The following is a 55002-nucleotide window of genomic DNA, read 5'->3' on the forward strand; positions in this document are numbered from 1 at the left end:
TGGCGAGCGGGCTTGCCCCGGGTTGGGCTGCGAAGCAGCCCAAAACCTACACCCTCGGTTTGTCTGACAAGGCGCAGTGAGTGTGCTGGGGCTGCTGCGCAGCCCAACGCGGGGCAAGCCCGCTCGCCACAATCGCTCTGTTACGACCCAGGCGCCGTAGGATCTTTCACCCCACCATCATCAAACAGGTTCAGCTTCTGCCGCAGCTCGTGGGCCGGCAGCGGTTCCTGCCCTGGCGGAATCGCGTTCGGGTCGGCCGGCACTTCGCCCGGTGCGCCCTCGCCTTGGGCCGGTGCCGCCGGCGCTGCGCCCTGATCGCCTTCGATCGCACGCTGGGCCTTTTTGGTCAGCACGACAATATCAATCCGACGGTTGATCGGGTTGAACGGGTCTTTAGGATCAAACAGCTGCGACGACGCAAAACCCACCACGCGCGCCACTTGCGGGTCCGGGTAGCTGCCCGCTACCAGCGCACGGCGGGCGGCGTTGGCGCGGTTGGCCGAGAGTTCCCAGTTGCCGAAGTCACCCTGGCCCGCATACGGCTTGGCGTCGGTGTGGCCGCTGATGCTGATCTTGTTCGGCACCGCCTTGATGGTGTCAGCCATGGCCAGCAGGATGTCTTCAAAGTACGGTTTCAGACGCGCGCTGCCGGAGTCGAACATCGGCCGGTTGGCGGCGTCGGTGATCTGGATGCGCAAGCCTTCCGGCGTGATCTCGAAAGAAATCTGATCCTTGAACTTCAGCAACTGCGGGTTCTCTTCAACCTTGGTCTGCAGTTCCTGCAGCAACAATTCCAGGCGTTCCTGCTCGACCTGCTCGGCCATCGATTCGACGGTGTCGCGCTCGATCGGGATTTTTTCCTGCGGCGCTTCGGTCTTGACCTCCGGGTTGATGGTGCGCTCAGGCGCCAGCTGCGGCGAGCCGCCCAGGTCAATCACAAACGGTGTGCCGCTTTCCGAAAAGCCAATCGGGTCTTTGAAGTAACCGGCGATGGCGATCTTCTGTTCGGGCGTGGCGGTGGACATCAGCCACAGCACCAGGAAGAACGCCATCATCGCCGTGGCAAAGTCGGCGAAGGCGATTTTCCAGGCGCCGCCATGGTGCCCCGCAGCGAAGCGCTTGACGCGCTTGATGATTATCGGCTGGTTGTTTTCCATGACTTAGCGACCGCGAACCGCTTGTTCCAGCTCGGCAAAACTTGGGCGATGTTTCGGGTACAGCACCTTGCGCCCGAACTCCACTGCCAGCGATGGCGGCATGCCGGACGCCGAAGCCACCAGGCAGGCCTTGATCGCTTCGTACAAATTCACTTCTTCCTTGGCATCGTGCGCCAGGGAAGTGGCCAGTGGGCCGAAGAAGCCGTAAGCGGCGAGAATACCGAAGAAGGTACCCACCAGGGCCGCGCCCACGTGCATACCGATGGCCTTCTGGTCGCCTTCGCCCAGGGAAGCCATGGTCACCACGATGCCGAGTACCGCCGCGACGATACCGAAACCGGGCATGCCGTCGGCAACGCCGGTCACGGCGTGGGACGGATGCTCCAGCTCTTCCTTAAGGCTGAACAGCTCCATGTCGAACAGGCCTTCCAACTCGTGCGGCGCCATGTTGCCGGAGGACATGATGCGCAGGTAATCGCAGATGTAGGCAGTCATGCGCTCATCTTTGAGCACCGCCGGGTACTTGGCGAAAATGGGGCTGGCGGCGGCGTCTTCGATGTCGCCCTCGATGGCCATCATGCCTTCGCGACGACTCTTGTTGAGGATCTCGTAAATCAGTCCCAGCACTTCCAAATAAAAGGTGTGGGAGAAGCGTGAGCTGAACATGCCCAGCGACTTCTTGATCACGTGCATGGTCATGTAGCCGGGGTTGGCCTGCAGGAATGCGCCAAACGCGGCACCGCCGATGATCAACACTTCGAAGGGCTGGATCAGCGCGGCAATTTTACCGTGGGACAGGACGTACCCACCGAGCACACTTGCGATGACGACGATGATGCCGATAATTTTAGCCATAGGAGATTGGTACTTGCGCCGTCGGGTTCATGGACATATTGGGTGAAGCTGAAAACTCTTGTTCTACTTATCGGCAAAACTGCGCCAGACTATAGCCCGTTAAGGCGAAAAGCCAATTCGGCCCGTTCCGGGCGTGTAGAACGCAAGTGATGATCGCGCCCCAATCATGGCTAATGAAACGACAGCTCCAACGACAAAACCCACTACCCTCGCGGCTTGGATAAAGCGCCTGGACGATGTGCTGCTGCCTGTTCCTCAGGCTAGTCACGAACGCGTGTGCAAGGCCATCCGCGATAGCCGTAGTTCTTTACGGGATATTGCCGAGCTGATGCAACACAGCCCGGCGCTGGTGCTCAGCGTGATGCGCGAGGCCAACGGCCAGGCCCATGGCAGCCTGTCAGGGCCGGCGGAAAACCTCGAAGTGGCGCTCAACCGCCTTGGCCTCAAACGCGCCGAGGAGTTGCTGGCGCGCCTGCCCTCGGTGCCGGAAAAAGACATTCCGGTGGCCCTGCGCCAACTGCTGCTGGTGAGCCAGCACGCTTCCCAGCAAGCCAACGGTTTGTTCGCCAGCCGCCTCGCGCGGTTGTGGCAAGACATTCATTGGGGCAGCCTGCTGTTTCTGTCGCCGCTGTGGCCGATGGCCGTCGCCTACCCCAAGCTTCTGGAAGAATGGGAACTGCGGGTGATCCACAAAGGCCAGTCGGCACACAAGGTCGAACAGGCATTGTTCGGCGTGCGCCTGCTGGACTTGTGCCGCGGCTTGACCGAAGCCTGGCACCTGCCGATCTGGGTCTCCCAAGGCTACAACCTGCTGCTGACCGAACAGCGCTTGCTGGTCAAGGCGCTGCACATCGCCCGTGAAGACGACGCGTTGCGCCAACAGCAATTGCTCGACGCCGAACCCAACCTGCGCCGCTGGCTGAACCAGCCGGCCAACACTGTGCTGCTGGCCAACGGCCTGGCGATGTCGGCGCAGGAATCCTGGACCTGCCCGCACACCGAGCGCTGGCAGTACCTCACCGCGCTGTACCTGCAAGAGCCGCTGAGTGACGTGCAGCAGCAGGTTCACCAGCAAGCGGTGACCAGCGCACGCACGACCTTGATGCCTGACCTCTGGCACCCGGCGTTGTCGCTGATCTGGCCGTGGCATGTGCAGAAAATCCATCGCGGCCTGTTGCCGGCGCCGCCGCCCACTGCCGAGGCACTCGCCGTGTGGCGCAAGCGTTGCACCGAGCTGCTGGTCGAACCGAGCCGTTTTGCCAATGCCATGCACCTGACCACCTGTGCCCGAGAAGCTTTGGTCGCCAGTGGCATGCAGCGCGTCTTGTTGTTCATGGCGGACCGCGCCTTGAGCACCTTGCGCGTGCACCAGGCCGACGGCTTGCCCAAGGACGCGGCGAACCTGAGCCTGGATGTGGTCAACAGCACGCTGCTGCAGCGCCTGCTGGAAAAGTCTGCCCAGGTACGCCTCACGCCAGACAATCACGCACAGTTCTCAGCCTTGCTGCCGCCGATCCTGCGCCGCCTGTTCAATGGCGAACACCTGTTGCTGCGTTCCTTGAGCTGCAACGGCAAGGTCGTGATGCTGATGGTCGCCGATCAGGGCGGCGGCCCCTTCTCGGAAACCACTGTGCAGGCCTTCGGCAAAACCGCTCAATGCATCGAGAAAGCGCTGCACAGCTTTACCAACCGCAGCGCTTGATGCTTGCGCTACAATCGCCCTCTTTTATCGCCAACAATTGTGCCCAGGAGACCTCACATGCCTGACTTCTCTGGCTTGCCGCTGGTGATCGAGTCCAGCGACCTGCTCGGTCAACTGGATGCCGAACACCTGATTCTGGTGGACCTCACCAGTGCCGCCCGCTACGCCGAAGGGCATATCCCCGGCGCGCATTTCGTTGACCCCAAGCGCACCCAACTGGGCCAGGCGCCCGCACCCGGTTTGCTGCCGCCCAAGGCCGACCTCGAAAAACTGTTCGGCGAACTGGGCCACACCCCGGATGCCACCTACGTGGTCTACGACGACGAAGGCGGCGGCTGGGCCGGGCGCTTCATCTGGATGCTCGACGTGATCGGCCACCAGAAATACCACTACCTGGACGGCGGCCTGCTGGCCTGGCTGGAAGAGAAATACCCAGTCTCCACCGAAGTGCCCGCGCCCGTCGGCGGCCCTGTCAGCCTCACGCTGCATGACGGCCCCACGGCCACTCGCGAATACCTGCAAAGCCGACTCGGCGCAGCCGACCTGGGTATCTGGGACGCCCGCGGCCCCCTGGAATACTCCGGCGAGAAAGTGCTCGCCGCCAAGGGCGGACACATCCCCGGCGCGGTGAACTTCGAATGGACCGCCGGCATGGATAAGGCGCGCAACCTGCGCATCCGTCGCGACATGCCGCAGATCCTCGAGGACCTCGGGTTGACCAAAGACAAAGAAATCATCACCCACTGCCAGACTCACCACCGCTCTGGCTTCACCTACCTGGTGGCCAAGGCGCTCGGTTATCCGCGAGTCAAAGGTTATGCCGGTTCCTGGGGCGAATGGGGCAACCACCCCGACACCCCCGTTGAGATTTAAGGTTTAAGGACAGTTAATGAAAAAGCAGTTGTTTATCCTCAGCCAGTACTTGCTGCCACACCACTTGCTCTCGCGACTGGCCGGCTGCATCGCCGAATGCCGCGTGCGCTGGTTCAAGAACGCCTTCACCGCCTGGTTCGCCAAGCGCTACCAGGTGGACATGTCCCAAGCCCTGGTTGAAGACTTGACCGCCTACGAGCATTTCAACGCCTTCTTCACCCGCGCCTTGAAAGACGGCGCGCGCCCGCTGGATCAAACCCCAGGCGCGGTACTCAGCCCGGCCGACGGCGCCGTCAGCCAGCTTGGCCCAATCGAACACGGCCGCGTGTTCCAGGCCAAGGGCCACAGCTTCAGCGTGCTGGAATTGCTGGGCGGCGATGCAGCATTGGCTGCACCGTTTATGGGCGGTGATTTCGCCACTATTTATCTGTCGCCAAAGGACTACCACCGCGTGCATATGCCGCTGGCCGGCACGCTTCGCGAGATGGTCTACGTGCCGGGGCGGATTTTCTCGGTCAACCAGACCACTGCCGAAAACGTGCCTGAGCTGTTTGCCCGTAACGAACGTGTTGTCTGCCTGTTCGACACCGAACGCGGCCCGATGGCTGTAGTGTTGGTAGGTGCGATGATCGTCGCGTCGATTGAAACCGTATGGGCCGGGCTGGTGACGCCGCCAAAACGCGAGCTGAAAACCTTCCGCTACGACGAGGCTGCACGCGCACCGATTCACTTGGAGAAAGGCGCGGAGCTGGGCCGCTTCAAGCTGGGTTCGACTGCAATTGTGCTGTTCGGGCCGGATCAGGTTAAGTGGGCTGAAGAACTGGTGGCGGATACGCCGGTGCAGATGGGCCAAGGCATCGCCGCTCCTAAAGCCTGACACCGAACCCAATGTGAGAGGGGGCAAGCCCCCTCCCACATTTTTAACTAGGTTTTGCCAGTTACAACTGACCGTCGCGGTCGCGCAAGCCCAGCAGGTACAACACGCCATCCAGGCCCAACGTCGAGATCGCCTGCTTGGCCGATTGCTTGACCAGCGGCTTGGCGCGGAACGCCACACCCAAGCCGGCAATCGCCAGCATCGGCAAGTCATTGGCGCCGTCACCGACCGCAATGGTCTGTTCCAGACGCAAACCTTCCTTATGGGCCAATTCCCTCAGCAGATCCGCCTTGCGCTGCGCGTCGACAATCGGCTCCACCGCCACGCCTGTCACCTTGCCATCCACCACTTCCAGCTCGTTGGCGAACACATAGTCGATGCCCAGCTTGGCCTGCAGTTGCTTGGCGAAGTAGGTAAAGCCGCCCGATAGAATCGCGGTTTTGTAGCCCAGGCGCTTGAGTTCGGCGAACAAGGTTTCGGCGCCTTCGGTCAGGCGCAGCGAGGCGCCGATCGAGTCCAGCACACCCACATCCAGGCCTTTGAGCAGCGCCAGGCGCTCTTTGAAGCTGGCACGGAAATCCAGCTCACCGGCCATGGCGCGCTCGGTGATTTCAGACACTTGCTCGCCCACACCGGCAGCCTTGGCCAACTCGTCGATGACTTCGGCTTCAATCAGCGTGGAGTCCATGTCGAACACCGCCAGGCGGCGGTTACGGCGGAACAGCGAGTCTTCCTGGAAGGCGATGTCGACATTCAGCTCCTGAGCCACGCTCAAAAATTCGGCGCGCAGCGCCTGCGGATCCGCCGGTTCGCCGCGCACGGAAAACTCGATGCAGCCCTTGCCCTTGTCGGCTGGCGTATCGAGCGGCATGCGACCCGACAGACGGTCGATATGATCAATATTCAACCCGTACTGGGCGGTAATCGAGCTGACGCGCTGCAACTGCTCGGCGGTGACCTTGCGAGTCAGCAGCGTCACGATGTGGCGTTTTTTGCCCTGGCCGTCGACCCAGTGCTGGTAGTCGGCTTCGGAGACCGGGGTGAAACGCACCTGCTGATCGAGCTTGTACGCCGTAAACAGGATGTCCTTGAGCACCGACGAAGCCTGTTCGGTACTCGGGATTTCCACGAGGATGCCGAACGACAGGGTGTCGTGGATCACCGCCTGGCCGATGTCGAGAATGTTCACACCACCCTGGGCCAGCACACCGGTAATGGCTGCGGTGAGACCCGGTCGGTCAACACCTGTGATGTTTATCAGGACAATTTCGCGCAAAGCGCACCCCCAGGCTGGAAAAAAACCGCATTCTACCCACTTTCAGTGACCATCGGGCACAGCCAGCGCTTTGCCGGTCCCAGGCCTGTCGCTATACTGCGCGTCAACTTCACGGACTAAAGAGCCGAGCTCAAGTGAACCGGCCTACGCCAGTAAAAACCGATAACTTCTTCCTGCTGATCTTCCGGGCACTGCGCCACCGCCGTGTACCGATCGCATTACGCATCGCCAGCCATAACGTGATCCTGGTCGCTCTGGCCCTGGTGATCTATGCCTGCGTGATGGGCTTGCAGTTCAAGCAGGCCATGCACGAGCAAGCCGACGCCCTGGGCGAGAGCCTGACCACTCAGACCGCCACGTCGGCGACTGAGCTGCTGGTGTCCAACGACATTCTCAGCCTCAACGTGCTGCTCAACAACCTGACCAAGAACCCGTTGGTGGCCCACGCCGCGATCTACAGCGTGGACAACCGGATCATGGCCGAAGCCGGGCAACGCCCGAAAAACGGCCTGCTGGGTGAAGCCGAAGGTTTGTATTCGAGCAACATCACGTTTCAGGATGTGAAGGCCGGCCAACTGCGCATCAGCCTGGACATGCAGCAATTCCAGCAGCCGATGACCATCAGCCTGCAAAGCATGGGCATTCTCAGTGCGATCCTGCTGGCATTGGCCCTGGCCTTGAGCTTGCGCCTGGGCCGGCATATCTCCACGCCGCTGATGCAACTGCGCATCTGGCTGCGCGATATTGACGAACACACCCCGGCCACTGATCGCCAGGATGAGATCGGCGACCTCGCCCGCCAGCTTCACGCCAGCTTCGCTCCAGAACCGGTAGTGCCCGAGGTCGAACCCGAGCCCGAGTACGACGATACCGAGTACGACGACGAACCCGAGTTTGAAGTGCGCGACCTGCGTGATCCGGGCTTTGACGAAAGTGCCCCGGTGGCAGGCCTCAAGCCCGCGCCCCGTCAGGTCATCAAGGCTGAGGAAGATGAACTGGATGATGAAGACCCGTTCTCCGACCTGCGCGATACCTCGGCCGCCACCCCGGCGGTTGCGCCTAAGCCTGAACCGGTGAAGAACGCCGAGCCACAGCACAGCGCCGTATTGGCCGTGCAACTGGGCGCCCAGGACCAACTGCGCCGCCTGCCACGCGCCCGCCTGACGGAATTGCTGGAACGCTACCGCGACTGCCTGGACCAGGCCGCCTCGCTGTATCAGAGCGAGCTGCACACCCTGAACGACGGCAGCACGCTGATGCTGTTCCACAGCGAAGACAGCGGCGAAGATTACCTGACCAACGCTATTTGCTGCGGCGAGTTGTTGCGCGCCCTGGGCCATGCCCTGCAGATCGAGGTGGCCGACAGCGGCATCACCTTGCAACTGCAGCTTGGTTTGACCGTGGGCGATGATCTGTTTGGCATGAGCCAGATCGACCTGCTGCTGACTGAAATCGCCCAGGATGCGCTTGCCTTGTCGCAACACAGCCGCAACCTGCTGCTGGTGGAGCGCAAGATCAGCGAAGACACGCTGATTCGCCAACGCGCGCGTATCCGCCCGATTGCCAGCCCTGAAGGCGCCAGCTGTGTGGAGCGCTTGATGGAGCCGTATCCGTCGATGCTGGAGCGGCAGTTGGCGCGGATGCATGAGACCCGTACCAAGTCCTGAGGAACACCGCCAAGCCCACTGAGAGCAGTGGGCTTGTGTGGGTGCGGGTTTGCTCGCGAAGGCGGTGTGTCAGTCGCCAGACTTATCGACTGATCCAACGCATTCGCGGGCAAGCCAGCTCCCACAGTTGATCTTCAGCATGGCTCGAATCGCAGACAAACAAAAAGGCCCGCTGAATAAGCGGGCCTTTTGTTTGTTTGCGATTCAGATCAGAACCTGAACACTTCCATGTCCGTACGAATCGGCGTAGCCATCGGCATCTTCGGCTTTTCCGGCGCTGCGGGCTTGGCCTGAGCCGGGGCTTGCTTGCGCGGTGCCTCGGCAATCGGCGGCTGGTTGGCCAATGGCTTGAGCGCCACCGACAACTGCTGCGCCAGATGCTGCAACAACACGCCCTGGGCCTGGACCTGGGACGCGGTGGTGCCGCTGTGTTCTTCCTGCAAATGCACGATGCGGTTGTCACGCACCTGGCCACGGCGGTCGATCAGACGCCACTGCGCGTCGAGGATGGCCGGCTGCGAGGCGCCCGAGTCAAGCCGCGTAATGGTCAGCAACACCTGCACATCCGGAGTAAAGCCGGTTGGCGCAGGCGCGAGCACCACACGCTGACTGTCCAGATGACCGGCCACCTGGCGCAACATCAGCTGGTTGATGTCGGACGACAAGCTGCCCGCCCAACGGCCATCAGTGGAACCTTGCAGGCTGCCATCGTTCTGACGTTGCAGCAGGGTTTCGCGTTGCAGGTAATCGGCAACGACTACCGGGCCAAGCAATACAGCCATGCCAGCGGTTTGCGCCGGCTGAGCTGGACTTCCGCTGTCCAGCTGGTACAGCGACACCGGTTGGTGCGTGCTGCAACCCGCCAGCCCCAAAAGGCCAGCGAGCATCAAAAATAAAGGAAGGCGTGGAGCAGTCATCATCCCATCCAGGTGGCTGCCACAAGGCGAACCACAATGTAATACTAAAAATAACCTAAATACGCTCGGCCACGCCGGCGCTGGAAAGGCCATATCATCCGTGAATATGCTCCATGACTCCAGCGCGAAAGCGCCGATCTACGCGTTAAATCGTAGATCGAGGGCTCTAATACGCCTTAAACCGGCGTTTCGACCAACAAAGCATCCACTCGCTGGAAGCCCCGCGGCAGTTTGTTACCGCGCCGACCACGCTCACCCTTGTAATGTTCCAGGTCGTCAGCACGCAGCGACAGCGTGCGTTTGCCAGCCTGAAGGACCAGGGTAGAGCCTTCCGGGATCACGGCAATGTCGGTCACGTACTCTTCGCGACTGGCCACCCGCTCCCCGGGAATCCCAATAATCTTGTTGCCCTTGCCTTTACCCAGCTGCGGCAAGTCACTGATCTTGAACACCAGCAGACGCCCTTCGGTGGTCACCGACGCCAGCCAGTTGCTCTCGCGGTCTTCCACTGTGCGCGGCAGGATCACCTTGGCGTTGTTGGGCAAGCTCAACAACGCCTTGCCCGCCTTGTTCTTGGCCTGCAGGTCTTCGCCCTTGACCACAAAACCGTAACCCGCGTCGGAAGCGATCACATACAGCGAATCATCATCGGGCAGCAGCACGCATTCGAAACTCGCCCCCGGTGGCGGTGTGAGTCGCCCGGTCAGAGGCTCGCCCTGGCCACGCGCTGAAGGCAACGTGTGCGCCGGCACCGAGTAACTGCGCCCGGTGGAATCGATGAACACTGCAAATTGGTTGGAACGCCCGGCAGCCGCGGTCTTGAAGCCATCACCGGCCTTGTACGAGAGCCCGGTAGCGTCAATATCATGCCCTTTGGCAGAGCGAACCCAACCCTTTTCCGACAGAACGACGGTAATTTTCTCGTTAGGCAACAGCTCGGTTTCTGTCAGAGCTTTCGCTTCTGCGCGCTCTACGATTGGCGAGCGACGGTCATCACCATAGGTTTCGGCATCTTTGATCAGTTCGCTACGCACCAGCTTCTTGAGCTTGGCTTCGCTGCCCAACAGCGCTTGCAGCTTGGCTTGTTCCTTGAGCAGTGCATCCTGCTCATCGCGCAACTTCATCTCTTCCAGGCGCGCCAACTGACGCAGGCGGGTGTCGAGGATGTAGTCGGCCTGGATCTCGCTCAGCTCGAAACGCGCGATCAGTTCGGCTTTCGGGTGCTCGGCGGTACGAATGATGTGGATCACTTCGTCCAGGTTGAGATAAGCAATCAGCAGGCCGTCCAACAGGTGCAGGCGACGCTCGACCTTGTCGAGGCGAAATTGCAGGCGGCGGCGCACGGTTTGTATGCGGAACTCCAGCCACTCCACCAGCAAGTTGCGCAGGTTTTTCAGCTGCGGCTTGCCGTCCAGGCCGATGATGTTGACGTTGACCCGGTAGCTCGACTCCAGGTCGGTACTGGCAAACAGGTGCTGCATCAGCACTTCGTGGTCGACCCGGCTGTTGGTCGGGATGATCACGATGCGGCATGGGTTCTCGTGGTCGGACTCGTCACGCAGGTCAGCGACTTGCGGCAGTTTCGACGGTTTGGCCTGCATCAGCGCGGCGATCTGTTCCAGCACCTTGGCGCCAGACACCTGGTGCGGCAGCGCGGTGACAATAATGTCGCCGTCTTCGATGTGGTACACGGCGCGCATGCGCACCGAACCCTTGCCGGTTTCGTACATCTTCAGCAAGTCGGCGCGCGGTGTGATGATTTCCGCTTCGGTCGGGTAGTCCGGGCCCTGGATATGCTCGCAGAGCTGCTCGACCGTGGCCTTGGGTTCATCCAGCAAGCGTACGCAGGCGGTGGCGACTTCACGCAGGTTGTGCGGCGGCACGTCGGTGGCCATGCCGACCGCGATGCCGGTGGTGCCATTGAGCAGGATATTCGGCAAACGTGCCGGCAACACCAAGGGTTCGTCCAGGGTGCCGTCGAAGTTCGGACCCCAGTTCGCGGTGCCCTGGCCCAACTCGCTGAGCAGCACTTCGGAGTAACGCGACAGGCGCGCTTCGGTGTATCGCATGGCCGCGAAGGACTTGGGATCATCCGGCGCACCCCAGTTACCCTGACCGTCCACCAGCGTGTAGCGGTAGCTGAACGGCTGGGCCATCAGCACCATGGCTTCGTAGCACGCCGAGTCGCCGTGCGGGTGGAACTTGCCGAGCACGTCGCCGACGGTACGCGCCGACTTCTTGTGCTTGGAATCAGCGTCCAGCCCCAACTCACTCATGGCGTAGATGATGCGCCGTTGTACCGGCTTCAGGCCGTCGCCGATATGCGGCAAGGCACGGTCCATGATCACGTACATGGAGTAGTTGAGGTAGGCATTTTCGGTGAAGTCAGCCAGCGACCGGCGTTCTACGCCGTCTAAGCTGTCTGCGAGGATGTCACTCATGCGGGCCTCATCATTGTGTGGTCTGGCGCAGCAGCAATGTGCCGCTGCGCTGGGTAAATTCAAGTTGTTTCAATGCACTCATGCCCAGCAGCACCTGTTCCCCGTCCAAGCCCGGCGCCACGATCGCGCGGACGTCCTGCAGGACGATATCGCCCAGTTTCAGGCGGTCGAGGTGGGTGCGGTAGCCCTGAACACGGCCGTTGGCGGTGCTCAAGGTCACCGGCAGGCCACGTTTAAGCCCGAGGCGGTCGGCCAATTCGGCCGGCACCGCCACATCGGTCGCGCCGGTATCGAGCATAAACTCCACCGGCTGACCATTGATCTGGCCGCTGGCAACAAAATGCCCTTGGCCGTTGCCCAGCAATTTCACTTCGATGTAACCCTCGTGTTGCTGAGAGGTCACCACCGCATTGGGATTTTCCTGACGTGCTTCCCACTGCCCAAAAAACCGCGTAGCCAAAAACAGCCCGGCGCCCCACGCCACAAACATCAGCACACGTCCGGCGCGCTTGCCGGGCGGCTGCCCGCTCATGGCTGGGCGCTCCAGCCGCCGGCAGGCGCGGCGAAACGATAGACCACAGGGCGTTTTTCACCATCGGCACGCGGGCCAAAATTGTTGTCGATCCCCAGCCAAGCGCCCTCTGCATCCACCACCAGGGCTTCGGCCAGGCCGTAGGGCTGGGCATAGCGCCGTTTCGGCATCAGGGTTTCGTCGGCAAACGACCAGCACAGCTCGACTTTGGCGGTGACCGCATCGCGCCGGCAAATCTGAAACGCATTGCGCTCCAGGGTAAACAGCTTGCCGTCAAACAGCGCCAGGTCGGCAAAGTCCTTGGACACAGCCTTGGCGTTGGTGAATTGCGCCGGCTGCACTTCCTGGCCAGCCTCGCTCAACAACACACAGGGACCGTCACAATCCCATACGCTCTGCCCGCGCTTGATCGAGATTAAGCCACGCCGCTCACGCTCGGCCGCCAGCCAAATCTGATTACCGGCAGGATTCACCGCCAGGCCTTCGAACAAAGCATTGAAGTGCAGCAACATGCCACTGGCGCGGGCTTCACGCACCATGCCGGGGGCGATTTTCAACCACTCGGGGGCGCCCGCCATCGGCACTTGCAGCACCGCCGCATGGGCTTCGCTGACAATGTAGCGGTTGCCGGCGGCATCGCAGGTAATGCCTTCAAAATCGAGGTCGCCACCGCGGATGAACGACGCAGCCTTGGTGCGCGAGCGCAAACCCCAGGGCAAACCGGACTCGGGCACCGGCGGCACGTCAATCTTTACGGTTTCGGCCTGCCAGGTCGGTGCACTGATGTCGAGTCGGTAAATCTGGTCGTCATCGCGATCGGACACCGTCCACAGCGCCTGGCCACATACCGCCAGGCCCGAGAGGTTACCGCCGCGCATGCCGTCCACCGGATGCTCGGATATCAGCTTTAGCTCAGCCACGGGCTCGGCGGCCACTTGGGCCGCCGCCAACCCGCTCAACATCAGGATCGCCAGGGCGAAACCTGTGCGCATCAGCCCAGCACCTCGGCCAGGTTGCCTTTGGACTCCAGCCAGGCCTTGCGATCCGGCGCACGTTTTTTCGCCAGCAGCATGTCCATCATTTCCGACGTGCCGGCGAAGTCTTCCAGGGTCAACTGCACCAGGCGCCGCGTGTTCGGGTCCATGGTGGTTTCGCGCAGCTGCGGCGGGTTCATCTCACCCAGGCCTTTGAATCGCGTGACCTGTGGCTTGCCGCGTTTCTTCTCGGCGACCAGGCGGTCGAGGATGCCATCGCGCTCGGCTTCGTCCAGCGCGTAGAAAATCTCTTTGCCCAAATCGATACGGTACAGCGGCGGCATGGCGACGTAGACGTGACCGGCATCCACCAATGGGCGGAAGTGCTGGACGAACAGCGCGCACAGCAACGTGGCGATGTGCAAACCGTCGGAGTCGGCGTCGGCGAGGATGCAGATCTTGCCGTAGCGCAGCTGGCTCATGTCCGCCGCGCCTGGGTCGACGCCGATGGCCACGGCGATGTTGTGCACCTCTTGGCTGGCGAGGACTTCGCTGCCATCGACTTCCCAGGTGTTGAGGATCTTGCCGCGCAACGGCAGGATCGCTTGGAATTCCTTGTCCCGCGCTTGCTTGGCAGAACCGCCGGCGGAGTCACCTTCGACCAGAAACAGCTCGGAACGCATCGGGTCCTGCCCGGCGCAATCGGCCAGCTTGCCCGGCAACGCCGGGCCTTGGGTGATGCGCTTGCGCTCGACCTTTTTGCTGGCCTTCAAACGGCGGCCGGCGTTATTGATCGCCAACTCCGCCAGGGCCAGGCCCAGCTCCGGGTGCTCGTTGAGCCACAGGCTGAACGCATCTTTGACCACGCCGGAGACAAACGCCGCCGCTTCACGCGACGACAGGCGTTCTTTGGTCTGACCGGAGAATTGCGGCTCCTGCATTTTCATCGACAGCACGAACGCGATGCGCTCCCACACGTCTTCCGGCGCCAGCTTCACGCCGCGTGGCAACAGGCTGCGGTATTCGCAGAATTCGCGCATGGCGTCCAACAAACCCTGGCGCAAACCGTTGACGTGAGTGCCGCCCTGGGCGGTAGGGATCAGGTTGACGTAGCTTTCCTGCACGCTGTCGCCGCCTTCAGGCAACCACAGCAGCGCCCAGTCGACGGCTTCTTTATGACCGGCCAGGCTGCCGCAGAACGGCTCGTTGGGCAGGCGTTCGAAGTCGCTGACAGAGTCTTCGAGGTAGGAACGCAGGCCGTCTTCGTAATGCCACTCGACCTTCTCGCCGGTGCCTTTGTCTTCAAAGCTGACCAACAGGCCCGGGCACAGAACGGCCTTGGCCTTGAGCACATGCTTGAGGCGGCTGATGGAGAATTTGGGTGAATCGAAGTATTTCGGGTCCGGCGCGAAGTACACGCTGGTGCCGGTGTTGCGCTTGCCAACGCTGCCGATCACTTCCAGGTCGGTGGCTTTGTAGCCATCGGCGAAGGTCATCTGGTACTCGTTACCGTCGCGCTTGACCTTGACCCTGACCTGCGTGGACAGGGCGTTGACCACGGAAATACCCACACCGTGCAAGCCACCGGAAAACTGGTAGTTCTTGTTGGAGAACTTGCCGCCGGCGTGCAGCTTGGTGAGGATCAGCTCGACGCCCGACACACCCTCTTCGGGGTGGATGTCCACCGGCATGCCGCGACCATCGTCGGACACTTCCAGGGAATGGTCGGCGTGCAAGATGACTTGTACCGACTTGGCATGCCCGGCCAAGGCTTCGTCGACGCTGTTGTCGATGACTTCCTGGGCAAGGTGGTTCGGCCGGCTGGTGTCGGTGTACATGCCTGGGCGTTTACGCACCGGGTCGAGGCCCGAGAGGACTTCGATGGCGTCGGCGTTATAAGAGCTAGCGCTGGGAGTGGCCATGGGGTCTCGTCGTGAGTCGTTCGATTAAAAAGTAACCTGCGGCTTTACAGGGCTGCAAAGTCGAAGGATTGATACTGATCTGCACCAATGCCGGCAAAGCTCAACATCGCCGGCAGTTGCCGGGCGAACCCTTGGTAGCCATGGTCGCCGCCGGCCTGGATGCGCAAGGCACAGGCCCGGTAATACTGTTGGGCGAGGCGATAATCCAGGGTTTCATCCCCGGTCTGCAACCACACCTGATAACGCGCGGCGTCCTGCGGGGCTGGCACTTCCAGTTCGGCCAGGGCCGCGACGTGGTCGTGGGTCAGCTCCCAGGTTTCATCGGTATAGAGGTTCTTCTGGGTCCCCAGGTAACCGTCAAACATCCGATGCGGGCTGACCGCCGGGTTGACCAGCAGCGCCTTGAGGCCATGGCGTTCGGCAAGATGGGTTGCATAGTAGCCGCCGAGTGAGCTGCCTACCAGCAGCGGCCGCCCCAGCTGCGCAATCGCTTCTTCCAATTGAGCAATTGCCTTGCGCGGATGGTGATGCAGGGCCGGCACGCGCAATTGGTCGGCCAGGCCGAGGCTGTCCATCACGGCGATCAACTGACTGGCCTTGTTGGAGGCTGGCGCACTGTTGAAACCGTGGATATACAAGATCGAAGCAGACATGCCGGGCTCTCCGTGCGTCAGCCAAAGAGGCGCAGTTTACAGGGATCGGGGTGGTGTGTGAGGCCCTCTATCTAAAGGACTCAGAAGATCCACTGTGGGAGCTGGCTTGCCTGCGATGGCGGTGTATCAGTCACACATTTATTAACCGGTATAGCGCAATCGCAGGCAAGCCAGCTCCCACATTTTGATCAGTGTTCGCAGCCGTTAATAGCCGTTGCTGCCGTAATCGATGGTAAACGCGAAGCCTTCGACCCGCTCTACGCCGGTCTCCAACCGCCCGTCGGCGTGCAGGCGCAGCCAGCGGTAACCCGGCGCTTGCTCGCTGACCTTGAAGTCTTCGCTGCCCGGCGCGAACTGAATGCAGGTGGACGGCGACGCCAGCAAGCGCACGCCGTTGCGATCGCGGTCGATCTCCTGATGCACATGACCCCAGAGCAGCGCCTTGACCTGCGGAAAGCGCTCGAGCACCGCAAACAAAGCCTCCGGGTTGCGCAGGCCGATGGGCTCCATCCACGCACAGCCGATGGGCACCGGATGATGGTGAAAGCACACCAGATGATGACGGGCAGGCGCCTCGCTCAAGGCCTGGGCAAGCAATTGCAGTTGCTGATCCTGCAAGTAACCGGGCACCGAGCCCGGAACAGCCGAATCCAGCAAGGTGACGCGCCAGTTGCCGATGTCGACGACCGGTTCCAGCAAATCACTGTGTTCGGCGGCGAGGGCCATGATCTGCGGCTCGTCGTGATTGCCGGGAATCCAGCGCGCCGGCGCGTCGATCTGTCGGGTCAGGTCGCGAAACTGTTGATAAGACTCGATCGTGCCGTCCTGGGACAGGTCGCCGGTGGCCAGCAGCAAATCGATCTGCGGCTGTTGCGAGCGCACCAACCCGATCACTCGCTGCAGGCTTTCGCGGGTGTTCATGCCCAGCAGCGTGCCATCGGCCTCGGCATACAGGTGGCTGTCGGACAGCTGCACCAGCAGCGCTGGCGCATCAGGGTTCACGGTGGATACGCTCGGCAAGGCGCTCTCCCAAGGCAATCACAGAAAAGGACAGGTGGGCGATTATGCTAGGGCAGGACGCAAAGAGGAAAGACGCAGTTCACATCTACCGCACGACTTCAAACTCATGGCCCAGGGCCAGGCAGTGGCTCAGCCATTCACCGAGGAACACATTGAGCTGTGCTTTCTCATCGGGTTGGTGCATGAACACGTTCGGGTAAGGATAGATGCTGCGAAAGCGCCGCGCATGTTCGGCGCTGATCACTTCGGCCATGCGCGCATCGTGGTAGACCTGCACCTCCAACTGCGGCACCGGCAGCCACGGCAGGCTGTGCTCCTGACGCACGCGCAGGGTGGTGGTGTACGGGCAGTTGACGATGACTTCAAGGGTCAGCACGCCAAGCATCTGGTCGCCGTGGGTCACGGCAATGCGCCGCGCCTCCGGGGTGTGGCGCATGTCGGGCAGCAAGCGCATCAGCCGCGCATAGTTGGCCTCGCAGGCGGCTTGCAACCCGATCAGGTCAACGCGATATCGTTCCCGTGCCTTTACTGCCATAACCCCCTCACTTCCGCGCGATTAAGCGCAAGCCATTGCAGGGCGATAATGCTGGCTGCGTTGGAAATTTTGCCATCACGCACCGCTTGCAGGGCATCTTCGAAAGCCCAGGTGGTGACGCGGATATCTTCTGCCTCTTCTTCCAGTCCATGGACGCCACCGGCCCCGGTGCTGTCGCAACGGCCCAGGTACAAGTGGACAAATTCGGTACTGCCACCGGGCGATGGGAAATATTTAGTAATCGGCCACAGCGCGGAGAATGTCAGCCCAGCTTCCTCCTCGGCTTCGCGGTGTGCAACCTCCTCAGGTTCTTCATCCTTGTCGATCAGGCCGGCAACCATTTCTATCAGCCACGGGTTGTCGGTACGGCCCATGGCGCCCACGCGGAATTGCTCGATCAGCACCACTTCATCGCGCTGCGGGTCGTAAGGCAACACGCACACCGCGTCATGCCGAACAAAGACTTCACGGTTGATCACCCGGCTCATGCCGCCGTCGAATTTCTCGTGGCGCAGTTGCACGCGATCAAGCTTGTAGAAGCCCTTGTAGGCATTGTCGCGCTGAACAATCTCGATTTTGTTCGGCGTCGACTTGGCAATGTCCGTCATATTCTTCCTCGTTTACGCGGGTGCAATTCGCGCCATCCTAACGCGCCCTTGCCACTTGATGCAGCCCCTTTCCAGTTGCCGGGATAGACGGCGGAGGTCAAACTCACTCTAATCAGCTTAGTGGCGAACTGACGGCTCTGTTCGCAGTCGAAGCGCTACTCTTTTTCGCTTTCCATCGATTTCCGAAGGACGCACATGTCGCTTTTAAAAATCGCCTCCGTGGCTTGTATTGCCTTGACCCTGGGTGCCTGCCAGAGCCTGTTCCAGCCCAGCTACCTGAAGCCGCTGGACACCAAATCGGACGCCTCCGAACAGATCAAACCCGGCTGCGGCAGCCCTGACTGCCCGCTGGTGAACATTGATACCGTGCACTTCCCCAGCGAGCCGCAGCTCGACACGATTGTGGAGCAACGCCTGCTGCAAATGACCCGCACCACGCCCGGCGCCAGCGTGCCGCCGACGCTGAATGCCTACCGGGACAAGTTCCTGCGCGAATCGCCGGACCGCAACAGCATGTACTTGCAGGCCAAGGTACGTGACCAGCATGACGGACTGGTGATCATTGAAGTGTCCAGCTACCTGGACACCGGAGCCGCCCACGGTGAGCCCGGCCGCGGTTTCATCAACTATTCACGCCTGCAGCACAAAGAGCTGAGCCTGACTGACATGCTGCTGCCGGGCCAGGAGCAGGCGTTCTGGAACACTGCGAAAGTCGCCCACAACAGCTGGCTGATCAACTCGCAGATGGACCGCGACCCGGAGTTCGTGAAGAACTGGCCGTTCCAGAAAACCCCGAACGTGGCCTTGACCAGCGACGGCGTGGTGCTCAAGTACAACGTGGCCACCATCGGCCCTTACGCATTGGGGCTGATCGAAATGACCATCCCCTATGCGCGTCTGACGGGCGTGCTCAAGCCTGAACTGATGCCCGCGCGCCACTGAAGACCCGGCCCAATATCAACTGCAACAGCCCTGCCAGCACCAGTGCCGGCAGGGTCGCGCCGATATCCGGATACAGGTTGGCCAGCACGTGATACGTGGCAATACCACCCAGCCAGGCCACCAGCGCAGTCCAGTGCAGGTTGCCAACTGAACCCTGGCCACGGCGGCGCAGGATAAAGTGATCCACCAGCACCACGCCGAACAGCGGCGCGAACACCGAGCCGATCAGCAACAGGAAGTTCTGGTACTGCGCCAACGGCGCAAAGCAGGCGATCAGCGTGCAGATAACGCCGATGGCCAACGCCAGGTGTTCGACCTTCCAACGCAGCAAAATCCCGCTGGAGACTGCCGCCGAGTGGATATCGGCAAAGGCATTTTCCGACTCGTCCAACAGGATCAGCAACAGCGGAATGCCCAGGCCCGCACCGGCCAGCGCCAGTAACAGCGCATTCACTTCACCGCTTGGCGCGAACGCCAGGGTGTAAGCCACGCCGAGGCTCATCAGCCAGAAATTGCCGATAAAAAAGCCCAGCGCCGTCCCGCCGAATACATTTTTTGCGCGTTTGCCGAAGCGAGAGTAATCGGCAATCAACGGCAGCCACGACAACGGCATGGCGATGGCGATATCAAAACCCACCGCAAACGGCATCGAGCCGTCACCGGATTTTGCCCACAACGTGGCGAGGTCGGCCTTGGCGAACAGGTTCCAGGTCAGCCACAGGCAGGCGGCCAGCAGCAGCCAGATGCCCCACTTGCGCAGGATCTGGCGCACAAAGGTCAGCGGGCCACTGACGGCCAGTAACGTCGCCAAACCACCGAAAAACAGCGTCCACAGCAAAGGACTCGCCAGCAGGCTACCCTCGCTGAACGCTCGGGTGCCCAGCAAACTGGCGGCGTCGCGCATCACGATGATTTCGAACGAGCCCCAGCCGATCAGCTGCAGCAGGTTCAGCAACGCCGGCAGGCTGGCGCCCTTGGCGCCGAGGCTGAGTTTGAGCGCGGCCATGGCCGACAGGCCCGTGTCGCTGCCGATCACGCCAACGGCGGCCAGCAACAGCACGCCCACCAGCGTGCCGAGAAATATCGCCAGCAGCGAACCGGACAAGCCCAGGCCCGGTGCGAGCAAGGCGCCGGTTTGCAGGACCATCAGGCCGATGCCGAGGGAAAACCACAGGGAGAACAGGTCGCGGGCGCCGAAGACGCGTTTGTCGCTCGGCACCGCTATATCGGGGGAGTAGGTACTCGGTTGAATGCTCAAGGGTGTTATCTCTGAGGGGCATGTGTTGTTTGCTGGATCGCTATCGCGGGCAAGCCCGCTCCCACATCCGACCGCATTCCAAAGGTGGAACTCGATCAATGTGGGAGCGGGCTTGCTCGCGAAGAGGCCCTTACAGGCGCCCGCAATCCCGGATCAGAACTTTTTGCACAGCTGACTGCCTTCCACATTCGACCGCATTCCAAAGGTGGAACTCGATCAATGTGGGAGCGGGCTTGCTCGCGAAGAGGCCCTTTACAGGCGCCCGCAATCCCGGATCAGAACTTTTTGTACAGCTGACTGCCTTCCACATTCGACCGCATTCCAAAGGTGGAACTCGATCAAATGTGGGAGTCGGGCTTGCCCGCGATGGCGGCGGTGCAGGCACCGCCGCCTGTGGATCAGACCTTCTTATAAAGCTGACTGCCTTCCTGTTTGAACCGCTGCGCCTGCTCGGCCAAGCCCTTGACCACGTCCACATCCACCGTTTCAATGCGCTGGTTGGCCGCGTACTCACGCACTTCCTGGGTGATCTTCATCGAGCAGAATTTCGGCCCGCACATCGAGCAGAAGTGCGCGACCTTGGCCGAGTCTTTCGGCAAGGTTTCGTCGTGATACGAGCGCGCGGTGTCCGGGTCCAGGCCGAGGTTGAACTGGTCTTCCCAGCGAAACTCGAACCGCGCCTTGCTCAAGGCGTTATCGCGGATCTGCGCTCCCGGATGTCCCTTGGCCAAATCCGCAGCGTGCGCCGCGATCTTGTAAGTGATGATCCCGGTCTTCACGTCATCCTTGTTCGGCAGGCCCAAGTGTTCTTTGGGCGTGACGTAGCAAAGCATCGCGCAACCGAACCAGCCGATCATCGCCGCGCCGATGCCCGAGGTGATGTGGTCGTAGCCCGGCGCGATGTCGGTGGTCAGCGGGCCGAGGGTGTAGAACGGCGCCTCGTCGCAGCATTCGAGCTGCTTGTCCATGTTCTCTTTGATCAACTGCATCGGCACGTGGCCGGGGCCTTCGATCATGGTTTGCACGTCGTGCTTCCAGGCGATCTTGGTCAGTTCGCCCAATGTTTCCAGCTCACCGAATTGCGCGGCGTCGTTGGCGTCGGCAATCGAGCCCGGACGCAGGCCGTCGCCAAGGGAGAAGCTGACGTCATAGGCCTTCATGATTTCGCAGATTTCGTCGAAATGCGTGTAGGTGAAGTTCTCTTTGTGGTGCGCCAGGCACCACTTGGCCATGATCGAACCACCACGCGAGACGATCCCGGTGACGCGCTTGGCGGTCAGCGGCACGTAGCGCAGCAGCACGCCGGCGTGGATGGTGAAGTAATCGACGCCCTGCTCGGCCTGTTCGATCAGGGTGTCGCGGAACAGCTCCCAGGTCAGGTCTTCAGCGGCGCCGCCGACTTTTTCCAGGGCCTGGTAGATCGGCACGGTACCGATCGGCACCGGCGAGTTGCGGATGATCCATTCGCGGGTTTCGTGAATGTGTTTGCCGGTGGACAAGTCCATGACGGTGTCCGAACCCCAGCGAATGCCCCAGGTCAGTTTCGCCACTTCTTCTTCGATGGACGAACCCAAAGCGCTGTTGCCGATATTGCCGTTGATCTTCACCAGGAAGTTACGGCCGATGATCATCGGTTCCAGTTCGGTGTGGTTGATGTTGGCCGGGATGATCGCGCGGCCACGGGCGATTTCTTCGCGCACAAATTCGGGGGTGATGATTTTCGGCACGCTGGCGCCGAAGCTGTGGCCGGCGTGTTGCTGCTCGAGCAGGCCGCTGGCGCGGGCTTCTTCGAGCTTCATGTTTTCGCGGATGGCGACGTATTCCATCTCGGCGGTGATGATGCCTTTGCGCGCGTAGTGCATCTGCGTGACGTTGGCGCCGGCCTTGGCGCGGCGCGGGTTTTTCACGTGGGCAAAACGCAGCGCGGTGAGTTCGGCGTCGCTCAGGCGCTGTTGACCGAAGTGCGAGCTCAAGCCCGACAGGCGCTCGGTGTCGCCACGCGACTCGATCCACGGCGAGCGCACATCGCCCAGGCCTTTGCGCACATCGATGATCACATTCGGGTCGGTGTACGGGCCGGAGGTGTCGTAGACCACCACGGGCGCGTTGATTTCGCCGCCGAAGTCGGTGGGCGTCACGTCCAGGCTGACTTCGCGCATCGGCACACGAATGTCCGGACGAGTGCCTTGCACGTAGATTTTTTGCGAGCGAGTAAACGGCTGCACGGAGCCGGAGTCGACCTTGGCCGATTCACTCAAGTGCACGGTGTTTTTCAGTTTTGTACTTTTTATTTCTGTGCTCATCACGGGCTCTCCAACTATCCAGGCGGTGGATTTTTGTCGGAGCGAACCTGTGACGGATGGACGCACTGAAACCAGTGCTGTGCAAGGCACGAGGGCTGTTCGATTGTCGAACAACATCCCGGACGAAGCACAAGAGGACTCGCCGGGTGACGAGAAATCTTGTTCCCTACGCAGGCGCTAACCTGATCAGGTTCAACGGGATCCGGTATTTACCGATCTCAGCCTTCAAACAAGGCACCCCGACAAGAACGCGGCCAGTCTAGACCATGGCGTGGGCAAATTGCCAATGGCGGTGCATTCAGCGTGATGAATGGCGTGATTGCGGGATTGTTGCGCCGGGTCAGCAACACTACACTCGGTTGCCGCCACAATGGCTTGACGCCAGAAACGGCCAGCCTTAGCCTTGGGCGCTAAATTATCGCCGTAATATTCACACTAGGGATCGCCTCATGCTGCGCAAACTCTCACTGGCTCTTGCCGTGTCTTGTGCGACCAATGGAATGGTCTGGGCAGCTGAAGCGCCCTTGTCCACCAAAACCGATTTGGTCAGCGTCTACCAGGAAGCGGTGAACAACAACGCCGACCTGGCCGCCGCCCGCGCCCAATACGGCGCGCAGAAAGAAGTGGTGCCCCAGGCCCGTGCCGGCTTGCTGCCGAACCTGTCGGCCGGCGCCGACAGCAATAATGTGCGCACCCAGATCGACCAGCCGGCGGCCACCGCCAACCGTGATGCGCACTCCTGGCGCGCAACCTTGAGTCAGCCACTGTTCCGTGCCGACCGCTGGTTCCAGCTGCAAGCCGCCGAAGCCGTCAACGAGCAGGCCTCGCTGCAGCTCTCGGCCACCGAACAGAACCTGATCCTGCAAAGCGCCGAGAGCTACTTCGCGGTGCTGCGCGCCCAGGACAACCTGGCCTCGACCAAGGCCGAAGAAAACGCCTTCAAGCGCCAGCTCGATCAGTCCAACGAACGCTTTGACGTGGGCCTGTCGGACAAGACCGACGTGCTGCAATCCCAGGCCAGCTACGACACCGCCCGCGCCAACCGCATCGTCGCCCAGCGCCAGGTGGATGACGCCTTCGAAGCGCTGATCACCCTGACCAACCGCGAGTACAACGCCATCCAGGGCATCGTGCACACGCTGCCAGTGCTGCCACCGGCGCCGAATGATGCCAAGGCCTGGGTCGAGACGGCCGGCCGCCAGAACCTCAACCTGCTGGCCAGCAACTACGCGGTCACGGCCGCCGAAGAAACCCTGCGCCAGCGCAAGGCCGGCCACTTGCCGACCCTCGATGCCGTGGCGCAATACGAAAAGGGTGACAACGACGCGCTGGGTTTCAGCAACCCGAATCAACTGCCTATCCCTTACGGCGGTGATGTGTCGCAACGCACCATCGGCCTGCGCCTGAACATCCCGATCTACAGCGGCGGCCTCACCAGCTCGCAAGTGCGCGAATCCTATTCACGCCTCGACCAGAGCGAACAACAACGCGAAGGCCTGCGCCGCCAAGTGGTGGAAAACACCCGCAACCTGCACCGTGCGGTGAACACCGACGTGGAACAGGTGCAAGCACGCCGCCAGTCGATCATCTCCAACCAGAGCGCGGTGGAAGCCACGGAAATCGGGTATCAGGTGGGCACGCGCAACATCGTCGACGTGCTGGACGCACAGCGCCAGCTCTACTCGTCCGTGCGCAACTACAACAACAGCCGCTACGACTACATCCTCGACAACCTGCGCTTGAAGCAGGCGGCGGGCACGCTGAGCCCGGGCGATTTGCAGGACCTGACGCGCTACCTCAAGGCTGACTACAACCCGGACAAGGACTTCCTGCCGCCGGACCTGGCCAAGGCCGCCGCCGAACAGCTCAAGGCCCGCCCCGGCTACTGAAAACACCTCGAAACCAATGTGGGAGCTGGCTCGCCTGCGATACAGACACCCCGGTGTATCAGTTACACCCAGGTGATGCTATCGCAGGCAAGCCAGCTCTCACCTTTGGGTCAGCGTTGAATCAGTCTGTCCAGGCCATCCAGCAGGCGCTTGAGCGCGCCCTGGTTGGCCTGCATCACTGCCAGCCCCGCCTGCGCCATCTTGCGCGCGTCCTGCGGCAGCTCGAACAGCTGCCGCACCGCCTCGGCCAAGCCCTCGGCGTCATCCACCTCTCGCAACGCCCCGGCCTCGCGCATCATCGCGCTGATTTCGAGGAAGTTGAACAGGTGCGGTCCCATGATCACAGGCTTGGCCAGCGCTGCCGGCTCCAGCGGGTTATGCCCGCCCGTGGGCACCAGGCTGCCGCCGACAAACGCGCTGTCGGCCAGGGCGTAGAGAAACAGCAACTCGCCCATGGTGTCGCCGAGCAGCACCGACGTTTGCGCGGTCACAGGCTCGCCACTGGAACGGCGCACCGTGGCAAAGCCTTGTTGCCCGCACAGCTCGAACATCGGGCCGAAGCGCTCCTGATGACGCGGCACCAGAATCAACAATGCATTGGGATAACTTTCGAGCAGCTGGCGATGCGCAGCCAGGACCACGTCGTCTTCGCCTTCGTGCGTGCTGGCGGCGATCCACACCGGGCGCTCGCTGGCGCCCCATTGCTCACGCAAGGCGGCAGCGCGCGCCGGCAGCTCGGGGTCGATGGTCAGGTCGAATTTGATCGAGCCGGTCACCTCGACGGTTTCCGGGCGTGCGCCCAGGCTCAGGAAACGCTGGGCTTCGGTGTGTGTCTGCACGGCGAACAGGCTCATTTCTGCGAGCATCGGCGCGGTGAGCTTGGCAAACCGTGCGTAGCCTTTGGCCGAACGCGCCGACAACCGCGCATTGGCCAGTGCCACTGGAATACCGCGCTGGGCACAGGCGTGAATATGGTTGGGCCACAACTCGGTTTCCATGATCACGGCGAGCTTAGGTTGCACGCGATCTAGAAAACGCTTGGCCGCGCACGGCAAGTCATATGGCAAGTAGCAATGCTGTACGCGCGGCTCATTGGCGAACAACGCCTGAATGCGCTCGGACCCGGTGGGCGTCATGCAGGTGACGGTGATCGGCAGCGTCGGATGCCGCGCCATCAGCCCGCGAATCATCGGCGCGGCGGCGATGCTTTCACCTACCGATACCGCATGCACCCAGATCCCGCCCGGCTGCATCACCGGCAGGCCATAGGAAAACCGCTCGCCGACGCGCTTGGCGTAGGCCGGCGCCTTGCGCGCGCGCAGCCACAGACGTAAAGCCACCAACGGCAGCGCCAGGTAAAACAGACAGCTGTAGAGAGTTCTATTCATGGCGGCGGAGTTTATCGGCTTTTTCAGTCGATCGCCTGCAAGCACTCGGCAAATCGTGCAGCCAGAAAGCGCGCTGCGGGACCGAGGTGCTCGTCACGGCGCCAGACCAGTTCCACCACCAGCGCGGGCGGTGTCCATTCGCTGTCCAGCTCAACCATTTGTTGTTGATAGGTGGGGTACTGCACGATGTGCCGCGGCAGCCAGGCCCAGCCCAAGCCACTCATCAGCCATTCGGCCAGCACGTAGAAACTGTCGGCGCGCCACACCAGCGGGCTGGCGGCTTCACTGCCGGGGTAGACGCTGGTCTGGGTCGACATCAGCAATTGGCGAAACTGCGCCAGATGCTGGCAGGTCACGTACGTTTGCTTGGCCAGCGGATGATTCACACCGCACACAGTGACCATTTCCACACTGCCCACCACCCGCCGCTCAAGCGCCTCAGGGATTTGGTCGTGGTAAAACAACAGGCCCAGGTCGGCCTTGCGCTCCACCAACTTGCGCGCCACATCGCCTTGAGCGGCGCTGGAAAGCTGCACTTCCAACTGCGGGTATTGCCCGGCGAGCGCCTCGAGGCTGTCGAGTACCGGCTGGAACAGCATGGCCTCGTCCTGGGCCAGGCGCAGGCAGGCTTCCTCGCCACGCGTCAGTGACAGCGCGCGGCCATTGAGCCGTTCACACTGGCGCAATACTTCACGGGCTTCCTCCAGCAACACACTGCCGGCTTCGGTCAGCCGGGGCTGGCGGCCGCTGCTACGCTCAAACAGGCTCAGCCCCAGGTCCGCTTCCAGCAGCGCGATACCGTTGCTCACCGCCGATTGCGCCTTGCGCTGGTCGCGGGCCACTGCCGAAAACGAACGCTGTTCGGCAACGCTGACAAACAGGCGCATCTGGTCCAGGTTCCACTGCACGCTCATGGCTTAACCCATCTTGAATTCGGATAGGTAATGACTTTATCCCATCTGCCGAAGCGTTAGAATGCTGACCTTATTCAAGCACGTCACACACCGAGGATTACCCCATGAATGCCGCCTACCTCTACCTGGCCATCGCCATTTGCTCGGAAGTGATCGCGACCGTGTCCATGAAAGCCGTCAAAGGCTGGAGCACACCGCTTCCACTGGCGCTGGTCATCGTCGGCTATGGCATTGCGTTCTGGATGCTGACCCTGGTGGTGCGCACCGTGCCGGTGGGCGTGGCGTATGCGGTGTGGGCCGGCATGGGCATCGTGATGGTCAGTGTCGCCGCGCTGTTCATCTATGGGCAAAAGCTCGACCTGCCGGCGATGCTGGGCATGGGCCTGATTGTGCTGGGCGTGGTGGTGATTCAACTGTTCTCGAAAACCGCCGGGCACTGACCGCCACTCAACAGCCTGTATACTGCGCCTCTTGTCTTGAACACTGAGGTCGCCGATGCCATCCGTTATTTCCACCGACGTTCTGATTGTCGGCGCCGGGGTTGCCGGCCTCTGGCTTAACGCGCGCCTGCGCCGCCAGGGGTTTTCCACGGTGTTGGTGGAAAGCGCCACGCTGGGCGGCGGGCAAAGCGTGAAGTCCCAGGGGATCATCCACGGCGGCGCGAAATACGCCCTGCACGGCGCGCTCACCGGCGCGTCCGAAGCGATTGCCGACATGCCGCGCCGCTGGCGCGAGGCGTTGGCGGGTGATGGCGAACTCGATCTGTCCGGCGTGCGCCTGCTGTCCGAGGCCCATTACCTGTGGTCGCCCGGCACACTCGCCGGCAACCTCACCAGCTTCTTCGCCAGCAAGGCCGTGCGTGGCCGGGTCGACCAGGTCAAGGGCGACGAATTGCCGCCGGCCCTGCAGGACCGTCGCTTCAAGGGCAAGGTCTACCGCCTGGCCGAACTGGTGGTCGACGTGCCAAGCCTGATCGAGCGTCTGGCCCAACTGGCGGGTGACGGTTTGCTCGCCGGCCAGCACATCGAACCGCTGCGCGATGGCGACACCCTGGTGGGTTTGAAGGTTGACGGCCGCGAGATTCGCGCCCAGCGCATCGTGCTGAGTGCCGGTGGCGGCACGGCAGATCTGCTCAGTGCCCTGGGCCTGAGCCAGCCCGCCATGCAAAAGCGCCCGCTGCATATGATCATCGCCAAGGGCCCGGGCTTGAAGCCGCTGTATGCGCACTGCCTGGGCGGCGGCACCAAGCCGCGCCTGACCATCACCACCCACCCGGCCGCCGATGGCAACTGGGTGTGGTACATGGGCGGCGATATCGCCGAGGCCGATGGCGTGGCGCGCACACCTGAAGAACAGATCGCCACCGCGCAAAAAGAGCTGGCGCAATTGCTGCCGTGGATCGACATGAGCCAGACGCAATGGGCGACCTTGCGCGTGGACCGTGCCGAGCCGCTGCAGTCGGGCCTGACCCGCCCCGACAATGCGTTCCTTGCCGAAGAGGGCCGCCTGCTGGTGGGCTGGCCGACCAAACTGGCGCTGGCGCCAGACTTCGCTGACCGCGTGCTCAACGCCCTGCAACGCGACGGCATCCAGCCGAGCGCCAACAACGACGCCCTGCCCGAGCTGCCAAAACCAGCCCTCGGCCAACCTGCCTGGGAGCACCTGTTGCCATGAGCCTGCCCACCCTGCACGACCTGCATCGCCCCTTGGGCAGCACCGGCCTGCTGGTGTCGCCACTGGGGCTGGGCACCGTAAAACTGGGCCGCGACCAAGGGGTGAAATACCCCAACGGCTTCCAGATTCCTGATGATGAAGAAGCGCGCATGCTGCTGCGCCAGGCGCGCCAGCTGGGTATCAACCTGATCGACACCGCACCGGCTTACGGCCGCAGCGAAGAACGCCTGGGGCCGCTGTTACGCGGCCAACGCAATGACTGGGTGATTGTCAGCAAGGTCGGTGAAGAGTTTGCCGATGGCGTGTCGCAGCATGATTTCAGTGCGGCCCATACGCGGATGTCGATCGAGCGCAGCTTGAAACGACTTGAAACGGATTTTATCGACCTGGTGCTGGTGCACTCCGATGGCAATGACCTGCATATCCTCAATGATTGCGAGGTTTACCAGACCCTGGCGGAGCTGAAAAAAGAGGGCAAGATTCGCGGTTTCGGCTTCTCCGGCAAAACCGTCGAAGGCGGCGTGAAGGCTCTGGAACAAGGTGATTGCGCAATGGTCACCTACAATCTGAACGAACAGAGCGAGAAAACCGTCATTGATTACGCCGCTGCCCATGGCAAAGGCATCCTGGTGAAAAAAGCCCTGGCCAGCGGCCACGTATGCCTGGAACCTGGAATGGATCCAATTCATGCCAGTTTCATGTTGTTGTTTGCGCAAACGGGCGTCGCCAGTGCTATTGTCGGGACCATTAATCCGCTGCACCTGGCCCATAACGTGGCGACCGCTGCCAAGGTCATTCGTCAACTCTGATGCCGCCGACGCGGCCGACCCCGTCGCAAGAAGGAGCCGACATGCCGCGCACGCTTATTAGAAAAAACCCCAGCAACTTTAAAACACTGCCGCTGCACGTCGAAGCCACCCCCGAAGGCCTGAGTTACCAGAGCGTGGGCATGCCGCTCAACTTCGCCCAGACCCTGCAACGGCGCAAGCCGGTGGAGGTGGCGGACCCCGAGCGTTTCGCCCTGGAACTGGCGAATCTGGGCGTGTCGGTGCGACTGACCCTGCACTGGCAAAACAAGGATTACTGGGTGTTGGTACGCCAACGCCGCCAGGACCGTGGCGACGTGGTGCTCAAACTGATCTCGGGCTATGTGCCGGCCCACGAATTGAACCTGCCGCTGCACACCGCCATCCAGGAAATTGCCGAAGAATGCCTGCTGGAGACGCCTGAAGGCTGGCTCGGTGGACGCTTCAACGACACCTGGCTGCCGGCGCCCTACTCCACCGCCCTGCATTACCGTGAAGCACTGCCGTTTCGGTTGAGCCCTTTGTCGGGCGCCGCCCGCCCGGTGCGCTGCGCGACCACGCAATTGATCGAGCGCCCGCGGGCCTACGTGCACTTGCCGACGGCGTCGCTGCAATTGATTTATGACTTGCGCCTTGAGGTGCCGAAGGAAGCCAAATCCCTCAGCCTGTTTCATGTGGATGAGCGACTTGAAGGCGACCAGTTGGTAGCCCGGCTGGACCGCAAGCGCCCGGACTTGTACCTGATGCCGCTCAAAGATGGCCAGCCTGTAGCAGAGCTGTACACCGTCAAGAAAGACCAGCTGTATCCAGCCAGCACACGCGGTTTATACCTGGCCGAAAGCTTTGCTCAGCAAGACGGCTGGCTGGTACGTGATGAGCGGATTCGCTGGAAGGATTGGCTCAGGCAGCAAGGCCTGGCCCAGCCTGAAAAAGAGTCGAAACTGAAGCGATTGACCGGCAAGGCGCGGCAGATGCTGCGCAAGATTGTGCCGAAGAAAAAAGCCAAGGGGTGAAACCGCTCTAATCTGGGCGCTGGCTTGCCCGGCGCCCAAATAAAGCGGCTCCCCCCTTTTACGGTGTTTAGCCCGTGAGCAACCGCTCCAGACCCACCTTCAACGGCGTAGGCTCAGGCAGCGTGAAACTCGCCAACAGCCGCTGGTTATTGGCCCGCGAATGCCGAATATCCCCCGAGCGTGCCGGGCCGTAAGTGATCGTCGGCAACTGACCCACGACTTCTTCCAGCGCCTGCAACACCTGCTTGAGCGTGGTGGTGCGGTTCCAGCCTACGTTGATCGCACCCAGCGGCGCGTCGGGCGCTTCGATGGCCTGTACCAGCACATCGACCAAATCTTCCACGTACATGAAATCGCGGGTTTGCTCGCCATCACCAAACACGCTGATCGGCACACCCTGCTGCACGCGCTCGCTGAAAATACTGATCACCCCGGAATACGGCGAGGACGGATCCTGGCGTGGCCCGAAGATGTTGAAGAAGCGGAAAATCACCGGCTCCAGGCCATGCTGGCGGCGGTAGAAATCGAAGTAATGCTCACCGGCCAATTTGTCCGACGCATAAGGTGTCAGCGGCGCCTTGGTGGTCTCTTCGTCAATCGACGCGCCCTCACCATTGTTGCCGTACACCGCCGCGCTGGAAGCAAACACCACGCGCTTGACCCCGGCCTTGCGCATCGCTTCGCAGACATTCAGGGTACCGACGAAGTTGCTCTGGTGAGTGCTCACCGGGTCATCCACCGACGCCTGCACCGAGGCCACTGCAGCCAGGTGCACCACGGCGCTCACGCCGACGGCGGCTTGCGCCACCAGCTCGGCATTGGCGACATCACCTTCAATCAGTTGCACACGCGGGTTGCCCAACGCCAGGTTGCTGCGCTTGCCGGTGGACAGGTCATCCAGCACCCGCACGGCATAGCCTTTGGCAAGCAACGCATCAACCAGATGCGAACCGATAAAACCGGCACCGCCGGTGATCAGGACCCACTTATCAGCGTTACTCATTGTTGCGGATCTTCTCGACAATGGCGGTGGTCGAGCTGTTCTCGACCAGGCCGAGCACCTTCACCTTGCCGCCGTAAGCGCCGACGATATCGGCACCCACCACCTGGTCAACGGAGTAGTCGCCGCCCTTGACCAACACATCGGGCTTGACCTGGGCCAGCAGGTTTTCCGGAGTGCCTTCAGAGAAGCTGATCACCCAGTCCACCGCGCCTAGACCGGCCAATACTGCCATGCGCCGATCAACACTGTTGATCGGACGACCCGGGCCTTTCAGGCGGCTGACCGAAGCGTCGTCATTGACCGCCACGATCAGGCGATCGCCTTGGGCTCGCGCCTGCTCCAGGTAGGTCACGTGACCGGCGTGCAGGATGTCGAAACAGCCATTGGTGAACACAATGCTTTCGTTGTGGGCACGCGCATCGTCAATCGCCAGCAGCAATTGCTCGATGGTCAGCACACCGCGCTCGGAGCCCTCGGAGCGCTGGATAGCCCGGCGCAATTCCGGCGCGCTGATGGCCGCGGTGCCCAGCTTGCCGACCACAATGCCCGCCGCCAGATTGGCCAGGGCCACGGCGTGGGGCAATTCCTCACCGGCTGCAATCGAGGCGGCCAGGGTGGAGATTACGGTGTCGCCGGCGCCGGTAACGTCGAACACTTCACGCGCACGCGCCGGCAAGTGCATCGCCGGGTGGCCCGGACGCAGCAGCGTCATGCCGTGCTCGCCACGGGTCACCAGCAAGGCGCCCAGGTCGAGGTCGGCCATCAACGTGGCGCCCTTGGTCACCAGCTCGTGCTCATCGGCGCAACCGCCGACGATGGCTTCGAACTCGCTGAGGTTGGGCGTGATCAGGCTGGCGCCCCGATAAATCGAGAAGTCCTTGCCCTTGGGATCGGCCAGTACCGGAATGTTGCGGGCCTTGGCGGCCTGGATCAGCATCTGGTGGTTCTTCAGGGCGCCTTTGCCGTAGTCGGACAAGACCAGCACCTTGATACCTTCAAGCAACGTGTCGACTTGCTCGCTCAGCGCCAGGGCGTCGGTGGCGAAGGGTTCTTCAAAATCAATACGCAGCAATTGCTGGTGACGGCTCATGACCCGCAGCTTGACGGTAGTCGGCTGATGGGCAATGCGCTGGAACAGTGCGCGCACGCCGGCACCGCGCAGGCTGTTGGCCAGGCTGTCGGCGGCTTCGTCGTCGCCGGTCACACCCACCAGGGAGGCCGGGGCGCCGAGAGCGGCAATATTGAGGGCAACGTTGGCAGCGCCACCTGGACGGTCTTCGATTTGCTCGACCTTGACTACCGGTACCGGTGCCTCAGGGGAAATCCGTGAGGTTCCGCCATGCCAGTAACGGTCGAGCATGACATCGCCGACCACCAAGACAGGGGCTTGATCGAATCGCGGCATGGACAACTTCATGGAGCAACCCACATACAAAATGAACAGGGGCGCGATATTAGCACAGGGTTACAGGAGGCTTGTGGAGGGTGTGCACAGAAGATAGTGCGACGGGCCTGCCATTGAATCCACCGAGGAACACATGTGGGAGCGGGCTTGCCTACGATGGCGGTGAATCAGTCGAAACATTCGGCGACTGATACTCCGCTATCGCGGGCAAGCCCGCTCCCACATGGTTTTAGGTGATGTCGGCCGCGACCGGCGCGTCCAGGCCCATGGCATGCAGGCGGGCGTAATAGCCGTTCTGGGCCAGCAGCTCGGCGTGGGTGCCGCGCTCGACAATCCGACCGTCGTCCATCACCAGGATCAGGTCGGCCTTCTCAATGGTGGAGAGGCGATGCGCAATCACCAACGTCGTGCGGCCCTGCATGACTTTGTCCAGCGCAGCCTGGATGTGCCGCTCGGATTCGGTGTCGAGGGCCGAGGTGGCCTCGTCGAGAATCAACAGCGGCGCGTTCTTGAGCAACGCCCGCGCGATTGCCAGGCGCTGGCGCTGGCCGCCGGACAACAGCACGCCATTTTCGCCAACCTGGGTGTCGAAACCCTTCGGCAACTGGTCGATGAAGTCTTTGGCATAAGCATCCGCCGCCGCCGCTTCAACGTCCGCGCGGGGCGCACCCGCCAGGTCGCCATAGGCGATGTTGTTGGTGACGGTGTCGCTGAACAAGGTCACGTGCTGGGTGACCTGGGCGATGTGCCGACGCAGGTTGAGCAGCTTGTAGTCTTCGATCTCTACGCCGTCGAGCAGGATTTCACCGCTCTCGTGGTGGTAGAAACGCGGAATCAGGCTGGCCAGGGTCGACTTGCCGCTGCCGGAGCGCCCCACCAGCGCGATCATCTGCCCAGGCTCGGCGGTGAAGCTGATGTCCTTGAGCACGTGGCGTTCGGTGCCCGGGTAGGTGAAGTTCAGGTGACGCACTTCCAGGCGGCCGCTGACCTTGTCGCGCTCAACGGTGCCGCGGTCGATTTCCTGCTCTTCGTCCAACTGCTCGAAAATGCTTTCAGCACCGGCCACACCTTTCTGGATGGTCGAGCTGACTTCCGACAATTGACGGATCGGCTTGGGCAGCAAGCCAGCCAAGGTGATGTAAGCCACCATGTCACCGGCCGATGCGTCACCGCGAAGGTAAAGCACCAGGAACATCAACACCGCCATGGCGGTGTAGATCACCAGTTGCAACAACGGGGTGTAGATCGCCCCGGTGCGGGTCATGCGCAGTTGCTTGTCGGTGTTGCCCTGGCTGGCCTTGAGGAAACGCTTCTCCTCGTAGACTTCACCGCCGAAGCTGCGCACCACACGGTAGCCCTGGATGGTTTCCGACGCGACGTGAGTCACGTCGCCCATGGCCACCTGGATCTTCTTGCTCTGCTTGCGGAATTTCTTGCTGGCCGTGCTGACCATCACCGCAATCAACGGCAGGATGGCGATCATCACCAGCGTCAGGCGCCAATTCATGAACAGCAGCGAGGCGAACAGGAAGATCACCGTCATGCCTTCGCGGATCACCACCTTGATGGCATCGGTCGCCGCACCCGTGACCATGGTCACGTTAAAGGTGATGCGCGAAATCAGGTGCCCGGAGTTGTGGTTGTCGAAGTAGCGGTTGGGCAGCGTCAGCAGGTTGTTGAACAACTGCACGCGCAGGTCGTGGACCAGGCCCAGGGAAACCTTGGCCAGCAGGTAGTTGCCCAGGAACGAACCCAGGCCCTGCCAGGCTGCGATCAGAATGATCAACAAGGGCACGGCTTGCAGCAATTGCAGGTCACGCAGGAACGGTACGCTGGGGAACAGCACCGCTTCAGGGTTGGACAAACCGTCGACGAAGTACTTGAGGATGTACCCCAGCATGGGCTGGGTCGACGCGAAAATCAGAAATCCGACAATACTCAACGCGAACAAGCCGGCATAGGGCTTAACGTACATGAGCAGGCGGAAGTATATTTTCAAGCTCGAAGGGCTTGCGCTCGGACTGGAGTCGGTCATATCACGCGGCGTTTTGAAAAAGGAGGCTGACTTTAGCACAGCTTCTCTGTTGTACTTGCACCCGGTATGACCCTCGGCCTGGTTGGATCCAACCGACGACATTATATAGCCACTACTTTAAGATGGTCGGCTTTCTCTATTCTGGAATGGCTTTTCTGTATGCACTCCAAGCGCCTTATCTATGGCTCAAATCGCGTTTTCGACTTCCTGGTCCTATGGATTTTGCCCATTGGCTTGTTGTTGCTTCTGAGTTCATTGTTTTACGTCACCAACCGCAACGTCATGCACCGTCTCTACTACGGCTTTTTCAGTGTGCCGACCTTGTTCCTGCTGTGCCTGCGCCCGCGGGAAATCAAAGAACTGCTGCGCGAACCTTTGATCATTGCGCTTCTGGCATTTTGCGCCTGGGCACTGATCACCGTGCTGTGGAGCCCGCAACCCACCGGCGATTCCAACCTGTTCAAGGTGCCGCTGCAAACCTTCATGCTGTTTGCCGGCTGTGGGCTGTTGCTGCACTACCGCAGCGAGCTGTTCAAACCGATTTTTTTCAGCGCCGCCGTGATTGCCCTGGTGGTGTGCCTGTTCAACCTGGTGGCATTCGCCAAAGGCTTCGTGCCCGGCGTGAGCGTGCGCATGATCGGCGGCCTGGGTGCTCTCGATAACCCGCTGCTCAGCTCCCATCTGTTCGGCTTTTTCTGCATCTATTGGCTGTATGTCTGCATCACCACCCAGCGCTTGCAGGTGCTGTTGTTCAGCGCGCCTGCTCTGGCGGTCATGACGCTCGCGGTGCTGGCCACAGGCTCTCGCACGCCGCTGGTTGCACTGACGCTGGCCGCCGTGTGGGTGGCGTTTGTCAGCCGCAATCGCCGCTCGGCCCTGATGATCGCGGTCCTGGTGCTTGGCGCTGCAGCGCTGCTGCTGTTTTATCCTGAAGCGATTACCGAGCGTGGCAGTTCATACCGTTTTGAATTGTGGGGCATGACCCTGCAGCGTATCGCCGACCATCCGCTGATCGGCCACAGCTACGACTCCGAACTGTCCTTGATCGTGGACGGTTACGAACTGATGGAGCCGCACAGCTTTGCCCTCGGCGTGCTCTATTACGTCGGCATCATCGGCTTTATCCCATGGATCTTCATGCTTGGCTGGGGCCTGTACAAAGGTTTCAAAGAGCGCGCACAACCGCTGTTTCTGCTGACGTCCGCCCTGCTGGCCTACGGCATCGGCGCCGGTCTGACCGAAGGCGGCGGGATCCTGTCGCGCCCCAAGGAGCATTGGTTCCTGCTGTGGATTCCGCTGGCGCTGATCGCCGGCCTGAGTATCGCCAAGCGCCGTCACAGCCTGCTGAGCATGCGTGTGCAAACGCCCGCACCGCTGGCGTTCGACACCCTGCGTAAAGGCGCTGCCGTCATCGAGGAAGATGGTCTTGGGCCCAAGGTCCTGCGTCTTGAGGATGGCAGCTTCCTCAAGCTGTTCAGGGCGCGCCGCTGGTACACCTCCGGGGGTTTCAATCCGTATTCGGAACGCTTTGCCAGCAACAGTGAACACCTGCAGCAACTGGGTATCGCGTCACCGCGGATTCTCGATGTGTATAGCTTGCGCGATGGAAGCAGTGCCGTGCGCTATCAGCCACTCCCCGGCCTGACCCTGCGCCAGGCGCTGCAAAGCCTGGACAGCAGCCTGCGAGAATCGCTGATCGAACGCTTTGGCAGGTTCATGGCCCAGCTGCATGAACGCGGCGTGTACTTCCGCTCGCTGCACTTGGGCAACGTTCTGCTGATGGATGATGGTGAGTTCGGCCTGATCGACGTGGCCGACATGCGCCTTTATCCCTCGCCGCTGCGCAACACGCTGCGCCAGCGCAACGTGAAGCACATGCAACGCTACTCGCAGGACCGCAACTGGTTGTTCGAAGCGCACTTTGAACAGTTGGCCAGTGGCTATGCGCTGGTTGCGTCGCCGCAAGCCACGGTCAAAATCCGTGAGCACGTGCTGACCCTGGCACGCCCCGCCGCTTGAAGCACGCCAAGTGCGCCCCGGCGAGGGGCGCACACAGGATGTGTCAGTCTTTTTCCAGCGGCGAAAAATACAGCCGCGCCAAACCCCGCCAGGTTTTCTTGTTCCAGGCCCGAAACGGGATCTGCGCCAACAACTCTCGCGCCAACGCGCGATTGCGGTTGGAGGTCTTGAGGAACATGGAGCTGAGAAACTTGTAACGCACCTCGTCATAGAGCGGGTGGTCACTGAACAACGCGTAAGAACGCAGGATATTGTCGATCATGAATCGGTGGTTCTTGTACGAGTTGGTGGCGTGCTTGCGGTAGCGGGCCATGACCACGTTCAGACCATCGATGAAGTACCCGGCATGGGTGATCTTCAATTCGATCAACAAGTCTTCCAGGCGAATCTCGGGGTCAAACCCACCGACCTTTTCCAGCGCCTCACGCCGAATCATCAGCGTGGGTGCCGGCGGATAGGGTTTGCGCTCCAGGAACATGTCGTCGAAGTCCAGGCGCCGAAACGGCACGTCGCGGCGCTGGCGCTTCTCGGGAAGCAGTTCGCCTCGCGAATCGATCAGCTCGATGTTACCCGCACAGATACCCACTTCCGGCTTGCCGTCCATGTAAGCCACCTGAGTCGCAATGCGCTCTGGCTTCATGATGTCATCGGAGCCGAACGGCACGATCAGCGGGCCGTGGGAGCGTGCAATAGCGCCATTGAGCGTATTCGTCAGGCCTTGATTCTGCTGGACGCGAAAGTCGAACGTGTAGCGCTCCTGCAGGCGGCGGATGCGCTCGACACTGTCGTCTGTCGAGCCGTCATCGATCACCAGCAGTTCGATGTTGGGGTAGGTCTGGTTCAACACACTGAGGATGCTTTCCTCGATGTACGGGCCGTGGTTGTACGAGGCGATGATCACCGTGACCAAGGGCTGACTCTGGTTCATACGCTGTTCCTGCGTGCTTGGGCCAACCCGGACTCGATCAGCTCCAGGTATTGCTGGCGGAACACCTCAATGTCATGTTGCGCCTGAAGGTACTGGTAAGCCTGCTCGCCCTTTTGCGCGAGCGCCTCATCGGACAGCGCCAGATAGGTGTCCAGCGCCTGGGTCAATTCGGGCACGTTGGCCGGCTCCACCGCCAGGCCACCGGCACCTTCAATCAGTGGCAGCATGGCCGGCACACTGGAGGCGATCACCGGCAGGCGGCCGCTCATGCCTTCCAGCAGCGCCAGGCCCAAGCCTTCAGCCAGCGAGGGCATGGCCCAGATATCGAAAGCGCGCACGTACTGCAGGGCGTTTTCCTTGAAGCCCAGCAAGTGCACCCGCCCATCAAGGCCAAGGCTCTGGATCTGCGCGGCCAGGTTGGCCTGCTCACGCCCCGCGCCAATGATGGCGAGTTGCGCCGCAGGGTATTTATCCTTGAGCGCTGCAAACGCCTGCAGCAAATAGGTGTGACCCTTGACCGGAACCAGACGCCCCAGGGCGCCGATCAACCGCACCGAAGGGTCAATGCCCAGTAACTCACGCGCGCGTTCGCGCGAATGCTGCAAGCCTTCGGCCTGCTCGATGTCGATGGCGTTGGTAATCGCGTAGGTATTGCTGTCGGTAAACCCGCACTGGCAGTCCAGCAAGTACTGTTTGACCGCCGGCGAAACCCCGACAAACCGCCAATGCTCGTCGATCCAGCGCTGCGCCTGTTTACGGCGGTAGAGACGGTCATACTCGCCAAAGCCGTGGGAGATCCCGATACACAGTGGAATCTTCAACCAGCGGTTGAGTTGCAACATCATGTTGACCGGCTTGAAGCGGTTGCACACCACCACGTCAAACTGTTCCTTGCGACAGAACTTATACATCTGCCACATAGCGCGCAGCCTCAAGCCCTTGAGCGCCTTGTCGGAGAAATCGAAGTAGACCGACGTTGCCGCCCGGCTGACCGGGTCCGCAGGCCCGGGTCGGCCACGCAAAAACGCGGCGGTGACTTCATAGCGATCCGCAGGCAATGCCTTGACGATCTGTTCGGCCAGGTCGGCAAAATCATGGGATTTAACATTGTAGTCAGGCTGCAATTGCAGGACCTTGAAACGCCGACTCATAACTCTCCTCGATGGAAACCTGTGGCATCAACGACCCACGACGGTTCAGCCGCCAGCGCCTCGACGTACTCGCTGTCGGGCTCCGGTAACCGTGGCCACTGATTACGCTTCCAGCAGACAAAATGGAAATAGGGAAATTCGCGCTCGCCGTCCAGGTCATTGGTGAGGCGACCGTTATTCCAGAACCACTGATGCGGGAAGCGATCACTGCCGTCGTGCCATTTGATCACACCGCCCGGCGTACTGAACGCCTCGGTGAACTCACTGCGGCGGCGCCAGGGATTGAGCTTGCCGACCAACTCGAACAACGGTTTCGGAAAATTCTTGCGCCACAGGAAAATCCTGCTGAACGCGCCTTCATCCAGCGCATGATGCGCCTGATCGGTGAAACGCGCTTCCCAATCCTTGATCTGCATGAACACCTGGCGCTTTCTGGCGGTATTGCGCATCAGGCACAAATGGCCGGCGACCCGTCGTTCGTGGGTCGAGAACAAATCATAGCCAGCCAGTCGGTCGGGCGTGAAATAGCGGCGCAGGTCGCCGTAAATAAGGTCCAGGTCGCCGAACGCCCAAAAGTCATACCCCTCGAGGCGATCGGCATGGATATGCCCCAGCGCAGGCTTGATGTCACACAACTTATAAGCCGCTTGCGGGGCAAACGGGATGTTCAACCGTTGTGAAACCAACGCGCAGTAATCGGCAAAGGTAATGCTTTCAATCCTGACGTTGTCCGGAACGTTGCTCGGTATCGGGCAGTCGCTGAACAACAGCCAGTCAATATCTGCATTGTGTCGGCAGCTTTCGAGAAAAAACGGCATCCAGAATGGCCAGCGGCCAAAGTACGGAATGAGGAAGAGGATGCGGGGGCACTGATTGATCAAAACGGACTCACTGTCATTTTTTACGGGAGCGCGCTGCGCCCCTCCACGTTACGTAACCTTACTTGTGCTTGATGAACCAAAAAAGTTCATGTCGCCTTACAGCCTTGCGGTAAAACTCATTTTCCCCCCAGGGTGAAATGGCCCTTGCAGCCAGCAACCGTTGGATCGCACGCCGCACGCGCCGCTTGAACGGCATCCTGGGCTGCAAGTCATGCATCATGCCCAGCGACATGGCCTTGTCACGCTGTTGTTCGGCAGACACCGGCACGCAAAAAGGCTGCAAGGTGATGCTCGAATCAAAACAGGGTGGCAACGCGATGCCGTTGCCCGAATCGCCCATCGGCCAGCGGTCATTGTCATGCAGGTGATTGGCGTAGCCGAGCAGCGTGGTCGGCTGCCACTCCAGCCCTTGCAGGGCTTGCAGCACGGCCTGCTGTGCGCAGACATGGTCAGGGTGCGGGTCGAGCACCGGATGCGGCAGCACGATAACGTCAGGACGCGCCATCAGCAGCACCGCCCGCAAATCTGCCAGCAGATTATTCCAGGTCGGCCGGCCATCGGCATCCGCAGGCAGTGGGAACGGGTTGAATTGGCGAAACACGCGAATGTCGCTCAACTCGGCCTCTCGGGACGCCACGGCGCGATCAGGCTCGGCCCGCATCGCCGCCAGCTGCAGGCAGAAATACCCCAGCTGCACGCAATGTTCCTGTGGCACACCCGCCCAACGCGGCACGGCGATACTGTCCCAGGCGCGCAATCGGCCCTTGAGGCGCGCAGCCTCGGGCTTGGCCAGGCCCATTTGTTGATAATGCTCGGCTTCGACTTCGCCGGCCGTCAACGTCACGATCCAGGGCTGCGCCGCCTGACTGTACAGGCCAAAGGCGGCAAGCTCGGCATCATCGGCATGGGGTGCAATCACCATCACCCGCTGCTGACGCACGTCGGGCTGGCGGAATACCGACAACACCGGCGTACCTTGCACACGGCAGAACCGGCCACTCAGGCGCAGTTGCCCAGCGAGCAGCGCTTGCGCCTGGCCGGTGAGATTCAAGTAGCGCAAGCCGTTGACGCCGCGCTCGAACACCTGCCGATCACCCTGTGGCAAGGCGATAAACGGATCAATAAAGCGCCCCAGCAAGCCGCTTTTGAGCCGTAGCGCAAGGATCAGCGTCTCGTCGCCCGACAGCTCCAGCGCCTGCTCCAGCAGCAATCGGCCGTTATCCAGAACAACCTTGGGTTGCTCGGTCTCGGCCGCAAAGGCGTACTGATAGTCATCGCCGGGCGAGTAAAACAGATGGTCGGCAAACCAGGCTTCATGGGCCACCCAGGCCAGGATTGCCAACAGCAGCGGCAGCCACCAGGCCACCGCCACGCCGACGCCGATCAACACCAGCAAACCGACCAGCAGCGCCACGCGCTTGTTGCGGCGATGGCGTTTGAGCAGGGCTTGCTTGCGGCTGGGAGAATCACTCATACCTTGAACACCGGCACCGGGTTGCACCAACGGTCTTTGTACTCGCGGTCTGCCCGGCCAAACGAAAATCGCAGCGGCTTGCCGGCTTCCCGCGCCTGTTCCCAGGCACTTTGCGTATTGAGGAAACTCAGCACGCTACCGGGGCTGAACTCACGCGTCTGAGGGTCTACGCCGCCATTGACGTATTCAACGCTGACCCACTCTGGCGCCTCAACGCGGTAAACCAGTTGAATGGCGATCGGCGCATCGTTGAGGAAAATCACCGAACCGATCAACCATTCACGCAGCAGCTCGATCACCTGCGCCATGCGCTCGGCACCGGTGGCGGGAAAGCCCCAGCGGCGCTGGAACAAATCACAGTAAATTGCCGCCAGCTCGGCACTGGTGAATGTCTGGACCGCACGCACCACACCGCCCGCCTCTTCCAGCAGACGCAACTCGCGGCGCTGGTTATAGCGAAATTTCTTCGACAGTTCTTCCGGGGTACGCGCCATGGCCAACTGCTCGGTCTGCAGCTGGATGCCGGCGAAACGGCCTTCATTCAGCGCCGACAGGTAGCGCGCGCGATGACGCAACGGGGCTTGAGCATCGGCGGCGGCAGGCAGAATCAACTCGGCATTGCCCAGGTCGAACAAGCCCTTCTTGCCTTTGCGCTTGAGCACATCCTTGGATAACGCCAAGTCCTGGCCCCAGGTCGCAATACAGGCCTTGAGCTCGCCGCCTTGCTCCCACGCCAGGTAGCGCACAGGAATCTCGGCCAGCCCGGCAAGACGCTCAACCACCTGCGGATGGGTGGCAACACTGCCGCCGTAACGCTGCCAGGCGTCGCTGTAGGTGGACGCTTCAACGACGGACCAGCCACGCTCGCGCCAGCCTTGGAATCGATTGAGCATCACGCCCTCGCGGTCAGTTCAGTAACGTGCGGCAGCCGCCAGAAGGCAGCGCGAACCGCCTGGTCCGAGAACTGCTCGTACAAGCGCTCCAGCATCATCTGGGCGCATTGCGCGTGCTGCTGACGATCCATTGCCGCCAGGTGCCGAAGCCCCTGGCCCAAGTGTTCGGCATCGCCGAAGGGAAACAGGATCCCCACGCCTTCGACCACTTCCCGGGCGCCACCGCACGCTGTTGCCAACAGCGGCACGCCGGCGGCCATGGCCTCCAGCAGTACCATGCCGAAAGGTTCGTGATCGGAACTCAGGGCAAAGGCGTCGAAGGCTCGGAAGTAAAGGCGCGCATCCGGCACCTGGCCGAGGAACAGCACCTGTTCGGCAATCCCAAGCTCACGGGCCAAGGCCTTGAGGTCTTTCTCCAAGCGGCCGGTGCCGAGGATGGCCAGACGACTTTGTGCCGGCAAATGCGGCAGCGCCAGGGCAAAGCCCTTGAGCAAGGTGGCCTGGTCCTTGTCCGGGTGCAGGCGGCCAACGTTGCCGACCACCCACTCATCCGGCGACAGCCCCAGCGCATCGCGCGCCGCTTCGGCCGGAACCTGCAGGGCCTGCATGGCGTCGACATCGATGCGGTTGTACAGCGTTTGAATCCGCGCTGCCGGCCAGGCTGGCAAGCAACGGCGCATGTCATCACGCACCGCATCGGACACACCCAGCAGGCTCAAACGCTTGCGGAAAATCGACGCAAACAGCTTGCGGCTGCGGCGCCCATAGTCACCAAACGCATGATGCACACCGATCACCGGCAAGCGCGTGCCGAGCAAGGCGATATAGATCGGCTTGAACCGGTGAGCAATGCAGAAACTGAAATTGCGTGACGCCGCGATCTTGCGCAGCTCACCGATGGCGCCCAGCTTCAGGCCACGAATGGCCTTGGAGCTGAATTCCATGAACAACACTTCATCAGAGGCACAACCGGCCGCCACATCGGGGTCGGCGACCCCGGTGAGAAACACCGTGGTCACCTTGTAGCCCGAGCCTGCGAACAGGCTGGCGTACTGCCGCGCGCAATCGAGGAACGGCCCGTCATAGCCGTGGCAGAACTGCAGGACGTGGCGATCAGCCGACCGAGTCATAAGGGTCCACGCCGTCTTTGACGACCAGGATGTCTTCCATGATCAGGTACTGCAGGTCCGAGCCGAAGAACATGTTCAGCGCGTCGGTCGGCGAGCAGATCATTGCTTCGCCACGACGGTTGAGCGAGGTGTTCAGCGACACGCCGTTGCCGGTGAGTACTTCCAGCTCTTTCATCATGTCGTAGTAGCGCGGGTTGTACTCGCGCTTGAGCACCTGGGCGCGGGAAGTACCATCTTCATGGACCACTTCCGGCACGCGGGTTTTCCATTCTTCCGACACTTCAAAGGTGAAGGTCATGAACGGCGCCGGGTGATCGACCTTGATCATCTGCGGCGCAACGGTGTCGAGCATCGACGGGCAGAAAGGCCTCCAACGCTCGCGGAACTTGATCTGGTGGTTGATGCGATCCGCCACGCCGGTGGCGCTTGGGCAACCAATGATCGAACGACCGCCCAACGCGCGCGGGCCAAACTCCATGCGGCCCTGGAACCAGGCCACCGGGTTGCCGTCGACCATGATCTTGGCGATGCGCTTGGGCATGTTCTCGATCTTGCGCCATACCGGTTTGCTTGCGTGCTTGGCGCACGCGGCGATCACGTCTTCGTTGCTGTAGGACGGGCCGAGGTAGACGTGATCCATCTTCTCGACCGGTACGCCACGGGCGTGGGACACGTAGGCGGCGGCACCCACCGCGGTGCCGGCATCGCCGGACGCCGGCTGCACGAACAGCTCCTTGACGTCATCGCGGGCAATGATCTTCTGGTTCAGTTTGACGTTCAGCGCGCAGCCGCCAGCGAAGGCCAGCTTGCCGGTGTCTTTGAGGATATCGCCCAAGTAGTGGTCGATCATCTGCAGGGCCAGCTTCTCGAACAGCGCTTGCATGCTGGCCGCGTAGTGGATGTACGGCTCGTCGGCGATATCGCCTTCGCGCTTGGGACCCAGCCACTCGATCAGTTTTGGCGAGAAGTAGAACCCCTTGCCCTTCTCTTTGTAGCGACGCAGGCCGATGACGTTGGCGTAGTCGGTGTTGATCACCAGCTCGCCGTTCTCAAACGAGGCCAGGCGCGAGAAATCGTACTTGCTGGCATCGCCATACGGCGCCATGCCCATGACCTTGAACTCGCCGTCGAGCATCTCGAAACCGAGGAACTCGGTGATCGCGCCATACAGGCCGCCGAGGGAGTCCGGGTCGTAGAATTCCTTGATCTTGTGGATCTTGCCGTTTTCGCCGTAGCCGAAAAAGGTGGTGGCGTACTCGCCCTTGCCGTCGATCCCCAGGATCGCGGTTTTCTCCTGGAAACCCGAGCAGTGGTAAGCGCTGGAGGCGTGGGCCAGGTGGTGCTCAACCGGTTCGATCTTGATTTTCTTCGGGTCGAAGCCCAGTTGCTCCAGGCACCAGACGATCTTGTTGCGATAGCGCTTGTAGCGACGGTTGCCCATCAGGATCGCGTCAAGAGCGCGGTCCGGGGCGTACCAGTAACGCTTGGCATAGTGCCAGCGCGCCTCACCGAACAGGCTGATCGGGGCGAACGGAATCGCCACCACATCAACGTCGGAGGGCTTGATACCGGCTTGTTCCAGGCAGAACTTCGCCGACTCGTAGGGCATGCGGTTCTTTGCATGTTTGTCGCGTACGAAGCGCTCTTCTTCGGCGGCCGCGATCAGCTTGCCGTCGATATACAAGGCTGCGGAAGGATCATGGCTAAGGGCGCCGGACAGGCCAAGAATCGTCAATGCCACAGGGGTCTAGCCTCTTTTAGTCTGCATGCAGGCGGGGTGCGCCTGAAAAAAGTGTGCCTCTCGCCTGGACGAGAAACAGCTAAAGGGCGGGATTATAGCGTAAACACGCCACGTGATGATCTAGGGAATGTGGCGACCGGTTGTCACTGCGCCTAGCGGTAGATCGTGTAGGGCAGCACCAGCGTGTCCGCCACACCGGAGGCAATCGCCTCAATGGCGATGATCGGGAACGCATTGCTTTCGCGCGGGGAAAGGTTGGGTCGTTATTGATCGTGCCGCAGCCGGTGAGCACTGCGAGCGTCAGCACCCATAGAAGGTTGAAACCACGATTCATAGACAACTCCATTTGTCATGGCCGGCTCATGCACAGCCTCGCTCAAGAACCGCCAGGGCGCCAATAGACGCTGATGTTGCCGTCATTTGCCTGGCGATAAATCGTGTACGGCAACACAACGGTATCGGCAACGCCGGACGCTGCAATGTCCAGCAGCACGAAGGGTATCAGTACGCCGGTCGGATCGGGAGCCGCGTGCAGCGCGCAGAAATCAAAGGCCACGCCACTGTAAACGCGAGGTATGGACTGGCAGTACGTTTTGATAAGCCGCAGCTCACGCGCGGTGTCACCGTCTTTGCGGATGACGCTGTTGACGGTCCCACAACCGCCCACCAGCAGTGCGGCAATGCCCATTGCAGCCGTGATTTTCATTGTGATTGTCCTGTGATCGCCAACGGCCGGCCACGCTATCAGCGAAATGTCGGCTCCCCCACCCAAGCGCATCGCCAAATTGCGTACGAAAAATCCGAAATGGTAAAAACTCAGCATTTCACTAAACTCGCGGCCTTTTGCGCGTTTATGTCTTATGCGCCACGGATTCGGGCTGCCCCATGAAAACCCTCGCTCGCCTCACCCTATTGCTGCCAAGCCTGTTCACCTTGTGCGACACCGCCCAGGCTGAAGACGCAGCCCTGATCCTCGACCCCAGTGTGGTGACCGGTTCACGCAGCGCCAGCCCGACGTTCGACCTTCCGTATTCGGTCGACAGCATCAGCCGTGAGCAGATCAGCGACGGCCAACTGGGCATCAATGCCTCTGAAGCCCTGTCCCGCGTGCCTGGCCTGGTGGTGCAGAACCGTCAGAACTACGCGCAGGACCTGCAGATTTCCTCACGCGGCTTCGGTGCGCGCTCGGCGTTTGGCGTGCGCGGCATCAAGCTGATCGCCGACGGCATCCCCGCCAGCACTCCGGATGGCCAGGGCCAGGCCGCCACGTTCAACCTCGACACCGCCGAACGCATCGAAGTGCTGCGCGGCCCGGCCGCCACGCTGTATGGCAGCAATGCCGGCGGCGTGATCCAGATGTTCTCGCGCGATGGCGAAGGCCCGCCGCGCATCGGCGCCGAAACGCTGGTGGGCAGCGACGGCCTGAACAAGAACCACCTGACGGCCGAAGGCGCGGCAAATGGCGCCGGTTTTGTACTCGACGCCTCGCGCATGGACACCGACGGTTACCGCGACCACAGCAGCGCCCGTCGTGACCAGACCTTTGCCAAACTGAATGTCCAGCCCGATGACGACAGCAAACTGGCGCTGATCTACAGCAGCCTGGAGCAAAACGGCACGCAAGACCCGTTGGGCCAGACCTGGGCCGCGTACAAGGCGGACCCGCGCTCGGTGGCGCCGGCCGCGCTGCAGTACAACACGCGAAAAAGCATCGATCATCAGCAATTGGGCCTGAATTACGAGCGCTATATCGGCGATGCGACGCTGCAGGTGAATGCGTATACCGGGCGGCGGAGTGTGATTCAATATTTGTCGATTCCCGGCGGTACGCCGTCAGACAAGCGCGGTGGCGTGGTGGACTTCGACCGCAAGTTCTACGGCGGCTCCGTCCACTGGCTGCAACCCATCACCAGCGCCCCTGGCGACCTGACCCTGATCACCGGCCTCGACTACGACCGCAGCCAGGATGATCGCCAAGGCTACTCCAACACCCTCAACGGCGTGCACGGCGTCAAAGGCGCGCTGGGCCGCGATGAAATCGACACCGCCACCAGCCTCGACCCGTTCGTGCAGGCCAACTGGCTGCTGGGCGACTGGACCCTGCAAGCCGGCCTGCGTCACAGCACCATGAAGATGGACGTGGACGACCACTTCCTCAGCGATGGCAACGACAGCGGCAACAAGACCTACCAGAAGAACACGCCGTCAGTGAGCGTGATGTATGCCTTCACGCCGGACCTGCATGGCTATGTGAGCGCGGGCAAAGGGTTTGAAACCCCGACCCAGGCGGAGTCGGCGTATTCCAGCAGCTCAAACGGCTTCAATTTCGCGCTCAAGCCGTCGGTCAGCAAGCAGTATGAAATGGGGCTCAAGGCCCGGGTTGGCCAAGACACGCGCGTGAATGCTGCGGTGTTCCAGATCACCACCGATGACGAACTGGTCGTACAGCAATCCAGCGGCGGTCGCACCACCTACCAGAACGCCGGTCGCACCTTACGCCGTGGCTTCGAACTGAGCCTGGAAAGCCAATTGACCGAACAGTGGAGCACCCACCTCGCCTACACCCGCCTGCACGCCACCTATGACAGCGACTTCGTCAGCGGCGCCAGCACGGCGATCGACAAAGGCAACTACCTGCCCGGCGTGCCCCAGACCACGCTCTTCGCCGAGCTGAACTGGAAACCACGCGACTGGGTCAACACTGCCCTCGAAGGCATGTACCGCAGCAAAGTCTACGTGGAAGACACCAACCAGCAACGCGCCGCACCCGCCTACAGCGTGTTCAACTGGCGTGCGCGCTTCGAGCAGAAGGTCGAGCACTGGACCTTCCACCAGACCCTGCGCCTGGATAACTTGCTGGATCGCCAGTACGTGGGTTCGGTGATCGTCGGGGACGGCAACTTCCGCTATTACGAAGCGGCGCCGGGAAGGTCGTGGTACGCGGGGGCGGGGGCTGAATATCAGTTTTGATCAACCAGCGCAGCGCCTGGGCGACCATCATCGCGGGCCAGCCCGCTCCCACATTCACCTGTGGGAGCGGGCTTGCCCGCGATAGGGCCGAAAGCCCGCTTTAACTGGCGGCGCCGATCTCTTTGGGCAAACGCTGATCGATCAGCTGATACAGCGCGCTGCTCTCGGGCCAGTTGCGCATAAACCGCGCGCGGTCCTTGGCAAACGCTGGCGCGAAGCTGGCGAGTGAGCTGTGCTGACACATGGCGTCCAGGTCGATCAACGCCCAGCGGTCTGCGTGCCAGAACAGGTTATGGCCTTTGAAGTCACCATGACTGATGCGCTCGCGAATCAGCTCGGCAAACAGATGATCCAGCGCCAGCAGCTCATTTTCTGGCGCGTCACCGCGCTCAACGTACGGCGCAAAACGCTCGATGATGTCCGGCCCGGGCAAGTATTCAGTCACCAGGTATGCCCGGCTGCGCAGCCACAAAAACCGCTTCTCCAACACCGCCAGCGGCTTGGGCGTCGCAATCCCCAGAAACGCCAGGCGGTTGCCTTCGCGCCACGAATGCCAGGCGCGGCTCGGGCGCCAGAAGCGCTTGAGCCAATGGGCAAATCCCTTGATGTTGTAGCGCTTGATCACCAGCGGCCGACCGGCCACCTCGACCTTGCCCACGCTGGCGGCCCCGCCGGTTTTGTACAGGTGGCCCTGATCCAGCAATGCATCGGCCTGCTCCAGCACCGGCAGCATGGCGGCCTCTTCCTCACGGTGAATCGCGCGCAAGGCAAAGGCGCCACGCACGACGCTGAACAGCGTGCAGTCGCGGCCAACCTTGTTCAAAAAGTCCTTCAAGCGCCAGGCGCTGACCTTGCGCACCTGTTTTTCGAGCGCTTCCAGCGGCACGGCATGCTCGCCATTGCTCAGCAGGTAATAGACCAATAATTCTTCGGTAAAGGGTTCGAGGTTTTTCGGCAATTGCGCAAAAAACACCCCGAGGTTTTCCAGTACCCGGTTGCGCGACAGCGGCTTGCCCGCGGCTTCGACACGAATGCCGGCGCCGTCAATCAGGTACAGCTTGCCGTCCTGGCGCAGCAGGTTGTCCAGGTGCAGGTCTTCCTGCCACAGCCCTTTGGCATGCATGTGGGCAATCGCCCCAAGCGCCTCGGCAAGCACGGCTGTTTGTTCGTCCGCCAGCGGCGGCAAGCCTTCAACTGCCTGCCAGGCATCGGCGAGGCTCTCGGCGCCCTCAATGAATTCGAACAGCAGCCAGCCGCCCTCGCCTTCCTGCAAGCCATCGGCCAACAGCTGCGGCGTGGTCAGGCCTTGCTCGGCGAGCAGGCGTACGCCGCTGAGCTCGCGCTGAAAATGACGTGCCGCCTTGCTGCCCACCAATAACTTGGCCAGCACCGTGCGCCCGCGCCAGACGCCGGCGCCCACATAACGCTCGCCCGGCAACACACGCAGCAGACTGAGCAATTGCAACTGCCCTGGGCCGGCGGCATCTGCCAGTTCAATGGTCAGCGGCAGGCTGGGCGTGCGGCCGGCTTTTTTCAGCTCGGACAAACGCATCAGCGGTTCTCCTTGTGGCTGCGACGCGCCGTCAGCCGTTCAAACCAGGCGCCCACCTTTGCGCTGTTTTCAGGCTCTGCCAGGTAGGCCGCCAGCAACTGCCGCACTTGCGCGTCCGTCCACTGCGGCGCGCGGCGCAGCAGCGGCTCCAGGTCTTTGACCCGGTCACGTTGGCCGAACAACAGCGGGCGGGTTTTCTCCAGGTCGATCAGCTGCGCGGCGTAACCGTCGCCCAGGGTCTGCAGAAAAATATGCTTGGGATAAAAACAGCCATGCACCTGGCCTACGCTGTGCAGATGACGGGCCAACTGACCGCAGGCCAGCAGAATCGCGCGGTGCTGGGCGTCAGTCAGTTGCGGCCACTGTTCCAGCAACGAATCCAGGTCGTTCCAACCGTCCAGGGCACGGGTCAGCAACATCGCGCGATGCTCGCCGCTGACCTTGCGCTCACCGAAAAACGCGGCCTGCAACGCCGGAATACCGAGTTTCTGATAACGGCTGATATTGCGAAATTCGCGCGCAAAGGTGGGCTCGCCAAACGGCTTGTGCAGCGTGCGTGTCAGGTAGTTGCTCTGGCGCTTGAGGTAGTAACCCTGCCCTTCAAGCTCCAGGCGAAACACGCTGCTCCAGCCACCCTTGCTGGTATTGGGCTCGTCCACCGCGTCCAGTTGCCTGGCCCACAGGGCGTCGAAGGTTGCCAGACCATGGCGCTCCAGCAGAGCGCGGTCTTCGGCCGCCAGGAAATCACTCATTCGCGTCCCTCGAAAAACTTCACCACGTGGCGAATTCGCTGTTTGTCTGACGCCGTCAGGTGCGTGCGTTGGCGGTATTGCATGTAGAAGCGCAGGCGCTGAGTGGCCGACAAGTGATACTTGGCGACCTTGTCCAGGCAGGCCAGGTCCTTGGTAATTCGGTACTTGAGCCAGAAACCGCGCCAGAAATCACCGTTGGGGCAATCGATGAGGTACAGGGTCTGCTGGTCGTCGACCAGCAGGTTGCGCCACTTCAAATCGTTATGGGTGAAGCGGTGCTCATGCATGGTGCGCGTGTATTCGGCGAGCTGGCGACTGATCACGCTGACCCACTTGGGGTCTTTCAAGCGCGGATCTTTGCGATCAGCCAGCATCGACAGGTCTTCAGTCTTGGGCAGCTCGCGGGTGATCATCGCGCCCCGCGCGTAGGCCAGGCCTTTGCGCTCCAGCCCCCAGGCCACCACGTCGGCGGTGGGAATGCCCCACTTGGCGAAACGCTTGAGGTTCTGCCATTCGGACTTCACCCGAGGTTTGCCCAAGTAGCGGCGCAGGCCCTTGCCGGCGCCGACGTAGCGCTTGACGTAGTAATTGATCCCGCCGCGCGCCACCCGAATCACTTCCGACAACGGGTCGCGGGTCAGGCGCTCGCCTTGCAGGGCGAATACCGCTTCGAGGCTGCCGAAATCATCCGCCAGGGCGGCGTAAGCAGGTTCCAGGTTCCAACCCGCCATCAGAGCGCATCCCCGTAGCGTTGTTTACGTGCATAAAGCTTGTCGGCCTTGGTTTGCAGCCACTGCAACAAGGCATTTTCTTCAGCGAGGATCTGGCGCAACGGCTGCTGGAAGTAGCCTTTGAGGAAGCGCAACTTGTCACGACGCGTCAGGCCGATGTCCAGCGCCGAGAAGTACAACGCGGCCAGGTCTTTGTCGCGCCAGCGATGACTGATTTTGTCGCGGGTCTGGGCGCGGTGCAGGTCGATCACCGACAACTTGAAGTTATCAGCCGTCACCGGCGTATCGGTGTGCAACAGGAAGTGGCAGATGTAGCAATCCCGATGGTTGACCCCACCGCGATGCATCATGCCGGTCATGCGCGCCACTTCGGCGATCAGCGCGCGCTTGAGGCGCGGCGCGGGCGGCTGCTTGAGCCAGTCGATGCTGAAATCTTCCAGGCTGACAGTCGGCGCCAGTTCTTCAGTGATGATGAACGAGTGCTGGTCGGCCGGGTTGCTGCCGCGCTCGCCGTACGCCACGGCGGTCATGGTCGGCACGCCGATCTGCTGCAGGCGCTGGATGGCCTGCCACTCCTGGCCCGCACCGAGCACCGGCAGCTTGGCGGTGACCAGATTCTTGACGATCTCGCCCCAGCCGATGCCACGGTGGATCTTCACGAAATAGCCACGCCCATCCACCTCGGTGCGCAAGGTGCGCCGGGCTTCAAGTTCACGGTACACCTCGCCTTCCAGCCGCTCGACTTCGGCGAAGGCATCACGCCCGGCCCAGAGGGTCTTGAACGGTTCGGCAAGCATCAACTTCATCGTTTTGGCTCCGCCAGAATCACATCCGCCGCGTGCTGCGGCATGCTGTAGAGGTCGGCCGTCTCGGCGTACGCCAACCCATTACGGCCCCAGGCCGCGCGCTGTGCAGTGTCGGTGAGCATGCGTGTCAGGTAGTGGTTGAGCTGCGTTTGATCGAACGGCTCGTCCAGCACCAACCCACTGTCGGCCTCGCTGATGTAATGGGCGTAACCACACACCGCCGAGACCAGCACCGGCAACCCGGCCACCAGGGCTTCGAGCAACACGGTGCCGGTGTTTTCGTTGTACGCCGGGTGGATCAACAGGTCGGCGCCCAGCAGGAAACGCGGAATATCGCTGCGCCCTTTGAGGAACTGCACGTTATCGCCCAGCCCCAACGTAGCACTCTGCAATTGGAATACTTTGGGGTCGTCCTGGCCAATTACAAACAGACGCGTGCGTTTTTTCAGTTCCGCCGGTAAGGCGGCCACGGCCTTGAGGCTGCGGTCGACGCCCTTGGTCTTGAAGCCGGAACCGATTTGCACCAGCAGCAAGTCGTCGCCGGCGAGGTTGAATTCCTGGCGGAAACCTTCGCGGATCTCGGCGGCATTCGGCGGCGCGCGGCGGTCCTGGGCGATGCCCGGCGGCAGCAGGTGGAAGCGCTCCAACGGGGTGTCGTAATGCTTGATGAACAGCGGTTGCTGCACTTCAGAGATCATCAGGATTTCAGTCTTGGCGTCCCTGGCGAACACCGCGCGCTCGTACTCGGCAAAGTGGCGGTAACGGCCAAAGCGTTTGTACAGCGAATGGCGCAGGTTTTGCGCCTTGTCTTCAAAGCAGCCATCGGCGGCGTAGTACACGTCCAGACCGGGCATTTTGTTGAAGCCGATCAGACGGTCCACCGGGCGTTTGGCCAGGTCGGCTTCCATCCAGGCGCTGAGCTTTTCATTGCGCCGATGGTTGAAGAACGCCTTGACCGGCGCCACCAGCACTTCGAAGCCGGGCGGAATGTCGCCTTCCCAGATCAGCGTGTAGACACGAATCTGATGGCCGCGCTGCTGGCACTCCAGGGCGATACGCATGAAGTCGCGCTGCAGGCCACCGAAGGGGAAATATTTGTACAGAACAAAAGCCAGTTGCATCAGTGCAGCTCCTCAGCCAGTAACAACGTGCTCAGTCGGCTTGCCACACGCTCAGGGTTCAGGCGCGTGAAGCACAGGGGCGACTCGCGCTTGATGTCGAACCGACGCAGGTCGTCGGCCGTTGGTTGATAGGTACAGTGTTTTTGCAGGCACGGCGCGCACGGGAAGTCGCTGGCCAGGTGAATCTGGCCCTTGCCATAGGCGCCGGTCAGGCCGGGGTTGGTGGGGCCGAACAGGGAAATGGTCGGCACGTCCAACGCTGCGGCCAGATGACCCAGGCCCGTGTCCACCGCCACGCAGGCACGGGCGCCGGCCAGCACGCGGGCCACGCCGGCCAGGTTGAGCTTGGGCAGCACTTCGGCGTGTTGCAGGCCATGGGCCAAGCGCTCGGCACGGGCTTTTTCGTCGGCATTGCCCCACGGCAACTTCACGTCCACGCCCAGGCGGCCCATGCGCTCGGCCAGCTCGCGCCAATAGGCTTCGGGCCAATGCTTGGTGTCCCAGGTGGTGCCGTGCAGCAGCAGCACAAATGGTTTTTTCGGCGGCAGGCCGAGCAGCTTTTCAGTGCTCAGGCCGTAGTCGCCCAGCCCTTTGGGCAGGTCGTAGCCCAGCGCAACGGCGAACAGCTGGCGCAAACGCTCCACCGCATGCTGCCCACGGGCCACGGCCAAACGGCGCGAGTAGAAACGTGCAGCGATGGGTTCGCGTGCAGAATGCTTGTCGAAACCCGCGACCGGAGCGCGCACGTAGCGCGTCAGCCAGGCGCTTTTCAGCAGGCCTTGGGCGTCAATCACCAAGTCATACTTGGTCGACTGAACACGCTGCTTGAACCGTCGCCACTCGCCGCTCTTGATGGTTTGCCAGATGTTTTTGCGCCAGCGACGAATTGCCACCGGGATCACCTGGTCCACCGCCGGGTGCCAGGTGGGGATCTCGGCAAAGCCTTCTTCCACCACCCAGTCAAAGCGAATGCCGGGGATCGCCCGCGCCGCGTCGGTCAGTGCCGGCAAGGCGTGGATCACGTCGCCCAGGGATGAGGTCTTGACTACCAGTACTCGCAAACTAACGGACCTCGACCACGGAGCCTTGCAACCGCTGCAACGCGTCGCTGACCGGCTGCGGCAGCAGCTGGCGCAGGCAATTGTAGTGGCCGAAACGGCAAGTACGCTCAAAACACGGACTGCAATCCAGGCCCAGGCGCACCACTTCGACCTTGTCGGCCAACGGAGGTGTGAAGCCAGGCGAGGTCGAGCCGTACACCGCCACCAGTGGGCGGTTCAACGCGGCAGCCACGTGCATCAGCCCGGAGTCGTTGGACACCACCGAGTCGGCGCAGGACAGCAGGTCGATGGCTTCGGCCAGTGACGTGTCGCCGCTGAGGTTCACCGCTTCTTCACGCAGCCCAGGGATCAGGCGCTGACGGATGTCCTCGCCCACCGAGTGATCGTTTTTCGAGCCGAACAACCACACCTGCCAGCCTTCGCGAATCTTCATCTCGGCAACTTTGGCGTAATGCTCCGACGGCCAGCGCTTGGACTCGCCAAACTCCGCGCCTGGGCACAGCGCCAACACCGGACGGTCGAGCATCAGGCCGAACTTGGCCAGGGCCGCGTCACGGGTCACCGGGTCGATCTGCAAGCTGGGGCGCGGATACGGCGTCGGCAGCTCGGCACCAGGCTCGTAGGCCAGGGCCATGAAGCGCTCGATCATCAGCGGGTAGCGTGCTTTGTCGAGGGTGCGCACATCGTTGAGCAATACGTAGCGAAACTCGCCGCGCCAGCCGGTGCGTTTGGGGATGCCGGCGAAATACGGCACCAGCGCCGACTTGAGCGAGTTGGGCAACAGGATCGCCTGGTCGTACTGGCCGACCATGGATTTGCCGATGCGCCGGCGCGTCGCCAATTCGAGGGCACCGTGGCCGAGCGGGAAGCTCAAGGCCTTGCGCACCTGGGGCATACGCTCGAGGATCGGCCGGCTCCACTCGGGGGCGAGCACGTCGATTTGGCAGTCGGGATGACGCTGTTTGAGGCACTGGAACAGTGTCTGCGCCATCACCATGTCACCGACCCAACTGGGCCCAACGATCAGAATATTCATGTAGTTTCCACAAACGATGCGGGGAGGCTTATGCCTCCCCGCATCGACAATTATCCTAGGTTGCGGTAGCCACGGAACCGCTTTGTGTGGGGGGGGGGGGGGGGGGGGGGGGGGGGG

At 61.6% G+C, this 55002-nt stretch carries 46 protein-coding genes and 1 riboswitch; of the genes, 12 read left to right on the forward strand and 34 right to left on the reverse strand.

The window, feature by feature from the left end:
- Positions 1–140: 140 nt before the first annotated feature.
- Positions 141–1157, reverse strand: a complete 1017-nt coding sequence (gene motB / locus NTD89_RS21990; RefSeq protein ID WP_262209708.1) for a flagellar motor protein MotB — start codon at positions 1155–1157, stop codon at positions 141–143.
- Between the two features lie 3 nt (positions 1158–1160).
- Positions 1161–2012, reverse strand: a complete 852-nt coding sequence (motA, locus tag NTD89_RS21995) for a flagellar motor stator protein MotA (RefSeq protein ID WP_017138472.1) — start codon at positions 2010–2012, stop codon at positions 1161–1163.
- Positions 2013–2178: 166 nt separating this feature from the next.
- Between motA and NTD89_RS22000 the strand changes: the two genes are divergently transcribed.
- Genes NTD89_RS22000 through asd form a run of 3 tightly spaced genes read left to right on the forward strand, consistent with a single transcriptional unit; the run spans position 2179 to position 5464 of the window.
- A complete protein-coding gene (locus tag NTD89_RS22000; protein WP_262209710.1) occupies positions 2179–3714 on the forward strand; it encodes an HDOD domain-containing protein in 1536 nt (511 codons plus the stop codon).
- 57 nt (positions 3715–3771) lie between these two features.
- Entirely contained in the window at positions 3772–4587 is an 816-nt protein-coding gene (locus NTD89_RS22005) for a rhodanese-like domain-containing protein (protein ID WP_242198946.1), read from the forward strand.
- A gap of 16 nt (positions 4588–4603) precedes the next feature.
- Positions 4604–5464 carry an archaetidylserine decarboxylase gene (asd, locus tag NTD89_RS22010; protein WP_262209711.1) on the forward strand — a complete coding sequence of 287 codons (861 nt, stop codon included), beginning with the start codon at positions 4604–4606 and terminating at the stop codon, positions 5462–5464.
- A gap of 61 nt (positions 5465–5525) precedes the next feature.
- Here the strand turns inward: asd and serB are convergent, their stop codons facing one another.
- Entirely contained in the window at positions 5526–6740 is a 1215-nt protein-coding gene (gene serB / locus NTD89_RS22015) for a phosphoserine phosphatase SerB (RefSeq protein WP_145160137.1), read from the reverse strand.
- A gap of 134 nt (positions 6741–6874) precedes the next feature.
- On the opposite strand from serB, the gene NTD89_RS22020 reads away from it, so the two are divergent.
- A complete protein-coding gene (locus NTD89_RS22020) occupies positions 6875–8407 on the forward strand; it encodes an AhpA/YtjB family protein (RefSeq protein ID WP_262209713.1) in 1533 nt (510 codons plus the stop codon).
- A gap of 209 nt (positions 8408–8616) precedes the next feature.
- On the opposite strand, the gene NTD89_RS22025 is transcribed toward NTD89_RS22020, so the two are convergent.
- The 9 genes from NTD89_RS22025 to NTD89_RS22065 all read right to left on the reverse strand — a co-directional run bounded on the left by NTD89_RS22025 (position 8617) and on the right by NTD89_RS22065 (position 18009).
- Positions 8617–9324, reverse strand: coding sequence for a membrane integrity-associated transporter subunit PqiC (locus NTD89_RS22025; protein WP_145160133.1), 708 nt, complete (start codon positions 9322–9324; stop codon positions 8617–8619).
- Positions 9325–9500: 176 nt separating this feature from the next.
- Positions 9501–11765, reverse strand: coding sequence for a DNA topoisomerase IV subunit A (parC, locus tag NTD89_RS22030; RefSeq protein ID WP_106577610.1), 2265 nt, complete (start codon positions 11763–11765; stop codon positions 9501–9503).
- Positions 11766–11775: 10 nt separating this feature from the next.
- On the reverse strand, positions 11776–12297 hold the full coding sequence (locus NTD89_RS22035) for a TIGR02281 family clan AA aspartic protease (protein ID WP_145160129.1): 522 nt from the start codon (positions 12295–12297) through the stop codon (positions 11776–11778).
- The gene (locus NTD89_RS22040) at positions 12294–13289 is read right to left on the reverse strand and encodes an esterase-like activity of phytase family protein (RefSeq protein ID WP_262209714.1); all 996 of its coding nucleotides are present in this window, start codon (positions 13287–13289) and stop codon (positions 12294–12296) included. The genes NTD89_RS22035 and NTD89_RS22040 overlap by 4 nt, the downstream gene beginning before the upstream one ends.
- The gene (gene parE, locus NTD89_RS22045) at positions 13289–15193 is read right to left on the reverse strand and encodes a DNA topoisomerase IV subunit B (protein WP_145160125.1); all 1905 of its coding nucleotides are present in this window, start codon (positions 15191–15193) and stop codon (positions 13289–13291) included. The genes NTD89_RS22040 and parE overlap by 1 nt, the downstream gene beginning before the upstream one ends.
- A gap of 44 nt (positions 15194–15237) precedes the next feature.
- The gene (locus NTD89_RS22050) at positions 15238–15846 is read right to left on the reverse strand and encodes a YqiA/YcfP family alpha/beta fold hydrolase (protein WP_262209716.1); all 609 of its coding nucleotides are present in this window, start codon (positions 15844–15846) and stop codon (positions 15238–15240) included.
- 204 nt (positions 15847–16050) lie between these two features.
- Positions 16051–16866, reverse strand: a complete 816-nt coding sequence (gene cpdA / locus NTD89_RS22055; protein ID WP_262209718.1) for a 3',5'-cyclic-AMP phosphodiesterase — start codon at positions 16864–16866, stop codon at positions 16051–16053.
- Between the two features lie 85 nt (positions 16867–16951).
- Positions 16952–17401, reverse strand: a complete 450-nt coding sequence (locus tag NTD89_RS22060; RefSeq protein WP_003209507.1) for a DUF1249 domain-containing protein — start codon at positions 17399–17401, stop codon at positions 16952–16954.
- Positions 17392–18009, reverse strand: a complete 618-nt coding sequence (locus tag NTD89_RS22065) for an NUDIX domain-containing protein (RefSeq protein ID WP_145160119.1) — start codon at positions 18007–18009, stop codon at positions 17392–17394. Before NTD89_RS22065 ends, NTD89_RS22060 begins: the two co-directional genes overlap by 10 nt.
- Positions 18010–18204: 195 nt before the next feature.
- Between NTD89_RS22065 and NTD89_RS22070 the strand changes: the two genes are divergently transcribed.
- Entirely contained in the window at positions 18205–18951 is a 747-nt protein-coding gene (locus tag NTD89_RS22070) for an RsiV family protein (RefSeq protein WP_106577603.1), read from the forward strand.
- On the opposite strand, the gene cytX is transcribed toward NTD89_RS22070, so the two are convergent.
- On the reverse strand, positions 18920–20209 hold the full coding sequence (gene cytX, locus NTD89_RS22075) for a putative hydroxymethylpyrimidine transporter CytX (protein WP_262209721.1): 1290 nt from the start codon (positions 20207–20209) through the stop codon (positions 18920–18922). The genes NTD89_RS22070 and cytX overlap by 32 nt on opposite strands.
- A 398-nt stretch (positions 20210–20607) precedes the next feature.
- Entirely contained in the window at positions 20608–22512 is a 1905-nt protein-coding gene (gene thiC / locus NTD89_RS22080) for a phosphomethylpyrimidine synthase ThiC (protein ID WP_262209722.1), read from the reverse strand.
- 146 nt (positions 22513–22658) lie between these two features.
- A riboswitch (TPP riboswitch) is annotated at positions 22659–22764 on the reverse strand.
- Positions 22765–22961: 197 nt separating this feature from the next.
- On the opposite strand from thiC, the gene NTD89_RS22085 reads away from it, so the two are divergent.
- Positions 22962–24401, forward strand: coding sequence for a TolC family outer membrane protein (locus NTD89_RS22085; RefSeq protein WP_262209724.1), 1440 nt, complete (start codon positions 22962–22964; stop codon positions 24399–24401).
- A gap of 110 nt (positions 24402–24511) precedes the next feature.
- Here the strand turns inward: NTD89_RS22085 and waaA are convergent, their stop codons facing one another.
- Positions 24512–25789, reverse strand: coding sequence for a lipid IV(A) 3-deoxy-D-manno-octulosonic acid transferase (gene waaA, locus NTD89_RS22090; protein ID WP_262209726.1), 1278 nt, complete (start codon positions 25787–25789; stop codon positions 24512–24514).
- 23 nt (positions 25790–25812) lie between these two features.
- The gene (locus NTD89_RS22095) at positions 25813–26703 is read right to left on the reverse strand and encodes a LysR family transcriptional regulator (protein ID WP_242198925.1); all 891 of its coding nucleotides are present in this window, start codon (positions 26701–26703) and stop codon (positions 25813–25815) included.
- 104 nt (positions 26704–26807) lie between these two features.
- Here NTD89_RS22095 and NTD89_RS22100 point away from each other — a divergent pair, with 104 nt between their 5' ends.
- From NTD89_RS22100 to NTD89_RS22115, 4 genes are read left to right on the forward strand one after another with little or no spacing between them, the layout of a single operon-like run.
- Positions 26808–27143 (forward strand): DMT family transporter, encoded by a 336-nt coding sequence (locus NTD89_RS22100; RefSeq protein WP_106577597.1) that lies wholly within the window; start codon positions 26808–26810, stop codon positions 27141–27143.
- Between the two features lie 55 nt (positions 27144–27198).
- On the forward strand, positions 27199–28377 hold the full coding sequence (locus NTD89_RS22105; RefSeq protein ID WP_262209727.1) for an NAD(P)/FAD-dependent oxidoreductase: 1179 nt from the start codon (positions 27199–27201) through the stop codon (positions 28375–28377).
- On the forward strand, positions 28374–29186 hold the full coding sequence (locus tag NTD89_RS22110) for an aldo/keto reductase (RefSeq protein WP_262209729.1): 813 nt from the start codon (positions 28374–28376) through the stop codon (positions 29184–29186). Before NTD89_RS22105 ends, NTD89_RS22110 begins: the two co-directional genes overlap by 4 nt.
- A 41-nt stretch (positions 29187–29227) precedes the next feature.
- Positions 29228–30196, forward strand: a complete 969-nt coding sequence (locus NTD89_RS22115) for a metal ABC transporter ATPase (protein ID WP_106577594.1) — start codon at positions 29228–29230, stop codon at positions 30194–30196.
- A gap of 67 nt (positions 30197–30263) precedes the next feature.
- On the opposite strand, the gene NTD89_RS22120 is transcribed toward NTD89_RS22115, so the two are convergent.
- The 3 genes from NTD89_RS22120 to msbA form a co-directional block, all read right to left on the reverse strand.
- On the reverse strand, positions 30264–31199 hold the full coding sequence (locus NTD89_RS22120) for an NAD-dependent epimerase/dehydratase family protein (RefSeq protein ID WP_145160105.1): 936 nt from the start codon (positions 31197–31199) through the stop codon (positions 30264–30266).
- Entirely contained in the window at positions 31192–32616 is a 1425-nt protein-coding gene (hldE, locus tag NTD89_RS22125; protein ID WP_145160103.1) for a bifunctional D-glycero-beta-D-manno-heptose-7-phosphate kinase/D-glycero-beta-D-manno-heptose 1-phosphate adenylyltransferase HldE, read from the reverse strand. The genes NTD89_RS22120 and hldE overlap by 8 nt, the downstream gene beginning before the upstream one ends.
- 217 nt (positions 32617–32833) lie before the next feature.
- Complete coding sequence (msbA, locus tag NTD89_RS22130) at positions 32834–34639, reverse strand: lipid A export permease/ATP-binding protein MsbA (RefSeq protein WP_145160101.1); 1806 nt, start codon at positions 34637–34639, stop codon at positions 32834–32836.
- Positions 34640–34798: 159 nt separating this feature from the next.
- Between msbA and NTD89_RS22135 the strand changes: the two genes are divergently transcribed.
- Entirely contained in the window at positions 34799–36658 is a 1860-nt protein-coding gene (locus tag NTD89_RS22135; RefSeq protein WP_262209732.1) for a bifunctional O-antigen ligase/aminoglycoside phosphotransferase family protein, read from the forward strand.
- Positions 36659–36701: 43 nt separating this feature from the next.
- Here the strand turns inward: NTD89_RS22135 and NTD89_RS22140 are convergent, their stop codons facing one another.
- From NTD89_RS22140 to NTD89_RS22175, 8 genes are all read right to left on the reverse strand, one after another.
- Positions 36702–37586, reverse strand: coding sequence for a glycosyltransferase (locus NTD89_RS22140; RefSeq protein WP_145160097.1), 885 nt, complete (start codon positions 37584–37586; stop codon positions 36702–36704).
- Complete coding sequence (locus NTD89_RS22145) at positions 37583–38737, reverse strand: glycosyltransferase family 4 protein (RefSeq protein WP_242198903.1); 1155 nt, start codon at positions 38735–38737, stop codon at positions 37583–37585. Before NTD89_RS22145 ends, NTD89_RS22140 begins: the two co-directional genes overlap by 4 nt.
- Complete coding sequence (locus tag NTD89_RS22150) at positions 38734–39618, reverse strand: DUF6625 family protein (RefSeq protein ID WP_242198901.1); 885 nt, start codon at positions 39616–39618, stop codon at positions 38734–38736. Before NTD89_RS22150 ends, NTD89_RS22145 begins: the two co-directional genes overlap by 4 nt.
- 58 nt (positions 39619–39676) lie before the next feature.
- Entirely contained in the window at positions 39677–41092 is a 1416-nt protein-coding gene (locus tag NTD89_RS22155; protein WP_262209733.1) for a PIG-L family deacetylase, read from the reverse strand.
- A complete protein-coding gene (locus NTD89_RS22160) occupies positions 41089–41985 on the reverse strand; it encodes an antimicrobial resistance protein Mig-14 (RefSeq protein WP_262209735.1) in 897 nt (298 codons plus the stop codon). Before NTD89_RS22160 ends, NTD89_RS22155 begins: the two co-directional genes overlap by 4 nt.
- A complete protein-coding gene (locus NTD89_RS22165) occupies positions 41985–43115 on the reverse strand; it encodes a glycosyltransferase (protein ID WP_262209736.1) in 1131 nt (376 codons plus the stop codon). The genes NTD89_RS22160 and NTD89_RS22165 overlap by 1 nt, the downstream gene beginning before the upstream one ends.
- Positions 43099–44856, reverse strand: a complete 1758-nt coding sequence (locus tag NTD89_RS22170; protein ID WP_262209737.1) for a carbamoyltransferase — start codon at positions 44854–44856, stop codon at positions 43099–43101. The genes NTD89_RS22165 and NTD89_RS22170 overlap by 17 nt, the downstream gene beginning before the upstream one ends.
- Before the next feature lie 376 nt (positions 44857–45232).
- Positions 45233–45562, reverse strand: a complete 330-nt coding sequence (locus NTD89_RS22175) for a YceK/YidQ family lipoprotein (RefSeq protein ID WP_242198891.1) — start codon at positions 45560–45562, stop codon at positions 45233–45235.
- Positions 45563–45741: 179 nt separating this feature from the next.
- On the opposite strand from NTD89_RS22175, the gene NTD89_RS22180 reads away from it, so the two are divergent.
- Positions 45742–47826, forward strand: a complete 2085-nt coding sequence (locus tag NTD89_RS22180; RefSeq protein ID WP_262209739.1) for a TonB-dependent receptor family protein — start codon at positions 45742–45744, stop codon at positions 47824–47826.
- A 100-nt stretch (positions 47827–47926) separates the two neighbouring features.
- Here NTD89_RS22180 and NTD89_RS22185 read toward each other — a convergent pair whose 3' ends face one another.
- From NTD89_RS22185 to waaF, 7 genes are read right to left on the reverse strand one after another with little or no spacing between them, the layout of a single operon-like run.
- The gene (locus tag NTD89_RS22185) at positions 47927–49378 is read right to left on the reverse strand and encodes a lipopolysaccharide kinase InaA family protein (RefSeq protein WP_262209740.1); all 1452 of its coding nucleotides are present in this window, start codon (positions 49376–49378) and stop codon (positions 47927–47929) included.
- Complete coding sequence (locus tag NTD89_RS22190; RefSeq protein ID WP_262209741.1) at positions 49378–50130, reverse strand: lipopolysaccharide kinase InaA family protein; 753 nt, start codon at positions 50128–50130, stop codon at positions 49378–49380. Before NTD89_RS22190 ends, NTD89_RS22185 begins: the two co-directional genes overlap by 1 nt.
- Complete coding sequence (locus tag NTD89_RS22195) at positions 50127–50861, reverse strand: lipopolysaccharide kinase InaA family protein (protein WP_145160075.1); 735 nt, start codon at positions 50859–50861, stop codon at positions 50127–50129. The genes NTD89_RS22190 and NTD89_RS22195 overlap by 4 nt, the downstream gene beginning before the upstream one ends.
- The gene (rfaP, locus tag NTD89_RS22200; RefSeq protein ID WP_145160073.1) at positions 50861–51667 is read right to left on the reverse strand and encodes a lipopolysaccharide core heptose(I) kinase RfaP; all 807 of its coding nucleotides are present in this window, start codon (positions 51665–51667) and stop codon (positions 50861–50863) included. Before rfaP ends, NTD89_RS22195 begins: the two co-directional genes overlap by 1 nt.
- On the reverse strand, positions 51664–52788 hold the full coding sequence (locus NTD89_RS22205) for a glycosyltransferase family 4 protein (protein WP_242198883.1): 1125 nt from the start codon (positions 52786–52788) through the stop codon (positions 51664–51666). The genes rfaP and NTD89_RS22205 overlap by 4 nt, the downstream gene beginning before the upstream one ends.
- Positions 52788–53849, reverse strand: a complete 1062-nt coding sequence (gene waaC, locus NTD89_RS22210) for a lipopolysaccharide heptosyltransferase I (RefSeq protein WP_262209742.1) — start codon at positions 53847–53849, stop codon at positions 52788–52790. The genes NTD89_RS22205 and waaC overlap by 1 nt, the downstream gene beginning before the upstream one ends.
- A 1-nt stretch (position 53850) precedes the next feature.
- Complete coding sequence (gene waaF / locus NTD89_RS22215) at positions 53851–54885, reverse strand: lipopolysaccharide heptosyltransferase II (protein ID WP_262209743.1); 1035 nt, start codon at positions 54883–54885, stop codon at positions 53851–53853.
- Positions 54886–55002: the final 117 nt, after the last annotated feature.

The organism is Pseudomonas sp. 14P_5.3_Bac1 (assembly GCF_025466135.1).
Classification (GTDB): Bacteria; Pseudomonadota; Gammaproteobacteria; order Pseudomonadales; family Pseudomonadaceae; genus Aquipseudomonas.

Excerpts from the sequence above, each read along its gene's own strand:
- motB (WP_262209708.1), bottom strand. The coding sequence starts at position 1,157 with ATGGAAAACAACCAGCCGATAATCATCAAGCGCGTCAAGCGCTTCGCT.
- motA (WP_017138472.1), bottom strand. The coding sequence starts at position 2,012 with ATGGCTAAAATTATCGGCATCATCGTCGTCATCGCAAGTGTGCTCGGT.
- NTD89_RS22000 (WP_262209710.1), top strand. The coding sequence starts at position 2,179 with ATGGCTAATGAAACGACAGCTCCAACGACAAAACCCACTACCCTCGCG.
- NTD89_RS22005 (WP_242198946.1), top strand. The coding sequence starts at position 3,772 with ATGCCTGACTTCTCTGGCTTGCCGCTGGTGATCGAGTCCAGCGACCTG.
- asd (WP_262209711.1), top strand. The coding sequence starts at position 4,604 with ATGAAAAAGCAGTTGTTTATCCTCAGCCAGTACTTGCTGCCACACCAC.
- NTD89_RS22025 (WP_145160133.1), bottom strand. The coding sequence starts at position 9,324 with ATGACTGCTCCACGCCTTCCTTTATTTTTGATGCTCGCTGGCCTTTTG.
- parC (WP_106577610.1), bottom strand. The coding sequence starts at position 11,765 with ATGAGTGACATCCTCGCAGACAGCTTAGACGGCGTAGAACGCCGGTCG.
- NTD89_RS22035 (WP_145160129.1), bottom strand. The coding sequence starts at position 12,297 with ATGAGCGGGCAGCCGCCCGGCAAGCGCGCCGGACGTGTGCTGATGTTT.
- NTD89_RS22040 (WP_262209714.1), bottom strand. The coding sequence starts at position 13,289 with ATGCGCACAGGTTTCGCCCTGGCGATCCTGATGTTGAGCGGGTTGGCG.
- parE (WP_145160125.1), bottom strand. The coding sequence starts at position 15,193 with ATGGCCACTCCCAGCGCTAGCTCTTATAACGCCGACGCCATCGAAGTC.
- NTD89_RS22050 (WP_262209716.1), bottom strand. The coding sequence starts at position 15,846 with ATGTCTGCTTCGATCTTGTATATCCACGGTTTCAACAGTGCGCCAGCC.
- NTD89_RS22060 (WP_003209507.1), bottom strand. The coding sequence starts at position 17,401 with ATGGCAGTAAAGGCACGGGAACGATATCGCGTTGACCTGATCGGGTTG.
- NTD89_RS22065 (WP_145160119.1), bottom strand. The coding sequence starts at position 18,009 with ATGACGGACATTGCCAAGTCGACGCCGAACAAAATCGAGATTGTTCAG.
- NTD89_RS22070 (WP_106577603.1), top strand. The coding sequence starts at position 18,205 with ATGTCGCTTTTAAAAATCGCCTCCGTGGCTTGTATTGCCTTGACCCTG.
- thiC (WP_262209722.1), bottom strand. The coding sequence starts at position 22,512 with ATGAGCACAGAAATAAAAAGTACAAAACTGAAAAACACCGTGCACTTG.
- NTD89_RS22085 (WP_262209724.1), top strand. The coding sequence starts at position 22,962 with ATGCTGCGCAAACTCTCACTGGCTCTTGCCGTGTCTTGTGCGACCAAT.
- waaA (WP_262209726.1), bottom strand. The coding sequence starts at position 25,789 with ATGAATAGAACTCTCTACAGCTGTCTGTTTTACCTGGCGCTGCCGTTG.
- NTD89_RS22095 (WP_242198925.1), bottom strand. The coding sequence starts at position 26,703 with ATGAGCGTGCAGTGGAACCTGGACCAGATGCGCCTGTTTGTCAGCGTT.
- NTD89_RS22100 (WP_106577597.1), top strand. The coding sequence starts at position 26,808 with ATGAATGCCGCCTACCTCTACCTGGCCATCGCCATTTGCTCGGAAGTG.
- NTD89_RS22105 (WP_262209727.1), top strand. The coding sequence starts at position 27,199 with ATGCCATCCGTTATTTCCACCGACGTTCTGATTGTCGGCGCCGGGGTT.
- NTD89_RS22110 (WP_262209729.1), top strand. The coding sequence starts at position 28,374 with ATGAGCCTGCCCACCCTGCACGACCTGCATCGCCCCTTGGGCAGCACC.
- NTD89_RS22115 (WP_106577594.1), top strand. The coding sequence starts at position 29,228 with ATGCCGCGCACGCTTATTAGAAAAAACCCCAGCAACTTTAAAACACTG.
- NTD89_RS22120 (WP_145160105.1), bottom strand. The coding sequence starts at position 31,199 with ATGAGTAACGCTGATAAGTGGGTCCTGATCACCGGCGGTGCCGGTTTT.
- hldE (WP_145160103.1), bottom strand. The coding sequence starts at position 32,616 with ATGAAGTTGTCCATGCCGCGATTCGATCAAGCCCCTGTCTTGGTGGTC.
- msbA (WP_145160101.1), bottom strand. The coding sequence starts at position 34,639 with ATGACCGACTCCAGTCCGAGCGCAAGCCCTTCGAGCTTGAAAATATAC.
- NTD89_RS22135 (WP_262209732.1), top strand. The coding sequence starts at position 34,799 with ATGCACTCCAAGCGCCTTATCTATGGCTCAAATCGCGTTTTCGACTTC.
- NTD89_RS22140 (WP_145160097.1), bottom strand. The coding sequence starts at position 37,586 with ATGAACCAGAGTCAGCCCTTGGTCACGGTGATCATCGCCTCGTACAAC.
- NTD89_RS22145 (WP_242198903.1), bottom strand. The coding sequence starts at position 38,737 with ATGAGTCGGCGTTTCAAGGTCCTGCAATTGCAGCCTGACTACAATGTT.
- NTD89_RS22155 (WP_262209733.1), bottom strand. The coding sequence starts at position 41,092 with ATGAGTGATTCTCCCAGCCGCAAGCAAGCCCTGCTCAAACGCCATCGC.
- NTD89_RS22160 (WP_262209735.1), bottom strand. The coding sequence starts at position 41,985 with ATGCTCAATCGATTCCAAGGCTGGCGCGAGCGTGGCTGGTCCGTCGTT.
- NTD89_RS22165 (WP_262209736.1), bottom strand. The coding sequence starts at position 43,115 with ATGACTCGGTCGGCTGATCGCCACGTCCTGCAGTTCTGCCACGGCTAT.
- NTD89_RS22175 (WP_242198891.1), bottom strand. The coding sequence starts at position 45,562 with ATGAAAATCACGGCTGCAATGGGCATTGCCGCACTGCTGGTGGGCGGT.
- NTD89_RS22180 (WP_262209739.1), top strand. The coding sequence starts at position 45,742 with ATGAAAACCCTCGCTCGCCTCACCCTATTGCTGCCAAGCCTGTTCACC.
- NTD89_RS22185 (WP_262209740.1), bottom strand. The coding sequence starts at position 49,378 with ATGCGTTTGTCCGAGCTGAAAAAAGCCGGCCGCACGCCCAGCCTGCCG.
- NTD89_RS22190 (WP_262209741.1), bottom strand. The coding sequence starts at position 50,130 with ATGAGTGATTTCCTGGCGGCCGAAGACCGCGCTCTGCTGGAGCGCCAT.
- NTD89_RS22195 (WP_145160075.1), bottom strand. The coding sequence starts at position 50,861 with ATGGCGGGTTGGAACCTGGAACCTGCTTACGCCGCCCTGGCGGATGAT.
- rfaP (WP_145160073.1), bottom strand. The coding sequence starts at position 51,667 with ATGAAGTTGATGCTTGCCGAACCGTTCAAGACCCTCTGGGCCGGGCGT.
- NTD89_RS22205 (WP_242198883.1), bottom strand. The coding sequence starts at position 52,788 with ATGCAACTGGCTTTTGTTCTGTACAAATATTTCCCCTTCGGTGGCCTG.
- waaF (WP_262209743.1), bottom strand. The coding sequence starts at position 54,885 with ATGAATATTCTGATCGTTGGGCCCAGTTGGGTCGGTGACATGGTGATG.